Source organism: Niallia sp. 01092 (assembly GCF_052318935.1).
In the GTDB taxonomy this organism is placed as follows: Bacteria; Bacillota; Bacilli; order Bacillales; family Cytobacillaceae; genus Niallia.
On record NZ_JBQRKO010000025.1, the window covers coordinates 1 to 57,671 of the forward strand.

Sequence of the window (57,671 nt, forward strand, 5' to 3'; positions counted from 1 at the left end):
AATTAATCTTTTATACTTTATTATTCCGCCGCATCAAGCGTAATATCCAACTGATTGCAGTTTTATTTATGCAAGTTCTTTCCCTTTTGTTTCAGGTGCCCATGCAATGGAGACGATTGTTCCAAGTAATAATACAGCAGCTAAAATGAGCATCGTATTTGATAAACCAAGTTTAATAATTAATGTAGGCAACAGGAATGTACCAAGTGCTGAACCAATGCGGCTGCATGCTGTCGCTACACCGACACCAGAAGCACGCAATTCCGTTGGGAAACTTTCTGCTGGATAAATTCCAACTAAATTGTTGATTGCAGAGATGAATAGTGTATATACAACAAATGCTGCAATTAACAGGAAGCTCATACTTTGTGGAATAATGCCAAGTAATGCAAGAGATACAAAACAAATAATAAACGAACTGATTAAGAAGCCTCTTCTTGAAAGCTTCACTGTTAAATACATTCCTACAAATGCACCAAGCAGTAAGAAAATATTTAAGATGATGTCAGCCGTGTGTCCTTCTTTCATATTAAAATAATCCAAAATAGTCGGCAGGAATGTAAATACAGAGAAGTATGGCAGTACAATACAAGCATAAAATAAGCCATTAAACATTGTTAATCGAATATATTTTTTGCTGAATAAATGACCAAGGCTTAATTGTTTTGTTTCCTTTTCTGTTTTTAGAACGACATTTTCACCTAGATGTTTTTCAACAATTGCTTGTGCTTCGTCCACTCGCCCTTTGCTGACTAAATATTTTGGGGACTCTGGTGTTCCGATACGCAAAAAGAGTACGAGCAATGCTGGGATTCCAGAGGAAGCAAGCATCCAACGCCATGAAACATCTGCATCTAATAAAATCATTCCAACGATGCTGGAAAAGACATAACCAATTGTAAAGAAAACGTTAAAGGTTCCGAGTAATGTTCCTCTATGACGTTTTGGAGAGAATTCGGCTAACATGGCTTGCCCAACCGTGTAATCTCCACCTAAACCAAAACCAATCGCAAAGCGCAAGAAGAACAGTGTCCATACATTTGGAGCAATAAATTGTAAGAACGATGCTAATGTAATTAAAATAAAACTAAATAAAAAGATTTTTTGGCGGCCAATATAGTCAGAAGCCCATCCTAATAAAAAGCTTCCAAAGAATAAACCGATTAGTACAGAACTTCCTAACAGCCCTAAATCAAATGCACTTAAGTTCCATTGTGCTGCTAATGACAGCAATGCAAAACTGATAATACCGATGACATACCCATCTGTAAAATGTGCACCAAATGTTAAGGAAGCTGTCTTAACATGGAATTTTGTTATGGGTGATTCATCCATTGTAATTTTCTTGTTTTTTTTCTTCATCAAATCCACCTTTATAAAAATGTATACTCAACAAGTGATGATTATCGATGCTATAATGATACATTTTCCTATATTAGGGATTTATATACGATAAAGTGAGATTTCAATTAGCAAGTGAACTGTGGGATACATTCACTTTTTTCGAGCATCCTGTAAGATATATTGATTGTGCATGAGCAGACGAGTTAACTCACGCAAACCAGAAAATCGGTTTTTTTGGTTTGCGTGAACTAACCAAGTGTTTAATTTTGTATTTAAAACAACACTTCAAATAAGATAAGGAAAAAAGTTAGTGATAAATCATTAATAGTGCTTGGATAACCATCTTTGTTGAACAAGAGGTCTATTCTCTTGCTACGAACTATTTAAACATTAATTGATTAATTATGCAAAAAATATTCAATGTGAAAATGGCTGTATCCATTGCTGTGACAGGGATAAAAAAATTTAAATTTTTTTATGAAGAAGCAGATTTTTATTGATTTTACTAGCTTTTGTGAAAGGAAGATGTGATTAGTTTTTGAATGAAGCTATAGTTGATTTTAGAATGAAAAGAGAGGAGAAATGAATGAAAAATGAATAAATTATTTTAATATTTAGATTTTTTATCCAAAAAGTCGTTGTTATCGACCTTTTGGATCAGTCTTTTTCATGGCTGTTTTCTCAAAGCTTGTTGTTTTTCACATGAAAAATTGGAGAAGAAGTGCTCAGCAGCCTGAATACACGTAGACTCCTGTGGGAATGCGAGAAAGACGAGACCCCGCAGGAGCGTATGCGACGAGGAGGCTCGACGCTCGCCCACGGAAAGCGAAGTGTATTCAGGCTGCGCGTTTAAAAGCAACATTCTATATGAAAACAGCCTTTTTCATAAAAAGTTTCATAGATAAAATGTATGCTAATGAAATGAAGTAAAGGGCATAGGAATTAATTTATTTTTTAATATCTAGTTGACAGGTAGGAATAATACGATATATAATTCTGTTTAATTAGAAAACAAAATAAATTGCTGATCGGTAAACCGAAGGCATAACCTTAATATCTAGGAGGGTTATGCCTTTTTAGTAACATGTTATTATTTTCACTTTTGTCTTAATATTTCATATTATTTATCGAGGTGTTTGTTATGAGAAAATTAATTATTTTTGCTTTTATTGGCTTGCTTGCACAATTAATTGACGGCGCATTGGGAATGGCTTATGGCGTTACGTCTTCCTCTCTGTTATTAGCTTTTAGCATCGCACCGGCAGTTGCTTCTGCTTCTGTTCATTTAGCAGAAGTGGTAACTACAGCTGCTTCTGGAGCATCTCATATAAAGTTTGGCAATGTAGATAAGCAAACGGTTTATCGACTGATTATTCCAGGGGCAATCGGAGCGTTTTTAGGAGCTACATTTCTGAGTAATTTACCAGGAGATTTGGCAAAACCATATATATCTTTATTTCTGCTTGCTTTAGGGGCTTATGTTCTTATCAGATTCTTATTTAAATTCCGCCCAAGTGAAGAGAAAAAGGGTATAACGCTAAGTCGAAAACAAGCAATTCCATTAGGTTTAATCGCTGGTTTTGCTGATGCAACAGGCGGCGGCGGATGGGGGCCAATTTCTACTCCTATATTGCTGTCTCGTAAAGGAATGAGTGCCCGAAAAGTGGTTGGTACTGTTGATACTAGTGAATTTGCGATTGCAGTTTCAGCTTCGCTTGGTTTCTTTATTTCCTTAGGTTGGGAAGAAGTAAACTGGCTGTGGGTTGGTGCATTGATGATAGGTGGAATTATCGCTGCTCCAATTGCTGCGTGGCTAGTTCGGAAAATTCACGCACAACTAATGGGTGTTCTTGTAGGTGGGTTTATTATTCTAGTGAATGCAAGAACTTTAGTAACGACATGGATTGAGAACGCAGCGGTTTATCCATACGTTTATATAGGAATTGCTGTTCTATGGATTGTGGCAATTGTTTATACAATATTTAAGATAGGAAACGTCAAAAAAAACAATCCAGTAAATATTAATAGCTTAGCTGACTAGAAAACTAGAGGCTCCCTGATCTAAACGGGGAGCCTTTATATATAGGTTTTTTTAAAAAAATAGCATTTAAATATGGGAGGGGTCATTGTGTTGACGAATATTCACAAATCTTATCTTGAATTAAAACCTTTTTTTAATGGGAGAGTTGTATCTGGAAGAAAACTCGGAAGACAAATAGGTTTTCCAACAGCAAATATTGACGTAAATGTAGACTGGTTGAATAATGGCGTATATGGAGTGGCTGTGACACTAGATGGCTCAACCTATTTAGGTGTGATGAATATTGGAGTGAAGCCAACCGTTGATGCCAATTTAAAAAAGACAACAGAGATTCACTTAATAGATTTTCAAGAAAATATATATGAGAAAAAAATAAAATGCAGCGTGCTGTTTCACATAAGGGAAGAGAAAAAATTTGATTCATTAGAGCAATTAAAGCAACAAATCAAGGAGGATGTAATATATGCAAAGAAACATTTTAAACTTAAGGGACTACTCACAACAAACAAGGAAACCTACTTTGCTAGAAAACGAGTATTTAAATCTTCCTGATTTATCCTTTTATAACAAATGCAATCAACAATTTCGTATAAATCGAGGAGTTTATAACACCATTGATAATTGGTTTTATGACTATGGTGTGATGAATATTGTATATAGAAGAATCTATATGTTAGCTTTTTTTGATTTTGTGAAAGACAAAAACAGTGAGTCAAGCTCTCAGAAATTTATTAAATTTGGGCACGGTGGACTCACTTTAAGACTTAAGGAGTTTACCACTACATATCTAAATGATAAAAAACTATACTCTATAAAATAAAATAATTAGCAAACTGTAGTAGCAATTTCTTTATAGAATGCTGCTTTTTTTATGTTATAGAGGGTGTACGATAACTAAAAGTGAAGGGGTGGCGCTTAAACAAATTGATAAGGCTGTTCCAAATGTTAATTGATATTATTATCGTTTAAATACAAATAAAGTTATTTAAAAACGCCTTTATGTTATTCTATAATCGGGCTTATATTCTTGCAAAAGAGGATATCCTGATTTGTACTCTATTACAATCATTATAAAATGAATCGAAAAATATTTTAAAATAGGAGATTAACATATCGATGGACCATCTTTCCAAAATAACCCCATCTAGTACCCAAGTGTTAGGTCAAGATGCTGTGCTTGCTGCTTTAGAACAGTCATTAGCAATGATTGAATTTGATCCTTATGGAAAGGTGCTTTGGGCAAATCATAATTTTGCATATGCGATAGGTTATAGTGCTGAGGAACTACCTAATATGCATCATCGTGAATTTTGTACTTCGGCATTCGCTCAAAGTCCAGAATATGATGCTTTCTGGGAAAGTTTCCGAAATGGAGAGTCTTTTCAACAAAAAATACAAAGAGTAACTAAGCAAGGAAGTACTATCTGGCTTGAAGCAACTTATACACCAGTTTTTGATGAAAGAGGATCAATCTAAGCAGTCATTAAAGTCGCTACGGATATTACAGCTCGTGAAGTTGGAACTTCAAAGGTTACATATGAATTACAACATATGGCGGAAAATCTAAAGGAACGTGCGGAAGAAGGCATTACCCGCAGTCAAAAAGTCGCCTCTGCAATTATGCAAATGGTGGAGCAAACCAATGAAAACATGAGGGTTTTGCAATCTCTTAATATTCAAACTGAAGCCATTCGAGGTATAGTGAAAACCATCAGTGAAATCTCCTCGCACACCAACTTAATGGCTTTAAATGCGGCAATTCAAGCAGCTCACGCTGGCGATTATGGACGTGGATTTAACGTTGTTGCAAACGAAGTACGAAAGTTAGCGAATCAAGCTAAGGAAGCGACTCAAGAGGTACATTCTAATGTAGAGAAAATAACGGAACAAGTGCAAAATATTAGTACAGGAACCAAGCATTTAGACAAGACTATTTCTGAAAGTCATTCTCGTATCGAACAAGCAGTTCATGAATTTATTGGTATTGGCAAAGCTGCCAGTCAACTTGATAAACAAGCAAAAACTTTAGTAGATCAGCAGCAAGGACAACATTAGTTTAGTAAGAATCCTTGCTCTTTTTCTTTGACTGTTTTCGTATGGAATGTTGCTTTTAAACCCGCAGCCTGAATACACTTCGTCCGTTTAGCGAGCGTCGAGCCTTCTCCTTCTCGTCGCATACGCTCCTGTGGGGTCTCGTCCTTTCTCGCATTCCCACAGGAGTCTACGTGTATTCAGGCTGCTAAGAAACACTTTTCCAAATGTTTTTTATGTAAAAAACAACAAACTTTGAGAAAACAGCTTTATCTTTTAACAAGCTGTTGATATGAATTAAATAAAGTAGGGTATGTAAGTCGACTTAAAATAAAACAGGTGAGTGTTGCAGAAGCCATTATGGCAAATATGATGAGCAGCTGGAATTTTACTGCTTGTATCGGACTAGCACCGCCAATAATTTGACCAGTCATCATGCCGGGAAGCTGAACGAGGCCGATTGTTTTTTGACTTTCTAGTGTTGGAATCATACTTGTCTTGATGGCTGACTTTAAAGTATGATGAATGGCTTGTTTGGATGTACCGCCAAGTGCAAGAATTAATTGAATTTCTTCTCTGCGACTATCTACCTCAGCATGCAGTCTGTTTAAAAATAAGCTGGCAATAACCATTGAATTTCCGATAATCATGCCGCTGACAGGAATAATGTATCTTGCTGTTGGAGGAATGATTTGAATACTTAAAATAATTCCTTGTGTAATGGCTTCTACAATTGCCAGGGTGATAAACACTCTCCAAAATAATTGAAACCCTTGCTGCTTTTTCTTAACAATATTTTGTGATGCTACAGTTAACATACAAATAAGTATTAAGATAATAAAAATAGGGCTGTTTGTGTCAAAAATAAACGACAGCACATAACCAATGACCAATAATTGTACCGCTGCACGAACGCTGGCGACAACTATATCTTTTTCAAGGCCGATGCGGAATGATTTCGATAAAAATAACGCAATAAACACGAAAATAATCGTAAATAACAAAGATAGATTGCTCATAATGATGCCCCCTGTAAAAAGGCCTGTGTTTCGGGGTGCTTAGGATTTGTAAAAAATAATGTAGGGTCGGCACTTTCAATTAGTTTACCGTCTATCATGAGCCATACTTCATCTGCCAACCGTTTTGCTTGGTCGAGATTATGAGTGACCCAAATAATCGTTTTGTTTTGTTCTTTATTCAACTGAACAATAAGTTCTTCGATTTCATGAGCAGCCGCAATGTCTAAAGCAGACGTAATTTCATCTAAAAGCAGAATATCAGAAGGATTGGATAATGTACGAGCTAATGAAAGTCTTTGTTTTTGTCCACCTGATAAATCTTTGGCGTCTCGGTCTAATAAATTATGTGGAAGTCCTGTTAAAGAACAAAGTTGTTCAGGAGAAAGATGCTGTTTATTATGCAGCTTTTGGACAATTAACATATTATCACGAACCGTTCCGTCAAGAATGGGAGCTGATTGAAAAGCAATTCCTACTTTTTTTCGCAGTTCCGTAACATCCCACTTTCTGATCTCTTTTCCAAATACGTAAATTTCTCCTTCATCAGGTGTATGAAGCAAGTTGCACATCGAAAGAAGCGTGCTTTTTCCCGAACCTGAAGGACCAACAATCATAACGAAAGAACCTTGCTTAACTTTGCCTGATACTCCATTTAAGACGGAATAAACTTCATCATTTTCAAGATAATTCTTTTTTACTTCTGTAAATGCAATAGCTGTTTGAATATGTTCATTATTCATAATTGCTCCTTTTTTAATCAGATTTATACAAACATTTTATCACAATTAATAAGGGTGGCAGTCCCAAATGCTTTTACACACTGGAGGACTGCCACCCTAACTATTGCTATTTAATTGATTGAACGAAAGTGTTTGATTTTAATATTTTTAAAGGTAGCTGTGCCGCCTTCAGAAAAGAGGCTGATGCCTTTATCGTTTAATTCCGGGAATATCTCACTTGAGTATGCAACTTTCCCATCATCTACAAACACTTCGATACTCGTTTTATCGACGAGGATCTTTAAGTGAACGTTCTTTTTGCTTGCATCAAATGGTGCCCTGCTTTCAATATTTTTATTGCTTTGATCGGGCTGCCCAGTTTGCCCTCTGTTCACATAAGAGTTTGACCCTTCTGTAAAAATACCAACATCAACATGACGTTTTTTGTCAGCTGATTCTCGAAGCCTTAATCCTATGTTCTTGGCATCTTCCCAAGAAATATCAGCTTCAAGTTGATACGCATCCCCTGTTACATCAAGTGTTTTTGAACCATTCACCTTAATTTCTTTGAAGGAATCCGTTGAATTCGTTAATTGATTCAATGCTTCAATAGGCTGTGACGTCAACGTATATGCACCGTTGTCTGCTTGTACTAATTTTATTTGACGAACAATCGAATCCAGTCCGTTAAAACCTTCTTTTAGCGTTGGCGTATTATGCGGATAATCCCAATTATTCATCCATGCCAATGCATAACGATGGTTGGATGGATCACTGTCTTTTCCTTCTTCAAATGTTACAGCACCATACCAATCAAAACCATAATCCAACCATTGAGGTTCTGTATGGTCCGGGAAAAATGCTTTTCCATCAAAGTTTCCAGTCCAATATGCGTACGTATTTGGCTTTCCTCTCGATTTTCCATTTGCGCTTGCACCAAGCACCCATTTAAAGGTACCGTCATTCGCACGCATCATATATAGATCTGGACACTCTGTAATTCCGATATTTTCTGTCATGAAACTACTTGTATAATGCCATTCTTTTAAATTATAAGACTCATAAAAACCTATTTTTGATCCTTCTGCCATTGTCATCACCCATTTGCCTGCTAGGTGATCCCAAATGATTTTCGGATCTCTAAAATCCTTCGTACCTGGATTTGGCATAATCGGATGATCACTGTATGATTTAAACGTTTTTCCTTTGTCTGTACTGTACCATAAATATTGTTCTTGCTTTCCACCATCAGCGGATGGTTGTGTTACGATGGCCACAAGTGCTCCTTTTCCGAAGCCTGCCGTATTATTTTTGTCCACTACGACAGATCCTGACCATGGATCACCATTTTTATTTGTATATTTAGGAATGGCCACTCCTTCATCTTTCCAGTGCACCAAATCCTCTGATGTTGCATGGCGCCATTCTGTCCCGTTCCCTTTCGGATAATCCCGATTATAAAGATAATAGTAATGATACTTTCCATCAAAATAAATCGGCTTCTGAGGATCGTTCTTCCATTTATCCGGTGTTGTAAAATGGTACGTTGATCGATAGGTCGGCTTTTCATGAGTTACTGGTTTTACTTGCTTATTATCTTTAGTATTTTTATTATCTTTATGATTTGCCATTAATCCTATGACAATTACTAGACCGAGAAACACGGTAAAAATAGCTACCCAAATAGATGCTTTCTTATTAAATTTAAATGCTCGTTTTTTCAATTCGATTCACCACTTTGTTTTTTTGCCTTATCTTGCTGCGATTAGATGAGGGTCCCAAAAGTACCTGGTATACTCTCCAATTACCTAGAATATAGGAAAAAAATAAAAAGGTATCGATCTAATGAAGGTACTTGGAACTTTGTTTTCATTCATCTTATAAAAAGAAAATGCCAATATACGGTTGGCATTTTCTTTTTATATATTTAACTCATTTGTTGCTATTACTTCTTATCGTTTTCTTCAACTGTTAATTGCCCTTGTTCTAAGATGCTATCTTTTACAACTTCAGTTTTTGATCCATTAATGTTCAGTAAGAAACTTGGAGCAAAAGTAGAATGTTGATCTTTAAAGTAACCTCTATTTGTCATGTAGCTTGTTACTACTAGATTATTATCTTTATTCTTGTTTGGTGTTACAAAGTGAGCGTAGTTAAATGTAACATCATTAGGATCAAGAGCATGATGTAATACAAGTCCAGTTCCATTTAAAGGTTTATATTCTCCAGTTAAGGAATCTGCCACATAACCTAACATATAAATATCTTTGGAACCAATTCCATCAACGATCATTTTAGATCCTCTAGTACTTGTGAATAAGTACCATTTTCCGTTCATTTCAAATACGTTCGCACGTTCAATTTCATCCGTAACTGTATTAGATGCAAGCAACGGCTTCATTACTTTTTTCATCGTATAGTCATCATTTAGTTCAATGATTCCTAGTGCACCGTTAGCAATTTCAGCATCCTTCTTTTTAGGATTTTGCATTAATTTATTTTTCTCTAATTGGAAGAAGGCTTCACTTTTTCCATAGTAAGCTTTATTATACAGAGATTCTGCTCCTTGGTAGCCAACTTCTGTTCCTGTATTTGCTTCAAACACAAGGTATTTTTTACCGTTTTCTTCAACGTAGTGAGGATCTCTTAATGTATGATTATCAGAGAAGTCTCCACCGCCGAATGCTTGGTCAACTGTTTGGTAGTATTTGCCGTCTCCATCAAAGATCGATTTGAAATCTTCTACGCCATTAATCTTAAGCGTGTCAGAATCTGGTTGAGATACGTTGACTTGCGCCGTTGTTAATGTTTGTTTTCCAAAATCCCCATTTTCTGGTTTGAATTCATGACGATTTGTATAGAATAAGCGAACTTTTCCATCAGAAGTTAAAGTTGCAGAACCTGACCACTCTTCTGATTGTTTGTTTAGAATAGGATCATTTGGACCTAATTTATCAGTAGCTTTAAATACTTTACCAGCGTTTTTCCAATTTTTAATAGAATTATCGCCTACTTTTTTATAGAACATGTAAATAAACGTGTCATTTGGGTTTTTAGGATCTCCTGCTAAACCAAAAACGATTTCATATCCATTATATTCTGCTACTGTTCCATCAGCGTTTTGTAATGGCCAAGTATCCCATACATCTAAATCTATTGGGTTGCCATTATTATCAAAGCCTTTTGCTGAAGGGATATTTTTTATCGTTGATGCATCAAATGTCGGCACTTTAAATTTTTCCAGCTTTTGTTGTATAGACATTTTTAGCATATCACTTCGTTCAATATGGGAAATGCCGTAACTTTCTTTGAAATCCATACTGTCTTTTTCTTTCGCAGAAGCTAAAGATCCACCTCCTACTAGTAAGGCTGATGCAAAGGTTACTGCTGTTGCTTGTTTGAAAATCTTTTGGATGTTCATACATTTCTCCTTTTCCCAAAAAGTGTATCTAAAAAGTTAGTTGCTTTTTAGACCAAGAAACTGCATCTGTGTCATTTATTTAGGTAGGATATATATTGCTAAATGAAGAAGATTCATCTTTTTAAATTGAAATAAAGTGTCACTATGGAACATTGACTTCTATTATTATGATGTGTAATGAAAATCTAGCTCCTGATGGTTCGATGCACAATGTGTCACTCTATATATGAATCTATTCATTTAAGCATGTTGAAGTTTGACAATAATCCTAAACAAACTGACAAGCTGCTGTTACAACTCAAGATTACGTTGATAATGAAACATCGTCAATTCGACCAAATGTAACAAATTTCGACTTTTTCTTCTTTACCCTAAAATATAACTAGGACGAATAGAATTCATTCTATTACTTTTATAACAGCCATATTAATTTTGTAAAAATGATTAGCGAGCAAAGATTATAGCTGCTTTTGGCTATTAAAGATTTATTTATTTGTGTATTTAAAAGTTAAATTTATCCTTTTTTTAATAGAATAATAGGGTGGGTATATTTTCTAAACGTAGGTACTTATCCTTTTTTTATATTTATGTTTTCCTATTTCATCCATATCCTTCGTTTTATTATGGAAAAAATAGGGGTTATGCACATATGTTAATTAACTTACTATTCATATTGAAATTAAAAGTTTAACTTTCAATCTCTTATTAACTTATTTTTTCTTGTAATAATTCCGTTATAAAACGCAGTATAAAAGATCTAGGTTGAAATATAGTGAAAATCAGTACTTTTAGCATACAAAAAAATGAGCTAGAGTGTCTTTTTTCACTCAAGAATTAGATGGAAATGCTAAAATTATGCTCACAAAAAAAAGAGAGCAGCCGATTGCCTCTTTTTTTTGGTCAAATTATAAATATTGTTATCTATTTTTATTATCGACAAACACTGTCATGTTGATTTCTCGCTGTAGTTTTTTTGGTAACTTTTCAAATACTAATGTATAGGAATGAGCAATTAACAGTTCCCATAATTCATCTGGAATAGTCGAATCAAGATAAATAGAATTCCAGTGGGTTTTATTCATATAATAACCTGGAATAATCCCTTCATAAATTTCTCTCAATTCCTCGGCACGTGCAGGGTCGCATTTTAATGTGATAATAGGTTTTCCTTGAGAGTCACCACCTATCATCGCAAACATTTTCCCACCAACATGGTAACGATCTGCTTTCCAATCTACTTGATAGTCATGACTAGCCCCAGTTTGTTTAAGACAATACACTTCTAGTGTAGGTTTGTCCAAAGTATAACACCATCCTTTTTCAATCGATTTTTCCTAATAGTATTTTAACTAAAAAAAGGAAATGTTGGAAGGGGAGTGCCTGTCAGTAAACAAAAAATGGATAACACCGTGAACTAGAAAAGAACTCCCGTTATATTCTAAAATTTCATGAACTTATTAAAACGCTTAATTTGATGGCATTAGAGACATTACATCTCTAATGTTAAGAACAAAAGTCATAGAGCTGAAAAAAAAGGGTATATAAAACAGAGCCTGATTTTAGAATGTTTTGGGACTTAGATGGAGATCCTTAGGTGAGAGGGAAGAGGCTAAAAGCCCTTCCTATTTTAAGATTCGGGAATAATGGCAACGCCAACTGTTCGAATTGGTGCATCTTGTTTATTGTTTTTAAAGTATTTAACCACCAGATCGTTTAATTCATTTTGAAAGTTGTTAAAGCTTTCATCATCAAGCTTTAATTCTAAAAGGGAAAAGGTTGACCCATCTTCTGTCGAACCTTTTTCTTCTAGTGAAGAAAGATAGTTTTGATATTGATTCATCAGTGATAATTGATAATAAGAAAAATAGTCTAATTTTTTTTCGGTGGATAATTTTTTCCATTCCTCTTTGCTTATCTTTGCCTCTTCCTCATTTAAAGAATAGTATTTTTCTGAAACGGATCTGACTTTTTTTTCTTTAATAATACGAATAACTCCAGAATCAAGTAAAACTTGTATATGTCTATAAAGTGTTGCTTGAGGTACATCTTTAATAATTTTTACCATTTCTAGAGGAGTTAGCCCATTTTCTTTGTTTCTCATTAAAGCTTGAGAAATCTTTATCCTAACTGGGTGCATTAAAACTTCCGCTTTATTCATGATTTTTCTCCTTACAATAAAGTGAATATGCCATTAATGATAATATTATCATTATAAATAACAGAGGGAATTAACACAATATTATAAGTAACAAGGAGGAATGGTTTGACAATTATATTATTATTATCAATAATGATAATATAATTGAATGAAGGAGTGAAAGATATGGAAGTGCATTACGGATTGAACGGTGTTGATTTTTTGTCATTTCTACCGATTGTTTTACCGGTGCTTGCAATTGGAATAGTATTAATTTTAATCGCTTTAATTGATTTATACAGGCATCGTAAAACGAGAAAAAATGTTTTATTGTGGGCGTTTATTATTATTTTTGTTAATATGCTTGGTTCAATTCTGTATTTCGTTATTGGCAGAAAGGATAGTGGCAGAATATGAAATTAGAAATTAAACATGTTACGAAAAAATTTAAAGAAAAAACGGCAGTAAATAATTTTTCGATGGAATTGCATTCAGGAGAATGTGTCGGATTGATAGGACCAAATGGTGCTGGCAAATCGACACTAATAAAAGCTATGTTAGATATTATTGATCCCAATGAAGGTGAAGTTTTACTTGATGGAAAGAAAATTTCAAAAATGAAAAAGCAAATCGGCTACTTGCCGCAGTATCCAAATTTTTTTCCATGGATGACTGCTCAAGAAACTTTAGTTTTTATGGGGCAGCTTTCTGGAATAAAAAAAGAAGAAGTAACCAGGGCTATTCCAGAATTAATGTCGAAAGTAGGGCTAAGCGGGGAATTGAATTCAAAGGTTGGAACTTTTTCAGGCGGAATGAAACAAAGGCTGGGAATTGCACAGGCGTTGTTGCATAAACCATCTTTGATTGTAATGGACGAACCAGTATCTGCATTAGATCCCATTGGAAGAAGAGAAGTACTGAATATTATTCAAGAAATGAAGAAGGAGACAACAATATTATTGTCCACTCATATTTTAAGTGATGCAGAAGAAATATGTGAAAGATTTGTCATGATGAAAAATGGTAGAAAGATAGAAGATACAACATTAACTGCATTATTAAATAGGAACAGCGATCAGAAAATTAATATGGAAATGACGGAAAAAAGTCAAAAATGGATGGAAATAGTGAAGAACTTAAACTATGTAAAAAGTATTGAAGTATTAGGTAATAAAGTAAAAATAGAGGTCGAAAATATAGACCAGAATAAAAACATGCTGCTCGCTAGTGCACTGGAGTATAAGGTTGATTTAATAAGATTTGAAATAGATAACGATACATTAGAAGAGATATTCTTAAAATTGGTGGTGGAAAAATGAATAGTTTTACTGTATTAGCGAAAAAGGAATTTGTTCAGATAGTACGGGAATTTAAAGTTATTTGGCTGCCTCTAGTATTTATTTTTTTAGGGATAACGCAACCAGTTGTAAGTTACTATTTACCTTCTATATTAAAAGCAATAGGCGGTAGCCAAGGTATCACCATTGATCCAAGTATCGCTGCTCAAAAGGGTGGGGAAGTACTTGCTAGTACATTAGGTTCCCAGTTTGATCAATTAGGCATTATCATTATTATTGTTTCTATGATGGGAGTGGTACAGTCAGATAAAGCAAACGGTATGCTATCTTTTATTTTTACAAGACCTGTAAATGTTATGGAATATATAAGTGGAAAAGTCATTTCTAATTATCTGTTTATTGCCTGTAGTGCAGCGTTAGGGTATACCGTTTCCTATCTGTATGTTAATTTGTTATATTCCAATGTGAACTTTTCAGATTTTATTTTGGCTTTTATGTTTTATTTAGTATGGGTTTTGTTTATCGTTTCCTTCACGACAATGGTTAGTACTATTTTTAATAGCCAAGGTATTATTGCATTAATATCTATTGTATTTCTACTTGGCTGTAGAATTGTAGTTGGAATAAGTCCTGTTATAGATTATGTGAATCCAGCATGTATGAGTAAACTTGCTATGAAAGTATTAATTTTAGGAACAGTTAATATAGAAGTGATAGGAAATGTATTAGTGGTACTTGTATGGGTGGCGCTAACAATTATAGTAGCGAATAGATGGATTTCTAAAAAGAAATTTAATCAAGAATAGATGGAATAGTGATCTTATATTAAAAGCAGGAGTATTTACCATTAGGCTATTTTCTCAAAGTTTGTTGTATTTTACATAAAACATTTGGAAAAGTGTTTCTTAGCAGCCTGCATACACGTAGACTCCTGTGGGAATGCGAGAAAGACGAGACCCCGCAGGAGCGTATGCGACGAGGAGGCTCGACGCTCGCCCAAGGAAAGCGAAGTGTATGCAGGCTGCGCGTTTAAAAGCAACAATCTATAAGAAAACAGCCTACCATTAAAAGGTGATTACTCCTTTTTGAATATTTTCCTCCTTATAATAGAAACAAGCAATAAAAACATAGGAATGACGGTGAAAATGGATGTTGTATAGTATGGACTGATGGTTTCTAGAAATTTATTCAGTTCCTGTAAATTTGGAGATACCCATTTACCAAATAAAAGGACAATAAAACTGAGTGGGAAGACGAGTGAACGATAGTTATTTAGCCCGATCCATTGAGCCGTTCCTAATACAAGTGCATAAAAAAAGAGGGAGAGCTTAATAAATACCCCCGTTACCCATATGACAATTACAACGGATTCAATATGTTCAAAAAAGGGAGGAATCTCCACGTATTTGAAAACAGAAAATACTGGATAAGAATACGTGGCTAAAGAATCTCCAAATAAAAATAAGGTGACTAAGTTGATGTAAACCATCGTTATCATCGCAAATAAAACTGCGAATAAAACTGGTTTTACCCCTTTTTTATTATCTGTAATATAAGGAAGTAGCATGGAAACTAGAAAAACTTCACTGAACCATACTTGAGGTATTAGAGCACCTTTAATAGATGGAAGTATCCCATTTTCCATTATTGGAAGTAGGTTATTAAATTTTAAACTGGGCAGTAGTAGTATGAATAAAGATAATGGAAATAAATAAATGGGTGCGAATACCCCTGCAGCTCTCCCGACAATCTCTACTCCCCCTCGTACAGCAAATGCACAAACAAGAATCATGCTTCCCATAATGATAATGGAAGGTGTTTCAACAAGAAAGAGACTATTAATGACATTTGCGTATTCGATAGAAATCAAGCCAGATGCATGTAAAAAATAAAATAAAAAGATAAACCCAATCGCCTTTCCAATAATTGTTCCCGTAATTTGAGGAGTGTACTGAATAATCGTTTTTTTGGGATGAATTTTATTTAACTGATAGACAATAGCAGCTGTTAATACCCCATTAAGTGATGCCCATATTGGTGACATCCACATATCACGATTTGCATGTTTTTCTGTAACTGCTGGAACAGTGAGCAAAGCAGTGGATATGATTAACATTACGACGATAATTGCCATTTGAAATGAAGAAATTTTTCCTTTTTCAATCATTATTATTTGACCTCGTTGGTTTTTATTACAAGCATTAATAGTATTTCACAAAACAGGATGAATATTCTTTTGTCATTGTTATTTAGTTGAGTCGGCAGGGTACGAATTCTTCAATATTTAGGGGGAGTATTTCCGTATTTTAGGAACTGAATCAGGGAATAAATATGAATAATGTTAATTCGACAAAATCTGTATTGACACTTCTTCTATAATCTTATAAATTACATGAGTATGTTTTTAAAGTTTGTTCAAAAAGTTCGGGAACCATAGCGGTCGAATCTCTTTGTAGTCGTCACTGCAATCCTCACGTATGGACTTCGTGACTTCCTCGTCTCGACCTTCTCCGCTTTGATTGTCTTCTTTTGAACACACAGTATAAGGAGGAAAATATGGGAACGCAGAATCACACGCAGGTTAAAATTATAACAGCAGATCCATCCGCATTAGGATTGTTCGGTCTTGCGATGGTAACACTTGTAGCATCATCACAAAAATTAGGCATAACGGAAGGTGTTTCGTTAGTATTGCCATGGGCTATTTTTTTAGGTGGAATAGCACAGCTGATTGCAGCATTACTTGATGCAAAACACAATAATATTTTTGGAACAACAGCATTTGGAGCTTTCGGTCTGTTTTGGTTTGGAGTAGGAACTACTTGGTTGCTTCAACTAGGAGTTTTTGGCGAAAAGCTTGCTGCAAATGTAGATATGAAACAACTTGGTTTTGCTTTTATTGGCTATTTGATTTTCAGTTTGTTTATGACAGTAGGGGCTTTAGAAACAAATAAAGTATTATTTGTTATTTTCGTTTTTATTGATTTGTTATTTATTGGATTATCTTTAAGTTCCTTTGGCATTATGTATGAAGTAACTCATATGATTGCTGGCATAGCAGAATTGTGCATCGCCCTATTATCTTTTTATGGTAGTGCAGCTATTGTGTTAAACACACATTTTGGACAAGTTGTCCTGCCGCTTGGAAAGTCATTTGGCATTTTTAAAAAATAATAAAAAGGTGAGTCTTCTATTATATAGTAGAAACTCACCTTTTTTAGTTAGGCTTTTGCTTCTAATTTTGCTTCTGCTTTTACCACACTGCCTGCACGAAAAAATATGATAGAAAAAATAAACGTTATAGCTGTAAATGCAGTGACGGCAAGAAAATAGTTAAAGTGATGATATAGTTGACCGGCAATCATTATACCTATCGTGGTGCCTATGTACATAAGTGAATTAGATAATGAAGCAATCGTTCCTCTTGCAGTAGCAGATAAAGATTGCAGTAAACTCATCATAAGAGGAAATAAGATGCCTGCTAAAAAGAATAAACAGAAAAAAGAAAGTTCAACAAGAAAAATATGATGATAAAAAGGTAGACAAAAATATAAAATGCCCATCAGGAAAACTCCGCCTAAAAGGGAAGTAGACATGCCAATTTTATTAATATATCTGCTTCCGAAAAAGCTTCCACAAAAATTGCCTAACCCTAATATAAACATAGCGCTGCCTATTTGACTGACATTAAAATGATAAGCATCACTCAGCCATGTTCCTAAAAAGCCAAACGCACCAAAATTCCCTGTTTGAAAAAGAAAATAGGCAAAAAATAATGTTGCTGCTTTCGGATGGGAAAATAAAGATCTGTATCGTTGAATAATAGATTCTCTATTTTCGATATTCTTATTAGGTTCCATGGAAGGCATGGTGAACACTAGGAATAAAAGAAGGATAAAGGAGCATCCAGATAAAATAAAAAACGGCATATTCCATGAAAAAGAAGCAAGATAGCTGCCAATAGGCAATCCAATTACTTGGGAGATTGCTAATCCTGCAGTTGCGATTCCCATGCTTTTTATTATTTTTTCGGGAGCAACTAATAATGGAATAGTAGCCCAAATTTGAGGAGAAACAAATGCTGCACTTACTCCTGCGATAAATCTCATCGAACACATTAGCCAAAAACTCGATGCGAATCCACATAATAAAGTAGCGATTGCAAAACTAATCATTCCGTATATCATTACTTTTTTTCGGTTAAGGTTATCGGAAATTGGACCGGCTATCAAAGCAAAAGCAGCATATCCTAACGCATATGAGCTGACCATCCAACCTGAGATATTTGTTGGTACATCATAAAGATCTGAAAGTATAGGCAATAAAGGCGAGAGTAAAAATGTATCTGTTCCTATTACAAACATAACAAAGAAAAATAAAGCAATTATTTTATTCATGGGAAAATCTCCTTTAAATAGTTTTAAAACTTTGAAACTATTGAACGAATTGTTAGATAAAGGCTTTTTTCGTATAGTTGTTGCTTTTAAATTCGCAGACGGAATACACTTCGCTTTCCGTGGACGAGTGTCGAGCCTCCTCGTCGCGTACGCTCCTGTGGGGTCTCGTCTTTCTCGCATTCCCACAGGATTCTACGTGTATTCCGTCTGCAGAGTACTTCATCTCCAATTTTTTATGTAAAAAACAACAAACTTTAAGAAAACAGCCTAGAAAGGGCACAAATTAGAAGCCAGCCAACAACGAAGAGATTAGCCGCCTTTCATTTGATGCCTTTTTGAACAACCTATTAAAGAGTTTCTAAAAAATTGGGTAAATACTTTTCAAACGTTTCTAAGTTTAGTTGTACATATTTTGTTCGAGAATCTTTACGGACAATTGTTAACTTTGCTTCTCTTAACGTTTTAAAATGATAAGAGGCAGTTGTTTTTAAAATATCACACCTTTCACCAATTTCTCCACAGCTTAACTCTTTGCCACTTAAATAAAGCGTGCGAACAATCGCAATTCTTGATTCATCTGATAAAGCTTTAAAAATTTGTACTCTTATTTCATCATCTAATTGTTTTATATTCATAAAACTATGGTATTATATAGAAATTTTAAAATCAAGTATTTTTTCCAATTTATTGTTTGACATCAAATGAGGGATAACATATGGTGTTATCCACTGAATATTCTGTCTATTTATCTTCTTTTAGAAAGAGAAACTGATTTTAGAGGTGATAATATTATTCTCTCTTTAAAATGTTACTATTATTATTTTTCTACCATCTACATAAGAATAATAAAATTTCTTTAGTTAATCGAAAAAAATAATAAAAAGAATGAATTTTATTTTTAATTAATAATAAATGAAAAAATTAGGTGGATGTAAAAAGTTTTACTAACAAAAAGATATATAAAAATAATTTAAAGGATGCTTAATAGAGTATATAAAAATTAGTTGATTTATATAAAGTAAATAAATATCAAGTGAATGTAAAGGAATAGTAAACGTGATCAAACTACAATATAGTATTTTAAATTATTTTGAAATACTATAATTGTGTTAATTTTGTTTAATGGAAAGTGATTTTTTATGGGTGAACTTACGATTTTTTGACAAAAAAAATTCAAAAAGTTGCAATTTTTTTATAATATAAGCCATTTTACGAAAAAATTGTCTTTACAATATTTGAGCACAGTATTATATTAATAAACAAAACTATTGTATTTTCAGAATAATGTTTATATTTTAAAAAAATGTTTTTTAGAGTTGGATATAATTATAAGAAGTTTTTAAAAATGAATAAATGTAACTAGGATTTTTGTTGAGGTGAGTGAATGGTTAAACATGCGTTGTTAGAAGTGGAAGGTTTAAAAACTTATTTTCAAGTAGATAAGCAAAGGGTTGCTAAAGCGGTTGATGGAGTTAATTTTTCCATTAATCCAGGTGAAACGGTGGCACTGGTAGGAGAGTCTGGCAGTGGTAAAAGTATTACATCGCTCTCTATAATGAAGCTTGTTGGAAAACCTGGGAAAATTAGAGAAGGCCAAATCCGATTTGATGGAAAGGATATCGTTCCTTATACAGACAAGCAGATGGCAAAGCTTCGCGGCAGTGAGATGGCAATGGTATTTCAGGAGCCGATGACAGCATTAAACCCTGTATTTACCATTGGAAATCAACTTATAGAGACAATAAAAAAGCATAATAAGCTTTCGAAAGAACAAGCACATCAAAAAGCTGTAGAGATTTTAAAGACAGTTGGATTTCCTAGAGCAGAAGAAACAATGAAAGAGTACCCCCATCAATTATCGGGCGGCATGCGTCAGCGGGCTATGATAGCGATCGCCATTTCATGTGAGCCGAAACTTCTTATTGCAGACGAACCTACAACAGCACTGGATGTAACAATACAGGCGCAAATTCTTGATTTATTAGATGAAATGAAAAAGAAATTTAATATGGCAGTTTTACTTATTACACATGACCTTGGAGTAGTTGCGGAATATGCTGATCGTGTAATGGTTATGTATGGCGGTCAAATTGTAGAGCAAGCCGATGTGAAGGAATTATTTACAGAGCCAAAGCATCCTTATACAAGCGGTTTATTAGAAAGTCTGCCAAACCTTGATGATGATGTGGATAGACTTGGCGTGATTCAAGGAACTGTTCCTCCTGCATATGATTTTCCTGTAGGCTGCCGATTCTCTGATCGCTGCAAATTTGTAATGGATAGATGTAGGGAAAGCAACCCACAACTTCTAGAAAAAGAGCATAACCATAAGGTTCGATGCTATCTGTACGAATAGGGGGAGTTAGAATTCATGTCATTATTAGAGCAAGATTTAGTCAAAAAAACAGAGAAAGACTACATACTGCAAGCAGAGAACATTAAGAAATATTTTCCTATTAAAGGGGGAGTATTAAAAAGAACAGTCGGCCATGTAAAAGCAGTAGATGGTATATCCCTAAATGTAATTAGAGGAGAGACATTAGGTCTAGTTGGTGAGTCAGGTTCTGGGAAATCTACACTAGGTAGAATCATTTTGCGCTTGTTAGATCCTACAGAAGGAAAAATTGTATTTGAAGATCAAGATATTTCTACTATTAGCAACAGAAAGATGCGTCCAATACGAAAAGATATGCAGATCGTGTTTCAAGATCCTTTTGCTTCGCTAAACGGAAAAATGAGTGTACAAGAATTAATAGAAGAGCCCCTTCTTGTCCAAACGAACCTATCAAGACATGAAAGACAAGAAAAAGCTATTAATCTATTAGAAAAAGTAGGTTTGCGGGCAGCTGATCGTGTAAAGTATCCACATGAGTTCTCAGGTGGGCAAAGACAACGGATTAGTATTGCACGTGCATTAGCACTAAACCCTAAGTTTATTGTTTGTGATGAACCAGTATCGGCACTTGATGTATCCATACAGGCACAAGTTCTAAATCTAATGGCAGATTTGCAGGATGAATTTAACTTAACCTATCTATTTATTGCTCATGATTTAAGTGTGGTTAAACATATAAGTGATCGTGTAGCAGTCATGTATTTAGGAAGAATTGCCGAAATAGCACCGAAAAAAAATCTTTATGATACTCCGCTTCATCCATATACACAGGCGCTGTTGTCTGCAGTTCCAACAACGAACATACATAAGAAAAAAGAAAAAATTATTTTACAAGGGGATTTGCCAAGTCCGTCCAATCCTCCATCGGGATGTTCATTTAGAACACGCTGTCCAAAGGCACATGAACGTTGTGCAATGGTTCGTCCTGAGTTAATGGAAGTTGAAGAAGGACATTTTGTTGCATGCCACTTATACAACAAAGAAGATTAATCATTTTTTGTCTATAAGGAGGTGGTGCGTTACTATTCTTGTGTTCACTATATAATGAAAAAATTTTAAAAGGGGGAAACGTTGTGAAGAAGAAAAGTTGGTTGCTTGTTTTATGCTTTATCCTAGTAATGGGAGTGCTGGCTGCATGTAACAGTGGCAGCAAAGACACGGATGCAAAGCCAAGTGGAGATGCTAAACCAAAAGCTGGAGGAACAGTGACTGGTGCAATGGATACAGCTCCAGCAGGCATCTTTAACCCGGTTTTTTATCAAGATCAATACGAAAATAATATTTTATTATTAACACATGAACAATTATTAACACAAGATAAAAACTTAGAGTTTAAACCAAACTTAGCAAAAAGCTGGGAATTTAATGACGACCATACAGAGGCAACATTCCATCTGCAAGAAAATGTTAAATGGCATGATGGCGAGCCATTTACTGCCGATGATGTTGTATTTACATACAAAACAATTGCTAGTCCTGGATATGTAGAAGCAGGCGGTGTCCGTACACAATATGTGGAAAGACTAGTAGGTTATCAGGAATTCTCTACTGGAAAAACGAAAGATTTTGAAGGCGTTGTAGCGGTAGATGACCATACAGTAAAATTTAAGTATGCCAAGCCTAACGTTTTAGCGCTTGCTGATGCGAGCTTCTTTATTATTCCTGAACATGTTTTTAAAGATGTAGCAATTGCTGATATGCCAAAAGTTGCTGCTTCAACAAAAGAAGTAATCGGTACAGGTCCATTCAAATTAAAAGAAATCATTGAAGGAGAACAATATGTTCTTGAAAGAAACGATGATTACTGGCAAGGCAAACCATACCTTGATAGCATTGTATGGAAAGTAGTCGACCAATCCGTTATTCTTGGTTTATTAGAAAGTGGAGAAGTTGATTTTGTAGCGGACCCAACAGGAATTCAAGCGGCTGACTATGAAACAGTTGATGCTAATGACAACTTGAAAATTATAGAGCAACCAGATTTCGGTTACCAAGTAATGGGTATGATGCATAATCATCGTGCAAAAGGCGATAAAACACTAGATCCATCTAAATGGATTGAAAACAAAAAATTATCCAATCCAAAAGTTCGTCAAGCAATTGCATATGCCATCGACCGTAATTATTTGATTAAAGGATTGTTGAATGGAAAAGGAGTAGTTCAAAATTCTCCAATGGCCACACAATTCTCGGCATATGATGATAAAACACCGGAACAATATGCGTTTAATAAAGAAAAAGCAAAAGCTTTATTAGATGAAGCTGGCTATAAAGATAAAAATGGTGATGGCTTCCGTGAAGATCCAAACGGAAAAGAATGGGTTTTAAATCTAAACTATCCAATAGGAAACCAAATTCGTGAAAAATCTGCACCAATCATCCAAGAGTTTCTTCAAGATGTAGGCATTAAAATTGATTTACGTCAACCAAAACAAGCGGCAGCATACTTTGATGATCTTGAATATAATGCTCAAGATTGGGATTTATACTTAATTGGCTGGAACTTAGATAGCACAGATCCAGATCCAAGCGGATTATGGTCATCAACAGCTGCTTACAACTATTCTCGTTGGAATGATCCAGAAGCAGATCAGTTGTTAAAAGATGCATTTACTCCTCCAGATGCGTTTAAGCAAGATTACCGTAGTGAAGTGTACAGCAAATGGCAAGTTAAATTTGGAGAAGACCTTCCAGCGTTTATTCTATACGCTCAAAATAGCTTATGGACATATAACAAACGTCTTCAAGGTGTAGATGTATTACCATACACTTTCTTAAATAAAACCCATTTGTGGAATGTAACTGAATAAAAAGAGCAAGAAACAAGAGGAAAGAGCTTACGGAACATTTCTGTTGCTCTTTTCTTTTTAAAAGTTGGCTATGTTAAAGCTCATTGTTGATTTTGGCACGATGTTGATTGGAGTGGAAGGTGTGAGACTCCTGCGGGAAAAGCGAGTCAGAGGGAGATCCCACAGGCGCATAGCGCCGAGGAGGCTCCCGGACCGCCCGCGGAAAGCGAACGCCTGGAACGGAAATCAACAGGCAAGTTTAACAGAGCCTAAAAGTTAATAGAAGATGGAAATTATCTATTTAACATCAATGAGAATGGAGGAGGACCTTTGTACAAATATATCATTCGTCGTGTTCTTGTGTTTATTCCAATGTTGTTTGCTTTAACAGTCATTGTTTTTGGACTAATGCAAGCAGCTCCTGGTGATCCTTTTACTGGAAAACTAGATCCGAATGTGGACCCTGCTGTATATGAAAAACAAAAAGAAGCGTTAGGATTAAATGATCCGCTATATATTCAATATTTTCATTGGGTTGGAGATATGATTCAAGGAGATTTTGGTGAATCGATTGTTTATAAGGGGAGGCAGGTTACTGATTTAGTAGGTGCACGCGTTGAGAATACACTTACTTTAGGGGTTTTCTCATTAATTATTACCATCCTGTTTTCGATTCCAATTGGGATTTACTCGGCAAGAAAACCTTATTCTGTATTAGATTACAGTGTAACAACGTTTAGTTTTTTTGGACTTGCTATTCCAAGCTTTTTCTTTGGGTTAGTGGCAATCTATTTCTTTTCGGTTCAATTAGGATGGTTTCCTTCTCAAGGAACGGTTTCAAAGCCTGGTTTAGAAGGATTTGAATTGTTTGTAGATAAACTTCATCATTTAATCTTGCCAGGATTGACATTAGGATTAGCCGGAATGGCAACATATACTCGTTATATGCGGTCAGAAGTGCTTGATGTATTATCCGGGGATTATATTCGAACAGCAAGAGCAAAAGGGATGACAGAAAATACGGTTCTTTATAAGCATACTTTGCGTAATGCGTTAATTCCTATCGTTACATTATTAGGATTTGAAGTTGGTACCATTTTAGCTGGGGCTATTATAACAGAAAGTGTGTATCAGTATCCAGGACTCGGAACATTATTTATCAACTCGATATCAAGTAAAGATTATCCTGTAATTATGACCATTGCATTAATGATAGGCTTCTTTACTCTATTAGGAAATTTATTAGCGGATATCGGCTACAGTCTTGTTGATCCAAGAATCCGTTACGAATGAGGTGAAAAAATATGCAGCTTAATCAACAATCATCTGTTGAGACACAACCGGAATTTTCTATTAATCCTAATATGAAAAAAAGTAAAAGTCCTACCCAAATTGCTTTTGAGAGGTTTATGAAAAATAAGCTAGCTGTTGCAAGTGTTGTTATTTTGTTTTTGATTGTAATGGCAGTAATATTTGCCCCTTTATTAACAGATCAAAGTCCAACAAAATCTGATCTTTTGAGAGTAGAACATCCACCAAGTGAAGGTCATCCACTGGGGAATGATGGCTCAGGAAGAGATAACTTATCCCGTTTATTATATGGTGGCCGGATATCTCTCATTGTAGGATTTAGTGCAATGGTATGTACATTAGTAATCGGTGTTGTTTTAGGTTCTATTGCAGGCTATTACGGGGGAATTGTAGATACGATTATCATGCGTATAGCTGATTTAATTTTAATGCTTCCATTTATCGTAATCGCTTTAACAGTTGTTTCCATTATGCCGAAAGTAACCATTGGCAGTTTTGTTGCGATCATTGCGATAACATCCTGGCCTAATTTAACGAGGGTCATTCGGGGAACTTATCTTTCCTTACGGGAACAAGAATTTGTGCAAGGTGCAAAAGCAATTGGCGCCAGTGATTTTAGGATTATTTTTAAGTATTTTATTCCGAATGCGATTGGTCCGATTATCGTAAACGCCTCTTTAATGATGGCGACATACATTATTATTGAATCTGCAATGAGTTTTATCGGCTTTGGTATTCCACAGCCAACTGCAACATGGGGAAATATGCTTTCCGAAGCACAAAGTATTCGTATCTTAAGAAATAGCCCAGAAGCATGGGTGCCACCAGGTCTTGCGATTTTTATTACAGTATTATGTATTAACTTCATTGGAGATGGTCTTCGTGATGCATTGGATCCGAAAAGTAATAGAAGATAACCTACAAAACCTGCTAAAGTAACTAGCAGGTTTTTATCTGTCGACATATGCTTTCTTTTTCTACCTTTCTATCTTTTAAAAAGGCTGTTTTCTCAAAGTTTGTTGTTTTTAACATTAATACATTTGGAAAAGCGTTTCTTTGCAGCCTGAATACACGTAGACTCCTGTGGGAATGCGAGAAAGACGAGACCCCACAGGAGCGTATGCGACGAGGAGGCTCGACGCTCGCTAAACGGACGAAGTGTATTCAGGCTGCGATTTTAAAAGCAACAATCTATACGAAAACAGCCTTTAAAAAAATACAAATTCTATTTTATTTACTTTCATCACATTCTATAAATATTTGTACAAAATGTTATAAATTACAAATATTAATGAAGCTTCCTTTAAATGTTGCTAATATAAATAGGAAAGAATGTGGCTTCGAGGAGGAATTTCTATTGAATTATTCCGCTGAATTGGAGATGTTGATTCAATTATTTGAAAGAGCGGCATTATTGCTGATTTCGTTGTTTTTTATGACCCGTGTGCCAAAGTTTAAAGAAACTTTGCAAAAGGAAAGGCATACACTAACAGAATTAACGTTGATAACGATTATTTTTTGCCTATTTGCTATATTTGGCACTTATTCTGGAATTGAAGTGGAAGGATCACTTGTTAATATAAGAACAATTGCTATTATGTCAGGCGGGATATTATTTGGACCGTGGGTAGGTGTGGTAACAGGCATTGTTTCGGGAGTCCATCGTTATGTAATTGATATCGGAGGAGCAACTTCTATTCCTTGCCTTATTACGAGTATATTAGCTGGCATCGTTTCCGGTTATATTCATTTTCGTGTGAAAAAAGCAAATCGCTGGATAATGGGGATTATTGCCGGGATGTTTTGTGAAACTTTAACCATGGTGTTTATTTTAGTTATGGCAGAACCATTTCAATTAGGAGTAGATATTGTCTCGAAAATAGGAATTCCGATGATTGTAGGCCAAGTGAGCATCGGCTTAATCGTATTAATGATTGCAAATATAGAAGGAGAGAAAGAAAGAATTGCAGCAAGCCAGGCAAAGCTAGCCCTTGATATTGCGAATAAAACATTGCCGTACTTTCGTTCTATTAATGCGGAATCCTTGTATACCATTTGTACGATTATTAAAAATGATATAAATGCGGATGCAGTTGCTATTACGGACACAAAAGATGTACTTGCGTATGTTGGATTCGGTGAAGAAAAATACAAAGGCAGTCATGAAATTATTAGTGATCTAACGAAAGAAACGATTAGAAGCGGAAAAATTACGATTCGAAATAATATTGCTGACCATCATACATCGCAAATTCATTGCCTTCTTATTATTCCGTTAGAGGAAAGAGACATCATTACAGGAACGTTAAAAATTTATTATCAAAAAGCTAATACGATTACATATACACTGCAAACAATGGCCATCGGTCTCGCACAAATTATTTCTACTTTAATGGAAGTATCAAGAATAGAGCAAATAAAGGAAGCTGCAAATAAAGCTGAATTAAAAGCGCTGCAAACAAAAATTAATCCGCATTTTTTATTTAATGCCTTAAACGCCATTGCTTCTACAACAAGAAAAAATCCTGAGAAAGCAAGAGAGCTAATTCATAATCTTTCTGGATATATGCGTTTTAACTTAGAAGTGGGAGAAGAATTAATGGATATTCAAATAGCACTTCAGCAAGTTCGTGATTATATTGAAATAGAGCAGGCGCGATTTGGAAGCAAGCTCCAAGTGGAATATGAGGTGGAAGACATTCATGTAAACCTGCCAAGCTTGCTCATTCAGCCGCTTGTTGAGAATGCTGTCGTTCACGGGATATTAAAAAGAAAAGGTCCTGGTTTAATCATTATTTCTGTAAAAGATAAGGGAGAGAAAATAAGGGTTAGTGTAAAAGATACCGGAGCTGGAATCAAGCAAGAAGTGATTGATAACCTATACCACGATAAAGTTCCGTCAAAACAAATTGGATTATCAAATGTACATCAGCGCTTAAAATTAATGTATGGAACAGGGCTTGTCATTAAACGTTTGAACCTAGGAACGGAAGTATATTTTGAGGTGGCAAAGGAGTAAAACAATGAAAGCGATTATTGTTGAAGATGAAATTCCGGCGAGAGAAGAAATGGAGTATTTAATACAAACACATAGCAATATTGAAGTGGTAGCATCGTTTGATGACGGATTAGATGTTTTAAAGTTTTTACAGGAGACAGAAATAGATGCTATTTTTCTTGATATTAATATTCCTTCTTTAGACGGAATGTTTCTTGCAAGCAATATTAGCAAATTTGCGAAAAAACCGTATATTATTTTTACTACTGCCTATAAAGAGCACGCTGTACAAGCATTTGAACTAGAAGCATTTGATTATATTTTAAAACCATATGATGAAAAAAGAATTGCTGCTATGTTGAAAAAATTAGAAGGAGCATTTAATCGAGATCATTATAAATCAACCAATGAAGAAGAGGCAAAAGGACAAGATGGAAATGCTAAAGCACAAGGGCGGATAAATTTACGAAAAAATGATCATATCATCGTGACAGACGTAAATGAAATTTATTATGCGGCAGCTAGTGAAAAGGTAACGCTAGTCTATACGAAAGCGGAAGAATATATGATGCCAATGAGCATTTCTGAGTTTCATGCTAAATTGCCTCAAGACATCTTCTTTAAATGTCATCGCTCCTATACAGTGAACTTATCAAAAATTCATGAAATTGTTCCTTGGTTTAATCATACTTATTTATTGAGATTAAAGGATATAAAAGCGGAGGTTCCGGTGAGTAGAAGCAAGGGAAAAGAATTCCGACAAATTATGCATTTGTAATAACCGTTTATTCCGAATTTTATGCATTTCATTCTGATAACGCTTTTACTCGTTTTTCTGGTGATATAATTTTTGATGTAAGGGATAACATACAAAAATTATAATATTTAGAAATGATAACCAATAAGGAACGAGGAGATTAAAGTGAGAACGACTACGGAAAAACGGTGGCAAATAGTGATTGGTACGATTATTGTTCAAATGGGTTTAGGAACGATTTACACATGGAGTTTATTTAATCAACCTTTAGTAGATACATTCGGATGGGAGTTAAGCTCGGTTGCAACTACCTTCTCTATCACAAGCTTCGCCTTAGCATTTTCTACCTTATTTGCTGGCAAACTGCAGGATAAATGGGGAATTCGCCGTCTCATTGGGGGTGCAGGAATCATGCTCGGGATTGGCTTGATTCTTAGCTCACAAATATCATCTTTATGGATGCTATATATTTTAGCAGGTGTTGTGGTAGGATTTGCAGACGGAACGGCTTATATTACATCATTGTCCAACTTAATTAAATGGTTTCCAGAGAAAAAAGGATTAATCTCCGGAATCTCTGTAGGAGCATATGGAACAGGAAGTTTATTATTTAAGTTTATTAACGGTTCCTTTATTGCAACATTTGGTGTCTCAAAAGCATTTATGTTTTGGGGAATAATTGCACTAGTAATGGTAGTAGGCGGATCTTTTTTATTAAAAGAAGCAAAAGTAACAAGTCAAAGCCAAGCATCACAAGTTCAGCAAAAAGATTATACAGTAAAAGAAATGTTAAAAACAAAGCAAGCATACCTTCTTTTTGTGATTTTTTTCACAGCATGTATGAGTGGTTTGTATTTAATTGGCATTGTCAAAGATATCGGTGTAAGTTTAGCAGGACTTGATATGGAAACAGCAGCAAATGCAGTGGCGTTAGTCGCGATTTTTAATACAATTGGCCGCATTATATTAGGTGCCTTATCTGATAAAGTAGGCCGATTAAAAGTTGTCGCAGGAACATTAGTTGTGACTGCAATAGCAGTGTCCGTATTAAGTTTTGTCCCTCTTAATTTCCCGTTGTTCTTTGCTTGCGTTGCAGGAATCGCCTTCTGTTTTGGCGGAAACATCACCGTCTTCCCAGCCATCACAGCAGATTTCTTTGGACTGAAAAATCAAAGTAAAAACTACGGTATTATTTATCAAGGGTTTGGAATTGGGGCATTGTCTGGTTCATTTATCGCAGCAGCACTAGGTGGATTTGTTCCAACATTCACCGTTATCGCGATATTATGTATTATCTCGCTTATTATTGCATTAACAATAAAACCTCCTTATAAAGGAAAAGGAATAACAAAAAATAAACAAAATGTTCCCAGCATGAAACCACATACAAGACTAGGATGATATATGAAAATGAAGAAGGGCTTTCCTGATGGAGAGCTCTTTTTTATCGTTTAGGAAATTAGAACTGTGGATATTTGTTCTGATTAAGTCGAATCTTAGCGGATTTTGTCAAAAAATCGATAAAACGGAAAAAAAAACGAAGATAAATCCGGTAAAAAAGAAGATAAAAGAATTTTTTATGCTGTTTACAGTCATGATCCTATAATAGATATGATATTTAGTAAATAAGCATATAAATAAGTGAGGGATCTTAAGTTTTTTGTTAAAATGGGATTAATATCCATCATCGGTTAGGCGTATGATAGGAAAAATAGGCTAAATACGTCTATAGTCTTAGGGTAGATTCCATTTTAAGTCTATGGCAATTCCTCTTTTTTTTCGATATTCTATATAGTAAGAAAATTTCTAAATTGAAACTATTTACGGAAAAAATCGTAATAAATAAGGAATATAACGTCAGGAGTCGATGATTTTGAATCCATTTTTACTTTTTCTTGTCCGGTCAGGGATCACCATCCCAATTGGTATGATAACTTGGTTAAGCAGCATCATCTTTTTTGATCAAACATTCTTTCCTTCCGTTGTATACGCAATGATCGCTGGAACTGGTGCTTATTTGTTAACAAATGGTGTAATTCAGCATCGGTTTTTAAAAAAACATCACTTAACTAGAAAAGAATATAAGTTTATTTATAAGCAATTAAAAGAAGCAAAAACAAAAATTACTCGTTTAAATAAAGCGGTGCTTTCTATTCGTCATTTTTCTTCCATTAAACAGCGAATTGATCTTATTCGTGTTACAAGAAAAATATATCATTTAACAAAACAAACACCGAAAAGATTTTACCGCGCGGAGAAGTTTTATTACTCTCATCTAGATTCTGTTGTTGAAATTTCAGAGAAATATGCACTGTTATCAGCACAGCCTAAAAAAAGTCATGATCTGCAAATCACGCTTCGTGAGACAAGAAAAACGTTGGAACAACTAGCAAAATCGATTGAAGATGATCTTCATATCCTTCTTACAGACGATATTGACGACCTTCATTTTGAATTAGATGTAATAAGACATACTACTTTTAAGAAAAAAGATGATAACTTGTTTGATGAAAGTAGGAGGTTAAAATGAGTGACGATCTGTACTCACTTTCTAAAAAAGATAATGGATTGGACGAATTATTTTCTCTGTCACTTAAGGAGACAGACCAAATAGGAGCAAGTAGAGAGAAGGAGAAATCGATTCGCCTTCTTGACGTTCTTTCAGAAGAAGAAAAACAAAAAGTATATAAATTAGCGGAAAACCTTGATCCAACTAATCATCGGGAAATCATTTTTTTTGGTGTAAAAGCTCAAAAGAATTTACTCTCCTTTTCTCATTCTATGTTAGAGCATGTCCAAAAAAAGGATGTTGGAGAAGTAGGCGATATTATTGGTGAACTAATGGAGAAGCTGAATGAAATAAATCCAGATGAATTGAAGATGGAAAATAAATCATTTTTTGCAAGGATTTTTGGCAGGTTTTCTAGTTCTGTGCAAGAAGTTTTATCGAAATATCAAAAAACAGGTGCTCAAATCGACCGAATTAGTGTCAAGTTAGAGCGCAGCAAAAATATATTATTATCAGATATTCATTTATTAGAAAAACTATTTGAAAACAATAAAGAGTATTTTTATTCTCTTAATATGTATATTGCTGCTGCAGAATGGAAGCTGGAGGAATTACATACTAACATTATTCCAGAAATGAAAACAGCAGCGGAAGCACAAAAAGATGAGATGAAGCTGCAAGAAGTACAAGATATGGCGGAGTTTGCTGAACGTTTAGAGAGGCGAATTTATGATTTGAAGATAAGCAGGCAAATTACGCTCCAAACAGCGCCGCAAATACGTTTAATCCAAAACACGAATAAAACTGTCATTGACAAAATTCAATCCTCGATTTTGACCACTATTCCACTTTGGAGAAATCAAGTAGCAATTGCATTAACGCTGCTAAGACAGCGTCACGCATTAGAAACACAAAAAAAGGTGAACAAAGCAACAAACGAAATGATCCAAAAAAATGCAAGGTTGGTAAAAAGCAATACGATAGATGGCAGTTTTACAGATATTAACAAATTAAAGAAAACGCAGTTAGACTTAATTTCAACTCTAGAAGAAACATGGAAAATTCAAGAAGATGCTCGTAAAAAAAGGGTACAAGCAGAACAAGATTTTGTGTCTATGGAACATACATTAAAAACAGCAGTTTTGGAGATGAAAACAAATGAAAGACAAAACTGATTTGAAAATGAAGAAAAATGTCCTTCATCTGAGTTATGAAGGACAAAACTGGTTTGAAAATGAAGAAAAATGTCCTTCATCTGGGTTATGAAGGACAAAACCGGTTTGAAAATGAAGAAAAATGTCCTTCATTCCAATCCCTCTAAAGGACAAATACTAGGTTGAATGTACCTCTGATGCGATAGATGAAAAAAAGTATTTACCCTATTATTTTCTGTTTTGCCTCTCACTTGTTAACCTCTTCTATGCCTTGTTTTCCCCTATTAATTTACCAAAACGAACGCGCTTATTCACGATATAAATAATCGGAATACCTATTGCCATCACCGCAAATTCGCCAACAGCAGTTGTATACCATGTATATAAAAACGGCAAGTTGAACGCTAAATAAAGTTCCAATGCAATGATAAACATCGTAAATGTAAAGACGAGTGTGTTAATAATCATTCGTTTTACAATGTTTTTTACATATCGTCCTACACAAATCGTAATAAGCAAAGCAATGATTGATTGAGCCACTCCAAAAACAAGATCGTATGCCTTCAATGGTGAAAAGAATAAATTTGCAAAAAATACTCCAATAACAATTCCATACATATATTTTTTATTAAAAACAACTAAATGATTAAACATTTCTGAAACTCGGAATTGAATATTCGTAAAACCAAATGGTGCAATAATGCCTGATACAGCAATATAAAGGGCAGCAATCATACCATTTACTGCAAGTGTTTTTATGTTCATTTTTTTCTCTCCCTTAGTTTTTTTACGTGGGATGGTCTCGAACCACGTCTTTCAACACAAAAAATAATGGTATAGTATGCAAGCTATGTTCGTCAATGTTTTTTATTACAGTTTTTTTATTAATAGAATTTATATTTTTAAGTTAGATAATTGTCTGGCTCCGACGTACAGGACGTACAAGTGCCGGCGTTGCCACAGGACGTGGCGTTTTTAGCCGGCCAGCGCCTAGCCCCTGTGAAAGATAACCTCTTGGCTCTAAAAGTAAAAAACACTTTTTGAGCCAAGAGAACATTTTTCTTCGGGGCTGGTCAAGGCGCTTCCGCTTTTCTTATAGTATTAATTAAAAATTTAGAATATAATATGAATAATACTTAGATTCACGAAATAAAAGGAAGAAGGGATACATATGACAGAAAAGTTTATCATGAATTCTATGGAAGCTACTATGAAACAGTTAACAGCAAATTCCCTTGTAAAAAAAGGGTTGATTTTTTTAAAGGAAGATGCCGAAAAGACACTAGAGGAACAAATAGAACTCACTTGTATTCCTGCTCCAAGCTTTTTAGAACAAGAAAGAGGAAAAGTATACAAAGCAAAACTGGAGTTATTGGGACTTTCGCAGATAGAGGAAGACAAGCATGGAAATGTTTTTGGTATTCGTTATGGTACAGGCAGCGGTCCAAGGCTGTTTGTTTGTGCTCACTTAGACACTGTATTTCCCGAGGGAACAGCCGTTACAGTAAAAAAGAAGGATGGAAAAGTATACGCACCAGGAATTTCTGATGATGGCAGAGGACTAGCGGCAGTTTTATCTGTTGTTAGAGCATTTAATGAAACGAATATCCAAACAAAAGGCGATATCATTTTTGGTGCCACAGTTGGAGAGGAAGGGTTAGGTGACTTAAGGGGAGTAAAAGGATTATTTCAGGATAGAAAGGATATTGATGGTTTTATTTCAATCGAACCTGGAAGTCCTGAACGAATCGTTTTTCTTGGAACTGGAAGTCACAGATATGAAGTGACTTATAAAGGGTCTGGTGGACATAGCTTTGGAGATTTTGGCATTCCTAGTGCTGTCCATGCATTAGGAAGAGCAATAAACAAAATTGCAGACATTCAAACACCTAAAGACCCGAAAACAACCTTTACAGTAGGAACGATTATTGGTGGAACATCTGTTAATACAATAGCGGAAGAAGCAAGCATGATGCTTGATTTGCGTTCCAATTCACAGGAAGAACTGCTGCTGTTGGAAACGAAAGTGATGAAATTATTAAAAGAGGCGGCAGAGGAAGAAAATAACCGTTGGCAAAGTGAAACAACAGCGATAGAAGTAAAGATAAAGTTAGTAGGAGACAGGCCAGCTGGAACTCAGAATAGTGAGGATGCTATTGTACAAACCTCTTTAGCAGCAGCACAATGTTTAGGGTTGCACCCAGAACTCTCTTCTGCAAGCAGCACGGATTCTAATGTTCCTATTAGTTTAGGAATTCCCGCAGTAACTTTAGGCGGTGGCGGTGATTATGGAGGGGTTCATACGTTAGAGGAATATTTTGATCCAACAGATGCCTACTTCGGTCCACAAAATCTATTTTTAACCATTTTAGGACTAGTCGGTGTCAAAGACGAAACAGAAGCACTATTAAATAAATAAGTGGCTGGTTTAAAAGTGAAGGATATTATTTCTTCACTTTTTTTTAATACGGAAAAATAGGTGTTACAGCGAGAAAAGAGGTAGTGACGGCAGCGCAAGGAGGATATTTATCTTTACAAAAATCAGATCGTTCCTCTACAATATTTTTAATGAAAGTACTTTTGTATACCGAGGAGTGAAAGGATAAGGTATCAGCATTTCATTAATGTGTATACAAATACTTTAAGGGGGTTTTAGTTAAATGGATGTACGAGAAGAGAAATTTTGTAGAGAATCTTTAGTGGTAAAAACGAGTAGAATATTTCCCATTGATACAAATAATCATAATTCTTTATTTGGCGGAAAACTAATGAGTTATATTGATGATGTGGCATCCATTTCTGCCTCAAGGCATTCGAGAAGTGACGTGGTAACAGCTTCTACTGACTCTGTCGACTTTTTATTTCCCATTAAACCAACAGATTCGGTTTGTTTGCAATCATTTGTTTCACATACGGGCAGATCGTCGATGGAAGTTTTTGTGAAAGTGATCGCGGAAAATTTAAAAACAGGGGAACGCAAATTAGCAGCGACGTCTTTTTTAACCTTCGTAGCATTAAATGATAATGGAAAACCAAAACAAGTTCCAAAAGTAGTTCCTCAATCTCCAGAAGAATTAATGCTTTATAATACAGCAGAAAAGAGGGTAAAGATCAGAAAAGATAGAAGGGAACATAGTAAAGCATTTGCAACCGTTGTAAACACAGATATTCCATGGATGTAATATAGGTTAGGAGCTGGCAAAAAAGGTCAAACTTATTTGTCGGCTCTTTTTTTGTCGTCATACACCAGGAAATTATAAACGAAATGGGATTGTGGATAACTTGCCGGTTGTGTCCACATCTAGCTCCAGCGCCTAGCTCTTGTGAAAAATAACCCCATGCCTCTAAAAGTAAAAAGCACTTTTTGAGTCATGTGAACATTTTTCTTCAGAGCTGTTCAAGGCGCTTGCGCTTTTGTTCCTTAAAATTATTTTATAGTAGCTGTTTGTTGAGATTTAATTTAGATATATCATTACATAAGTGTCAGAATTTATTTAATTTTTTAAAAAATAACGTTAGATAATCTTACAAAAATAAAGACACCTGTCTAATACAGGATTATAATCCATACAAGGAGTTCTATTATTGGGATAATATTCCTAGGTAATTAGGATGTTATTACCAGCATTCCTAAAGAAAAAGAGAAATAGGGGGCTAATTATGATTTCGAAAAAAGTACTATCATTAGCGATGACAGCAACTTTAGCACTAGGTTTCATGAGCGGGTGTGCCTCATCCAATAATAAGGACAAAGATAGCGGCGCTGACGGGAAGAAAGTGATAAAAATCTCTACACAATCTCCATTATCGGGTGGAAGTGCAACTTTAGGCGAAGCAATTAAACTAGGAGCTCAATTAGCAGTAGATGAGCAAAAAGATAAGTTTGCTGATTTAGGTTTTGAACTTAAATTGGAAGCGCAAGACGACCAAGGAGATCCGAAAAAAGGGGTAGCAAACGCTAATTTAATTGCTGCTGACCAATCCGTATTAGGAGTTGTTGGCCACTTAAATTCAGGTGTTTCCATTCCTGCATCTCAAGTATATGAAAAAAATAAAATTGTCAGCATATCACCAGCAAGTACAGCAACTGATTTTACAGACCGTAATCTTAAATCAGTAAGCCGTGTAGTTGCACGCGACGATTTCCAAGGTCCCGCTGGCGCTAAATATGCTGTTGAAACATTAAAAGCGAAAAAAATCTTCGTTATTCAAGATAAAACAGCTTACGGTTCAGGTTTAGCAGGTGCATTTAGAGATGCTGCTGAAAAAATGGGCGCTGAGATTATTGGATATGAAGGTATCACTGTTGGGGAAAAAGACTTTAACGGTGTATTAAACCAAGTATCATCTAAAAAGCCGGATTTAATTTATTATGGCGGTTTATATGCTGAAGGCGGCCTTTTAGTTAAACAAGCTCGTGATAAAGGAATCGATGTTCCATTTATGGGTGGAGATGGCTTAGATTCTTCTACATTTGTTGAAATTGCCGGCGATGCAGTGAAAAATACATTCTTAACTTCTGTTGCAGGTGATACGACAAAAACACCAGAAGGTAAAAAATTTGCTGATGATTATAAAGCGAAATTTAACAAACCTATTGAATCTTATTCAGGATATGCTTATGACAGTGCAGGTGTATTATTAGCTGGTATTGAACAAGCGATTAAAGACAATGACGGTAAAATGCCAACTCGTGAACAAGTAATGACAGCAGTACGTGGTATTAAGGATTACAAAGGGGTTGTAACTCAAGTTGGTTTCGATGATAAAGGTGATAACACATATGCAAAAATCTTTATCTATAAATTTGACGAAGCAAAATATCCAGCTACATTAGATGGAGAAATTGAAAAAGAATAATCAAATAAGAAGGGTATGGATATCCCGTACCCTTTTTCAATTGGATTATAGTAAATATAACGGGATAGTATTTATGATTAGTCAGTAGGTTAGCAAGTTAGGACAAGCAAGTAAGTGAAAAGACTTTAGCCAACGTAAAAAAGAACTATCCTTAAATTGTGAGTTCAAAAAGGAAACAAATGAGAGGCTTTAATTTGGTGATTTTTTGAACACCCTCTTAAAAACAAAAAATTATAAACAAAAGTGTGGGGAAGAAAATGCTGACAGAAATATTACAAACATTACCGCAAGTTTTGATAGATGGACTAACTCTTGGTGCTGTTTATGCTGTTATTGCACTTGGATACACAATGGTTTATGGAATATTGGAGCTGATAAATTTTGCCCATGGAGAAATCTTCATGACAGGTGCGTTTATTGGAACAGCTGTTTTAATTGTTTTAACAAGTCTTGGCTGGACAGCGATGTTACCAGCTGTACTTTCTTTAATTATCATGCTTGTGATATCTAGTTTAATCACAGGGCTAATGGGAATGGGGATTGAAAGAGTCGCATATCGTCCGTTGCGAAAAGCACCGAAATTAATTGCGCTTATTTCAGCTATCGGGATTTCTTTCCTGCTGCAAGATATTGTCCGTTTTATTACAGAATTATATAAAGGAAATTATATTTTAACTTCTCCAAATTTTTTCGAAGGACAAATAAAAGTACATTTAGATTCTATTATCCCAGGAATTCAGAATCCTCATTTTAAAAGTTCCTTTTTAGTAGTTATTATTGTTGCCATCATACTAATGATTGCTCTTGATTTGTTTGTTAATAGAACAAAATGGGGCATGGCAATGAGAGCAGTAGCACAGGATAGAGAAACTGCATCTCTTATGTCCATTAACGTTAATAAAGTGATTTCTGTTACATTTTTTGTTGGTTCTGCCCTTGGTGGAGCGACAGGTGTTTTATTTGCCATCCAATATGGAACAATTGATCCATATATTGGATTTATTCTTGGCTTAAAGGCATTTACAGCTGCCGTGCTTGGTGGAATTGGAAATATTCGCGGAGCAATGGTAGGCGGTTTGATTATTGGTCTTATCGAAATGTTTACAGCTGCAAATTTATCTGTTCTTACAGGTGGTCTTTTAGGGGCCGAATATAAAGATGTTGTTGCTTTTGCTATTTTAATTATTGTCCTAATCTTTAAACCAGAAGGCTTATTTGGGAAAGCCGTAGCAGAGAAAGTGTAGGTGGGAACAATGACAAACTTAATGAATACACTACAGAACAATAAAATGGCACAAGCAATACTATTTTTAGTATACGTATTAGTAACAAGTGCTAGTTTATATCTTGCACAACAATCAGTTGTGGCATTTTTACTACTATTATTTTCCCTCTTAATTTTGTACTTCTTAAAGTTAGGAAATAAAATAAAATGGGCATTGGGGATTATCATTTTAGGGTTTGTTCTTCCATTTTCAGCAAGCCACGGACCTGCTTATCAATCGTATATGGAAGTTGCCACGATGGTGGGAATTTATGTTTGTATGGCGTTGGGATTAAATATTGTGGTTGGATTAGCAGGATTGCTTGATTTAGGATTTGTAGCATTTTTTGCAGTAGGTGCTTACACATATGGTATTTTTGCGACAGCGCAAGCTTCCAACTTTATGCCTTTTGGCCAGTACCCATTATCAGGAAACAGCTTTTGGATCTTTATTATCATTGGTCTTTTTGTAGCAGCGTTATTTGGAGTTCTGCTGGGAATTCCTGTTCTTCGTGTTAAAGGAGATTATTTGGCCATTGTTACATTAGGATTCGGGGAGATTATTCGCATTGTATTTAATAATTTAGATAAACCAGTCAATATTACAAACGGTGCGATGGGGCTTGCGAGTATTAGTCCTCCTGAAATCTTTGGCATTCAATTAATATTCCCAAACCAATTTTATTATGTTGTATTAGTTGTTTTTGTTATCGTAATTTATACGGTTACAAAATTAGAACATACAAAATTGGGGCGTTCTTGGAAAGCAGTTAGAGAAAATGAAATTGCTGCACAAGCAATGGGAATCCCACTAGTAAAAACAAAATTAACAGCTTTTGCAATCGGAGCTTCTTTTTCAGGAATGATGGGGGTTGTATTTGCAGCAAAACAAACCTTTATTGATCCAACAAGTTTCACTTACTTAGAATCTACTACTATTCTTGTTATGGTAATTTTGGGAGGTATGGGAAGTGTTCCTGGTGTTATTTTAGGTGCTTCTGTTATTACCATTTTGAATTTACAAGTTTTAGCAGAGATTACATCTTGGCTTAGTACAGTAACGGCTATTCCTGATGCGTTATCTCCGGCAAAAATGCAAAGATTTATTTTTGGAGCATTATTAATTGTCATGACATTGTATCGTCCACAAGGTTTGATACCGGTGAAAAATATAAAATTTAATGCAAAGAAATTAAAACAAGGGACCGGAGCAAATGTAAAAGGAGGAGCATCAAGTGAATATACTCGAAATTAAAGGATTAACCAAATCTTTTGGCGGACTTGTCGCAAATTCGGATATTGATATGTATGTTGAAAAAAACTCCATAACAGCTGTTATTGGACCAAATGGAGCAGGGAAAACGACATTTTTTAATATGATTACAGGAGTATATAAACCAACATCAGGAAAAATTCTTTTAGAAGGCAAGTCGATAGCAGGTTTAAAACCTCATGTTGTTGCAAAAAATGGAATCTCCCGTACTTTCCAAAATATTCGTTTATTCGATGAGATTACGGTTTTAGAAAATGTATTGATTGGGATGCATAATCATATAAAAGGGAATATATTAGGAACACTACTCCAGCTTCCAAAATCAAGACATGAGGAAGAGGAAGCAAAAAAAGAGGCTTATCGCTTATTAGAATATGTTGGTCTTGCAGATTTGTTAAATGAAGCAGCGGGAAATTTATCTTATGGTGCCCAGCGAAGATTGGAAATTGCCCGTGCCCTAGCAACAAAACCTCGTATTTTATTATTAGATGAGCCTGCTGCTGGTATGAACCCGAAAGAAACGAGTTTATTAACAGACTTAATACAAGATATGTGTAAAAAATTGGATTTGACGATTATCTTAATAGAACATGATATGAAGCTAGTGATGGAAATTTCTAATCATATTATTGTCCTTGACCACGGAGAGAAGATTGCTGAAGGCGGACCGGAAGACATTCGTTCCAATCCAAAGGTAATCGAAGCATATTTAGGCAAAGGAGCGGTAGCGCTCGCTTAAAGGGGGTAACAGCATGGAGAAAATACTGGAACTTAATAGTATCGAGGCATCATATGGAGGCATCCAGGCTTTAAAGGGAATCAGCCTGCATGTAGATAAAGGAGAAATTGTTACGCTTATCGGAAGTAATGGGGCAGGAAAATCCACTACTTTAAAAGCGGTAAGTGGACAAGTCCCTGCCAAAAAAGGATCTATTTTTTACAAAGGGAATGAAATCACCAATATTGCTGCCCATAAAACAGCTGTATTAGGTATTTCACAAGTACCAGAAGGAAGACGGATTTTTCCTAAGCTTTCTGTACGAGAAAACTTATTAATTGGTGCTTTTGCTGTAAAAGATAAACAATTAATTGAAACAAGAATGAAAAAGGTGTTTGGATATTTTCCTAGATTAAAAGAGCGGATAGAACAAAAAGGCGGGACGATGAGCGGTGGGGAGCAGCAAATGCTTGCTATTGGCCGTGCTCTTATGATGCAGCCGGAAGTATTAATGCTTGATGAACCTTCCATGGGTTTGGCGCCAATTATTGTGGAACAAATATTTGAGATTATTAAAGAGTTGAATAAAGAGGGAATGACGATTCTACTAGTAGAGCAAAATGCTTTCCAAGCACTGCAAATTGCCAATAGAGGGTATGTTATTCAAACGGGTGAAATTGTTCTAGAAGGATCAGGAGCAGAATTAATTACAAATAAACAAGTACAAGAAGCGTACTTAGCATAAATGCTAAAAAAGCTGACTTTCATTGATTGAAGGTCAGCTTTTTTAAAAGATAAGAAAGATAAAAAATTTTTAACTTAGATGAGTGTCTAACTCAGGCGCCTGCGCTTTTCTTTTAATAATTTAAAAATTTTATACAAACTGGTTCAGGTGCTTGAATTTCTGATTGAAGTAATGTTAGTTTGCCTGTTGCTTGATCTCTTGCAAATAACGTCAATGTATCTGATTGTTCATTTGATGCAACAAGAAACTGTTCTGTTGGATCTAAAACAAAATCGCGAGGCCAGTTTCCTTCTGTAGATGTACGGTCTACATATTGCAACTCACCTGTTTCTTTGTTCACACTAAAAATAGCAATAGAATTATGTCCACGGTTACCAGCATAAACAAAATTGCCGTCAGATGAAAGATGGATCGCACTGCCTTGATTATTTTCCGTAAAATCAGTTGGCAAGGTGGAAATGTATTGAAGTTCTTTAAAGCTTCCGGATTCTGCATCATACGATAAAGCAATTACTTCTGAGCTTAATTCCGTCATAATATAAGCAAATTTACCGTTAGGATGGAAAGCGATATGTCTTGGACCGCTGCCAGGTTTTGTGGATAAACTGCTTACTTCCTCTAACACGCCATTTGTCAGCTTGTATGTATCTAATTTATCAATTCCTAAATCAACAGATACAACATATTTTTCATCAGGAGTAAACCCGACAAAATGCATATGTGGTTTTTCTTGACGTGCCTTATTAGGACCAGTGCCAGTGTGCTCAATAACAGAAGAAACAGCTTGAAGAGCATTGCTTTCTTGATCAATAGGATATGCTTCTGCAGTTCCTTTATGATAGTTTCCGGATAATACAGTTTTTTTGTTTTCATCAACGCTTACATGACATGGTGAAGCACCTTCTGTATATTGGCTATTAAGCATTTGAAGTTTGCCGGATGCAGGATCGATTGTATAGGCAGAAACACCTCCAAGCGAACCATCTTTTCCTACTGCATAAAGATGTTTATTGTCTTTACTTACAGTTAAATAGGTAGGGTTATCAATTTCAGCGACTAATTCAATATTCGCTATTTTTTTTTCTGTTGTATCCAGTATAAAGGAATAAATTCCTTTGCTTGTCGATTTTGTATAAGTACCAACATAACCGATAAATTTCTTTGAATTTGTCATGTGCAAATCTCCTTTAAACATAATTAAGTTCATTATATCAAAAAATTTGAACAATTAAATAATATAAGGGTGGGAGAATAATTAGAGTGGAGAAGGTCAAGGCGCAGAAATCTTGAAGTTCATGTGCTAAAAATGAGTGATTACGTAGTAATATATTGTGATAATATGGAATGTGGAAAAGTTGGCTGGTTTATTCACGTATTATTAACAAGATAATCATTGTTATATAAGTATTCCACAGGTTTATTCACATTATCCACAGGATGGTAGGGGGGTAATTCATTTTTTGTGGATAACTACTTGGTTTTATATGTAGGCAAGTTTAAGACTAGAAGGCTGAATAATCTCCTTCTAGTCTGTTAAAAATTAATTTCTTTTATTTTTACTAGGTTTTGCTGCTGCCGTGTCCGCTTTTTTAAATTCGTGTGTATATAATACTTCTTGCATACTAGATAAAGTATGTTTCGATTTAGGTTGTTTCTTTTTTTCCATGTTAAACATCCTTTCTTTTTTAATAGTTTTCCCTAATAAGCAAGAAAAGATACTTAATACAATGTCGGCAAGTCTTCTTCTTTACCAAAGGCTGTTTTCGTATAGAATGTCGCTTTTAAACTCGCAGCCTGAATACACTTCGTCCGTTTAGCGAGCGTCGAGCCTCCTCGTCGCATACGCTCCTGTGGGGTCTCGCCTTTCTCGCATTCCCACAGGAGTCTACGTGTATTCAGTCTGCTGAGTACTTCTTCTCCTATTTTTTTACATGAAAAACAACAAACTTTGAGAAAACAGCCTCACCAAAATACATAAGGTTATATCATTCGCTTGTAATAGAGTGAAAAAACGTTATTTTTTGTAGTATGATAAATGTATAAGCAAAGTACAATTTATCAACATTTATGCTGATTACTTTTGTCAACGCCCTTTATTTATATATTCCCGAAAGCAAATCATTAAATCATAAGGGGGGATAAAGCTTGATTATTTCTAAAATTACTAGACAGAAACAGATTGAGGATCGCTATAATATTTTTACGGTGAAAAATGGAAATGAGCAATATGCATTTAGTGTAGATGAGGCGATATTAATTCAATATCAACTTCGAAAAGGGTTGGAATTAGATTCCTTATTATTAAGTGAAATTCAATTTAATGATGAAATAAGGAAAGGGTACCATCTTGCTGTGAAGTATTTAGCAAAAGTAAAACGAACAGAAGCAGAGGTTAGAACTTATTTACAAACAAAGGTAGAAGGGGACTTTATTGTTTCCGAGGTAATAACAAAGCTGATAGAAATGAAATTTCTTGATGACGAAGATTATGCTTTTTCTTATGTTAGAACGCAAAAAAATACGACAGATAAAGGTCTACAAGTTATTAAAAGAGAATTAAAGGAAAAGGGAATAGCCGCTCATTTCATCGAAGCAGCGCTAAAAGAAATATCTTATGATGATCAATTATCAGCAGCAGCAAAAATAGCCAAAAAAGTGATTGGAAGCAATAAAAAGGAGTCTAATCGAATACTTTTGCAAAAGGTGGAGCAGACGTTAATGAGAAAAGGGCATACTGCCGACATCATTCAAGAAGTAAAAAATGAACCTTCTTTAATGGAAGAAACGAGTGATGAAATGGACATGCTCCGAGTACAAGGGGATAAGGCACAAAGAAAATTTTCCAAGTATACCGGATATGAATTTAAACAAAAAATGAAACAATATTTATACAGAAAAGGATTTGCGATGGAACAGATCGAACTATATCTAGATGAGTTATCGAATTGACTTGTATCACGTGTTCAAAAAGGAGAGAGGGATAGCAGAAAGTTTTTTGTCCTTCCTGTCCCACTCTAAAAAGTTATTGGTTCGTATCACGGTGAGATGACGCATTCATTCTTTCTTGTGGATGTGTATTTGTTTTCCCATCTGCACGCTTTGATGCAAATTCTGGCTTCGCACGAGGTTCGCCTTCAAATTTATTTTGGTCTATATTGTGTACATTTTTTCCCATAAAAGAACCCCTCCGATTTTTTATCAATGGTAGTTGTAATAAACGTAAACGGTTGTTTATCACAAGATTAGTATTGGTTGGAACAAAACAAAATATTAGTGAAAGAAGGATAAAACATGATGCATGATTATCAAAAAAGGTTAGTAGAGAGATTGCTGGAAATTAACCAATCGATTTCCGTTACACAAGCACAGACATGGATCGAGTTATTATGGGAAGATTTTGAAAGCACCTATGCAAAAGCAGGAAGAGAATATCAAGGAATGGAAATAACGGAAAAAGTCGTTAGTCAATGGATCGAAAATCACGGTGAAAAGCTGCATGAATTTGTTGCTCAAAATCCAAAATACAAAGAGTTTTTTTTAGAAGATAAAAAGAAGCTGCACTAATGAATGACGGGTCCCCTAACATAAAAAAGGAGACCTGTTTTTTATGGATGGGCTCTGTTTATTTTCAGTGCTGATTTAGAATGGTCAGGAAATTCACTCGCTTTCCGCGGACGAACTGGCAAGCTTCGGCGTTCGCCCGCGGAAAGCGTAGTGTATTCACGCTGCGGAACTTCTTTTCAAGGAAACTAATGGATTAAATGCATTAATTGGTTAAAATATCAAGTTTTTTTCTTAGTTTTTCTTCGCTGAAAATCCAGCCGGTGTAGGACGAAATGATATCATAATGTTGATCTAAGTGAACAACGGCTACAAAAGGATAATGTCCGTTGCTTCGATAGCGCAGGTCAATAAAACGAACTTGGAATTGATTGTCGGTCTCTTGCACTTCCCACCGATAAACAGGTGAAAAAGATAAAAAGGCAGAAAGGTTTTTATCTTTTTGAGCAGCAGTTAATGCTGGTGTTATTGGAATAGGAACACGCTCATATTTGTCATAAATTTTAATCTGGTAGTTATGTGCTTTGCCTACATAAAAGAATTCATCTGTCATTACAGCAACTCGCCAATGGTTATACCTCATGGTAGGAGATAAGATAATGGAAGCAGCGTTTGGAACGAGCTCTTTGACTTTATTTTTAACTTTTCGCTGTGCAAAATAGCGGAGAAAATAATAACAAACTAACAAAATGTAAATAGTGGAAAACGTATAACCTGGATCTGAACCGAAAGCCCATAAAAACAAACCAATTACATGAACAGTAAATATAATTGGATCAAACGTATTGATGAATCCTAACGCAATCCATTTGGAAGAAAATGGACGTAAGGCTTGTGTTCCATAAGCATTAAAAATATCGACAAAAACATGTAAAAAAACGGCTAAAAATGTCCACAACCATAAATGTAGGAGATTGGCCACCGGAAAAAAAGGATAGATCACAGCAATGATAACTAATGGCCACAAAATTACGGCTGGAATGCTATGGGTAATCCCTCGGTGATTTCTAATATAGACAGCATTATTTCTTAATTTTAATACGGTATCAATATCGGGAGCCTGTGATCCAGCTAATGTAGCGATCATCACACTAATTGTTGTTGCCTGACTTTCTGCAACAACGGGGTCAAGTGTTGCAAGACCGCCCAATGCTAATCCCATGACTACATGTGTACCAGTGTCCAAAATAACAAACCTCCCTAAAGTTAGTCAGTCGATTGGATAATCATTCTAAAATTTCTAGGAAAAATTACTTTCTTTTTTCTAAAACAAAAGATACACTTTTTAAGTTAGACAGTCGAGATGGATATACCTTTATTTTATTAAATTGGCCAAACATAAATAAAGGTCATTTTTAGAAGAGTGACAAAAAAAGTTAGTTTTAATACATACTTTGTTATTCCCCAATTTTAATAAAATTAATATTATTGGAGGGTGAATGTGGACGGTTTAAATGAAACGCTAAAAAATATAAATATTCAAGGATTTAGGGACGATCTCTTACATTGGTTTACAGCAGAACAACGAAGTTTGCCATGGCGACAGGACCAAGATCCATATAAGGTTTGGGTATCAGAAATCATGCTGCAGCAAACAAAGGTAGATACGGTTATCCCTTATTTTAACCGTTTTATCGAACAGTTTCCTTCAATAGATGCACTCTCAGAAGCAGAAGAAGAAAAGGTGTTAAAGGCATGGGAAGGGCTTGGATATTATTCAAGAGCGAGAAACTTACATACAGCGGTAAAGGAAGTAAAAGAAAAGTATGGAGGAGTTGTGCCAAACACGCCAGATGAAATCGCGACACTTAGAGGAGTAGGACCATATACAGCTGGCGCTATTTTAAGTATTGCATATGGCGTGCCAGAGCCGGCAGTAGATGGAAATGTAATGAGAGTGCTCTCAAGAATCCTCTCTATTTGGGAGGATATTGCAAAACCCAAATCACGCAAAGTGTTTGAGGAAGCGGTAAGGGGGCTTATTTGTCATGAGAACCCTTCTTATTTTAATCAGGCGTTAATGGAATTAGGGGCTTTAATTTGTACACCAACCTCTCCATCTTGCCTAATATGTCCTGTTCGCGACCATTGCCAAGCATTTTATAATGGTACACAAACAGAATTGCCTGTCAAAACAAAAAAGAAAAAGCAAAAATCGTTAAATCTTGCTGCTGTTATTTTAAAAGACAAAGATGGAAGAACGCTTATTCATAAAAGAGCGGAGACTGGTTTATTAGCAAACTTATGGGAATTTCCTAACATGGAAATTGTGCAAACGATTCAAAGTGAAAAAGAACAGCTAAAAGATGAAGTGCTTTCTAAATATGGTGCAAAAATAGAAGTTGGTGACTTAATAACAAGAATTGAGCATGTTTTTACTCATTTAATTTGGAATATCAATGTTTATTTCGGTGAGTTAGTGGAATTGGATGCGGAATCGGATCGTTTGAAAAAGGTGACACAAATGGAAATAGAACGTTATCCTTTTCCGGTGTCCCATCAGAAAATGTTAAAATACTTGCCTGAAACATTAAATAGAAGAGAAGATGCTTAAAAATTTTGCACCTTCTCTCAAAGTTAATCATATTTTATTTTATATCGTGGGTGTAGTCTGCTTCGTTTCGTTGCAAACCGCCGCGATTTTCGATTTCTTTCATAATTTCTTGATGAATGGTTAGTCCTTCTATATTTAAATATGGTGTCATCTGCTGTAAGGAATGATGAAAATAAGCTAATTCACTATTTTTCCACTTTGATTTTTCCAACATGGATAATTCCGTCATATCTCTGACTTCATACATTACAAAAAGCACCCTTTCTTTAGCTAAAATTTCTATACATGCACTATATGTATTGTGTTTATGTAGATTGCGAACTATGCATGGAAAGAGGTAAAATGAACATAAATAGATGGGAAAGGAATAAAAAAATGACACAAAAAGTAGCATTGGTAACAGGAAGCAGCAGAGGGATAGGAAAGGCAATAGCTCTCCGCTTAGCGAAGGATGGCTATGATATTGTAATAAATTATGCAAGAAGTAAAAAAGCCGCTGAAGAAACAGCAAATGAAATTAAAGCATTAGGAAGAAAAGTGCTTTTGGTAAGAGCAAATGTCGGTGATGTTGATAAAATTAAAGAGATGTTTGCAGAAATAAAACAAGAATTTGGCAGGCTAGATGTCTTTGTAAACAACGCGGCATCGGGTGTATTAAGACCAATAATGGATTTAGAAGAATCACATTGGAATTGGACAATGAATATAAATAGTAAAGCATTATTGTTTTGTGCACAAGAAGCAGCAAAGTTAATGGATAGCGGCGGAAAAATCGTCAGCATTAGCTCGTTAGGGGCAATCCGCTACTTAAAAAACTATACAACAGTCGGTGTTAGTAAAGCAGCGGTAGAAGCATTAACACGCTATTTAGCTGTTGAGCTTGCTCAGAAAAATATCGTTGTAAATGCTGTTTCAGGCGGAGCAATTGATACAGATGCTTTAAAGCATTTTCCGAATAGAGAAGAGTTATTAAATGATGCAGCAGAAAAAACACCAGCAGGCAGGATTGTCGAAATTGATGACATAGTAAATACAGCTATGTTTTTAATAAGTGATGACAGTAGTATGATAAGAGGGCAAACGATTATAGTAGATGGCGGTATTTCATTGTTGGTATAAGTATGAAAAAGGGAGGAGAAATTCTCTCTTTTTTTATGTTCATTTTTATCTAATTTTTGCTAATATATTGTCGATAAAAAACATTCGAAATTATCTGTTTTGTGGATTATATTGGAAATTAAATCGTGCGAATAGAACCTTAAATTCTGGGACAAATTAATATTCGTGGAGGTGATAGTAATGGCTAAAAAAGCTGGTGCAACACAAACAGGAACTAACATCCAAGAAGTTAAACAAAAAAACGCACAATCTGCAGGTACTGCTGGAGCTGCTGGAGCTGCAGGTCAATTTGGTACTGAATTTGCTGGCGAAACAAACGCTGCAGAAGTGAAAAAATTAAATCAACAAGCAGAAGCTAAAAAAGCACAAAACTCTAGCAAATAATTGCTGAACAACTAAAGCAAAAGGCACTTTCTTTTCGAGAGAAGTGCCTTTTGTTTTTTTATGAAGGACAAAATCAAGGGAAAAGTAGTCCGAAATGTCCTTGAGAGGGCTTATGAAGGACAAAATCAACGAAAAGCAGCCCGAAATGTCCTTGAAACTGCTTATGAAGGACAAAACTAAGGAAAAGCAGCTAAAAATGTCCTTGATACGGCTTATAAAGGACAAAACTAAAGTAAAATAAGTAAGAAATGTCTATTATGTTCCTTTTTATGGAATTCATTTCATGTTTTAATACGAACGGCATTTATAACATTTCATATTCGACAAAACTTCTTTTCAGTCTACATAACTTGTCAAAGGAATAGGATAAGGGAGAACGAAATACTAATATAGAAATCCATTTAAAAAATATAAATTAGGATGTGTTTTTTTATGGACTTATTTAATGGGTTAGTTGGGGAACAAATGAAAACGATGGATAAACTTTTATATTTACAAGGTGAGTTGGAACGATGTGAAGCATTAGAAATAGAACTTCAATTATTGCAAAAGGAAACCGAATTAAAAGAGGTTCAATCAGTTATTCAGAAAATGAAAAAAGAATTAAAAGACATTCATCAAATATTTGAATCACAGACAGAACAGGTAATTAAGGTGTATCAAGAAAAACAGATGAAATTATCGTCTAGTTAGAGGCTTGTTAATAATTCTTAATCTTTCTTTTTGGCTGTTTTCTCAAATTTTGTTGTTATTTACGTAAAAAAATGGGAGAAGAAGTACTCAGCAGACGGAATAGACGGAATACACGTAGACTCCTGTGGGAATGCGAGAAAGACGAGACCCCACAGGAGCGTATGCGACGAGGAGGCTCGACGCTCGCTAAACGGACGAAGTGTATTCAGGCTGCGCTTTTAAAAGCAACAATCTATACGAAAACAGCTTTCTTTTTTAAACACTTATCGTCTAGTTAATCTTTATTTCGTAGGCCATTGTATAATTTCAATGGTTCTTTTGTTTTAAATTTTCTTCTTAACCGTTATAATATAAATAGAAAAAAGAGGAATTGTTCTTTGTTGCCTTTGTCGGGATAATAATGTTTTTACGTGTAGCAGGTTACAAAGCGTCCGCTAATGAAAGTAGGGGAGAAATATGGTCGTACCTATCGAGGGTGAACCAATTCAAATTCATAGCTACAAACATAATGGGCACATCCATCGAATCTGGGACGAAACAATGATACTTAAAGGGACGCAAAACTTAATAATTGGTGGTAATGATCGAACTATTGTTACAGAAGCCGATGGAAGAACATGGGTAACTCGTGAACCAGCAATTTGTTATTTTCATTCGCAGCATTGGTTTAATGTAATCGGCATGATTAGAGAAGACGGGATTCATTATTACTGTAACCTAAGTTCTCCTTTTATTTATGATGGTGAAGCAATAAAATACATTGATTATGATTTAGACATTAAGATTTTTCCAGATATGACTTTTAATTTGTTAGATGAGGATGAATATGAACGTCATCGTGTCGAAATGAACTATCCCAGTGTAATTGACAACATATTAAAGTCACATGTTAATCAATTGATTGATTGGATTCACCAGCGAAAGGGTCCCTTTGCACCAGATTTTATTGATTTATGGTATGAAAGATTCTTAACGTACAGAGGTTGATATTATTTTGAAAAAAGCTTGTTGATGATTGGACAAGCTTTTTCATTTTGTATGATAGGTAATTAGGTAATAATAATAAAAGGCTGTTTTCTCAAAGTTTGTTGTTTTTTATGTAAAAAAATGAGAGAAGAAGTACTCAGCAGCCTGAATACACGTAGACTCCTGTGGGAATGCGAGAAAGACGAGACCCCACAGAAGCGTATGCGACGAGGAGGCTCGACGCTCGCCCACGGAAAGCGAAGTGTATTCAGGCTGCGCATTTAAAAGCAACAATCTATACGAAAACAGTCTAATAAAATAACTCATTGTTTACAATCGTATCGTGAAAAATGACTAAACGTTTCTTGGATATAATAAACTGAATTACTTTTAAAAAAGGGGAATTGTTATTGAATAGTATAAAGAGGTATTTGCATTTTGTTAAGCCGTATCGAATGCAAATTATTGGAACAATTATTATTGGAATAATAAAATTTGCCATTCCGCTTCTCATCCCGCTGTTATTGAAGTATGTAGTAGACGATATTATTAATAATAACGGGATCAGCAGTGATGAAAAGATCAATCGTTTATTGATAACTATGGGGATTATGACCGTTATCTTTTTAGTATTGAGACCACCTATTGAGTATTATCGCCAATATTTTGCCCAGTGGGTTTCTAATAAGATACTATATGATATTCGTGATCAGCTATTTTCCCATTTGCAAAAATTAAGTCTTAAATATTATTCCAATGCAAGAGCAGGGGAAGTTATATCTCGTGTTATTAATGATGTAGAGCAAACAAAAACCTTTATTTTAACAGGGTTAATGAATTTATGGTTAGATGGGGCAACCATTGTAATTGCTATTGCTATTATGTTTACGTTGAATATTAAGCTTACAATTATTTCGATTATCTTGCTCCCATTTTATGCGCTTTCGGTAAAGTATTTTTTTGGGAATTTACGGGCGTTAACAAGAGAAAGATCGCAAGCTTTAGCTGGTGTTCAAAGTTTTTTGCATGAAAGAGTACAAGGGATCGCTGTTATTAAAAGTTTTGCAAGAGAAGAACATGAGCAGCAAATATTTAGTAAATATAATAATCGTTTTTTAGATAAAGCGATTAATCATACAAAGTGGAATGCAAAAGCATTTGCTGTCGTAAATACAATAACAGATATTGCTCCGCTCATTGTGATTGCATACTCTGGATATCAAGTGATTACTGGGGATTTATCATTAGGTGAGATGATTGCGTTTTTTGCTTATATTGAAAGGTTATACAATCCTTTAAGAAGAATGGTTAATTCTTCAACAACGATAACGCAATCAATTGCCTCCATGGATCGAGTATTTGAATTAATTGATGAAAAATACGATATTCAAGATAGAAGGGATGCAGTTCCGTGTGTGGATGTAAAAGGAGAAATAGTATTTAAACAAGTTGATTTCTCCTATTCTCCAGATGAAGCACTTATTTTAAAGGATGTCTCTTTAAAAATTAACCAAGGGGAAACGGTTGCATTTGTAGGAATGAGTGGCGGGGGGAAATCATCGCTCATCAGTCTTATTCCGCGCTTTTATGATGTAGTAAACGGAAGCATCGAATTGGATCATCAAGATGTTCGTTCTTTTAAAGTTCGGACATTGCGAGATAACATAGGCATGGTATTACAAGAAAATCTTCTTTTCAGTGACAGCGTGAAGGAAAATATTATGATTGGGAATCCTCATGCGACAGATGAACAAGTGGTGGCCGCTGCTAAAGCTGCAAATGCACATGAATTTATTATGGAATTACCAGAAGGCTATGATACAAAAGTAGGGGAAAGAGGAGTGAAGTTAAGTGGCGGCCAAAAGCAGCGGGTAGCGATTGCACGAGTATTTCTAAAAAATCCGCCGATCTTAATTTTAGACGAAGCAACCTCTGCACTAGACTTAGAGAGTGAACAATCGATACAAGAAGCGATTGAAAAGCTGGCAAAGGACCGAACAACCTTAATCGTAGCACATCGCTTATCGACGATCACCCACTCAGACCGCATTGTATTAATGGAACATGGCAGAATTATCGAAGATGGCACACATGAAGAATTGATGGAAAAACGAGGACAGTATTTTAATTTATTTCAAATCCAGCAGCTGGATAATTAGAAAAGCGGAAGCGCCCTTGCTCATCGACAGAAAAAGGTGAGTTCCACAGGATGTGGATCACACAATCGTTGCCACTGGACGTGGCGGTTTTAGATTGTGTACCTTACAGTAGATAAAGGAAACACGAAGAGCGTTAGCGATTCGATGTTGACTTATCGTAGACGAGGTAAGGGAAGCGTTGAAGTCGATAGGGCGCTGGAGCTAGACACTAAACTAAATTGAAAATTTTATACTTTTCTTATCTTTTTAGAAAAGCGGAAGCTCCTTGTTCAGCTATAGTAATTTAAATTGAAAAATTGACACAATGATTTCAAAAATGAAAAAAGTGATTCAAAAATCGTTCAACGGTTTTTGAATCACTTTTTTTGCTTTTTTCTAAAAAAAATGAAACTTATGAATAATCAACACGTATTTACATATGACTTAGAAAAATATGGATGATTATGTCTAAAAGAAAATACTAAGGAGGTAAAAATGCTTAAATTAGTAAATATTCAGAAATCGTATTTTGTTGATAAGGAACCGATTCCTGTTTTAAAAGGAATTAATTTGGAGTTTCAAAAAGGAGAGCTCGTTTCCCTGTTGGGTGAATCGGGGTGTGGGAAGTCTACTCTCTTAAATATTATTACCGGACTTGATGTAACGACAGCTGGAGAAATTTATTTTTATGATCAAAACATCACAAAGTTTAATCAAAATGAATGGGCTCAATACCGAAAAAATAATATTGGGTACATATTTCAAAGCTTTAATCTTGTTCCGCATTTAACGGTGCAAGAAAATGTGGCGCTTGTTATGACGTTAGATGGTCAGTCTAAACAGCAGCGACAGCAGCGAGCAAAAGAACTGCTTGAAATGGTTGGATTAGGGGATAAATTAAATTATGAACCGAACCGATTAAGTGGGGGACAAAAGCAGCGTGTTGCTATTGCGAGAGCTTTAGCGAATGATCCGGATATTATCGTAGCAGATGAACCGACTGGGGCACTTGATTCACAAACGGCGGTTCAAATTATGGAAATACTAAAAGGGTTGGCAGAGCAAGGGAAGTTAATTATTTTAGTTACTCACTCTTTAGAGCTGGCTGAATGGGGAAATCGAATTGTTCGTTTAAAGGATGGAGAAGTTTTATCTAATGAAGTAAAGCAAGAAGTGAAAGAGCAGGAAAGAAGAAGTGATACGAAAAAAGGCGGAAAGCTGAGTCTCTTATCTAGTATGAAGCTTGCGGCACAGAACTTAAAACAGAAAAAGTGGAGGACGCTTTTAACAGCACTTGGGGCATCAATTGGTATTGGTGGCATCGCTTTAATGGTGGGACTTGGAATTGGTGCACAAAACAAAGTAAACAGTGAGCTCGAAAAGCTGACTGATCAAAAAACTGTAGCGATTCAAACAGATCAAAAAAATCCGAAAGTTATTTCAGAAGAAAAGATTCAACACTTAAAAGACAATCCTAATATATCTGATGTTACAGGGGTATATGCTTTTTATGGTGGTGTAACCAATGCAGATCCTGATAAGGGTCCTGTAAATCTCATTCTTTCTGGCTTAAATCCATCTGCACAAAAAGGAGATTTTGAAAAAAATAATATTTTAGAAGGGTCTTACCCGAAAGATGGCGATAAGGGAATATTTATTACGGAAAAGGATGTAGACAACTTATTTGGAAAGGACGCAAAGAATAAAGACATCATTGGCAAGGAAATTAAAATGACGGTTTCTACGCAGCTGGATGGCGTACAGCGCATGTTTAAAACGGTTGATGTTAGTATGCCGGTCATGGGGGTTGTGAAAAATGGATCATTCGGTTTTTCCATTTGCTATATTCCATATGACTTTGCAGAGCAGCTATATAAAGATTCAACAGGCGAAAAAGGAATGCTGCAAGCAAATATAATTGCTAAAAATACACAAGTCGTGGATAAAGTAAAAACTGCTGCTGAAAAAGAAGGTTTAGTTGCTAAAACGAGCAGCGACCAGTTAGATCAAATAAATTCTTATTTTGTGATGATTCAAGCAGCGCTTGGTGCATTTGCTGGTATTTCTCTTATTGTTTCAGCTATTATGATTGCAATCGTTATGTATGTAAGTGTATTAGAAAGAACAAGAGAAATTGGAACAATGAAAGCACTTGGAGCACGTGGAAAAGATATTAGAAGAATTTTTCTATCAGAGGCGGCCGTTATCGGAATTCTAGGTGGATTATTTGGTGTCATTGGCGGCTATTTACTCGGCCTTGCAGGAAATGCTATTCTAGAAGCTGTATTAAAAGAAAATGCCTTCAAAGCATTTGTTGTTCCAGGCTATTTAGCGGCGTTCTGTATTATTTTTAGCACATGCATAAGCATGATTGCCGGATTTATTCCAGCAAGAAGAGCAGCTAAATTAAATGCAGTAGATGCTTTAAGATATGAATAAAGAATTGCGATAGATAATAAATAAGGGAAGCTAAATAGGTCAACAACCTTTTAGCTTCCCTTATTTTATTACGGGGCTACTCTTCTAATTTCACTTCAACTTCATGTTTGTGATGAATCTGTATCGAGGTGATAAGTGTATCAAGATGATCCACGTACTCGTCGTATTCAATTAACGCAGAGATAATTTGCATAGTGTGGTATTGAATATTTTCTTCTTCCTCCAAATTTTCTGTTCTATAATGATTAAGCAACTGCATAAAGAGCTCTTTTCGATTGACAGAAATATCTCCTTCTTCAAAGGTCACATTTGGTTTTACTTTGCCGATAAATTTCAACATCACATGTTCATGATGATGAATTAAACAATCTAGCTGCTGTTGAATAATATTTTGAAATTCTTCTGGCAAAGACAGCAGTTCATTTTCAAATCGATGCAGCTTCTTTAATGTATAATAGGAGCGTTTTAATGTATTGATCATTTGCCGATAAATGACGAGCTTTCTTGCTTTTAATAAAGTGGTCTTTTTAAAATAATTTCGTTCTTCCTTGTACATTAGATAAAGTTGATCTATTTTTATGATGCGATCGGATAATCTGTCAATATCGTTTTTTAATAAATGATGTTCAGATGCATGGCGTATCGTTAATCGAATCCACTTTGTAATTTCTGCACTTATGTCTGAGATGCCATTGTACAGCTTGTTTTCATACTTTGGCGGCAAGAATACAAGGTTAACAACAAAAGCGGAACCTATTCCAACCATAATCGTGGAAAAACGAATGATGGCAAAGGATACAAAGTCATCTGTCGGCGTTTCAGTAAGGGCTATTAAAGTTACAAGCGATAAAATAATGGTTTTTTCCAATTTAAGTTTTAAATTAATCGTAATAACAATGATAGCTGCTAATCCGATAATAAAAACATTGTTTCCGAAGCTTAAAACAAAGATGACGGCAATAATTGCTCCAATAATATTCCCTTGTATTTGTTCAATGATCGATAAATAAGATCGATAAATAGTCGGCTGTATCGCAAATATTGCAGCAATTCCTGCAAATACAGGGGAAGGAGCCTGTAATAATTGTGCCAATAATAAGGCTAAGACAATGGCGATTCCTGTCTTAAGAACGCGCGCCCCTAAAGTCATATATATATAATTCCTTTCTATTCTCAATTTCAATATTATTTGTACTTTCGTTTATCTTTACTTTAAACGAAAATAGAAAATCTAAACAACCAATAATGTACTATACAGTGATTAGTTGTTAACTTCAATAGACAATTTTAAAAAATTTATCTAAATTTCCATTTCTTTTCTGGATGATTTTTAATGCTTTTTTATAAGGTTCCTATTTCTCCTTTATCATCTATTTTCATTGTGTTCTAAAGAATTTTCGACTACGGTTGAGGCGCTCTCTAGGACTAGAATTTTGTTAGTAACTTATCGCCTTTTATAAGAAGTTCATATTCAGTTCATAAAGAAGTTTTATGATGAGTTCAAACAGTTGCAGAAAGGGAGATGGAATAAATTATTAGAGTTAAGCAAAAAGCAATAGCTGCGATAGCAGGCAGACGGCTTTTGCTTGTTCTAAAAGGCTGTTTTCGTAAAGTTTATTGCTTTTAAACTCTCAGCCTGAATACACTTCGCTTTCCGCGGACGAGTGCCGAGCCTCCTCGTCGCTATGCTCCTGTGGGGTCTCGCCTTTCTCGCTTTTTCCGCAGGAGTCTACGTGTATTCCGTCTGCTAGTTCTTCATCTCTAATTTTTTATGTAAAAAAGCAACAAATTTTGAGAAAACGGCCTTCTAAAAAGACCTTTGTATATAATGGTAAGTATTCGTAATGAAAGGGTGTCTTGTATATGGCAAAAATCTTAATTGTCGATGATGACCCGTATATTCGAGAATTGATAAAAATGCTTCTCTTAAAAGAAGGGTTTTCGATATTAGTAGCTTCAGATGGTCTATCCGCCTTAGAGCTTTTAAAGTCGGAAAAAGTAGATCTTATTGTAATGGATATTATGATGCCTAATATGGATGGCTGGGAGCTTTGCCGTGAAATAAGAGCTTATTATTCTCCAGCACTTCCTATATTAATGTTAACTGCCAAAGGGGAAACGGCGCAAAAAGTAAAAGGATTTCAGCTTGGAACGGATGATTATTTGGTTAAACCCTTTGAACCTGCTGAACTTATTGCACGAGTAAAAGCGCTGCTCAAACGTTATCAAATATTAGCATCTAATAAAGTAAACATCGGTAATTTTATGCTGGATCGTTCTACTTTTCAAGTTTTTGATGACAGGGAGGAAATTACCCTGCCTCTTAAGCTGTTTGAACTGCTATTTAAATTTATCGCCCATCCGGGAAAAACTTTTACGAGAGAGCAGTTGATTGAAGATATATGGGGGTATGATTATAACGGAGATGAAAGAACGGTGGATGTGCATATTAAGAGACTGCGTGAACGGTTTCCAGAAGAAGATTATCCGTTTAAAATCACCACAATCCGTGGACTCGGTTATCGATTAGAGGGGAAAGTATGAGAATAAAAGAAATAGGGAAAAAAATCCTTGGTATTGCCATTGTGATAACTGTATTATTTTTATGCTGGTCAGCTGCCTTTCATATGACATCTT

The 57,671-nt window shown here is 35.2% G+C and carries 53 protein-coding genes and 1 riboswitch (1 of these 54 running past the window's edge); of the genes, 36 read left to right on the top strand and 17 right to left on the bottom strand.

Annotated features, from left to right (window positions below; all coding sequences use genetic code 11):
- Positions 1-66: 66 nt before the first annotated feature.
- On the bottom strand, positions 67-1,362 hold the full coding sequence (locus ACTXGU_RS18870) for an MFS transporter (protein ID WP_443483077.1): 1,296 nt from the start codon (positions 1,360-1,362) through the stop codon (positions 67-69).
- A gap of 1,123 nt (positions 1,363-2,485) precedes the next feature.
- Here ACTXGU_RS18870 and ACTXGU_RS18875 point away from each other — a divergent pair.
- The 4 genes from ACTXGU_RS18875 (at position 2,486) to ACTXGU_RS18890 (ending at position 5,440) form a co-directional block, all read left to right on the top strand.
- Complete coding sequence (locus ACTXGU_RS18875) at positions 2,486-3,385, top strand: sulfite exporter TauE/SafE family protein (RefSeq protein ID WP_443483078.1); 900 nt, start codon at positions 2,486-2,488, stop codon at positions 3,383-3,385.
- 87 nt (positions 3,386-3,472) lie between these two features.
- The gene (locus ACTXGU_RS18880; protein WP_443483079.1) at positions 3,473-3,937 is read left to right on the top strand and encodes a riboflavin kinase; all 465 of its coding nucleotides are present in this window, start codon (positions 3,473-3,475) and stop codon (positions 3,935-3,937) included.
- 564 nt (positions 3,938-4,501) lie between these two features.
- Positions 4,502-4,861 (top strand): PAS domain-containing protein, encoded by a 360-nt coding sequence (locus ACTXGU_RS18885; RefSeq protein ID WP_443483080.1) that lies wholly within the window; start codon positions 4,502-4,504, stop codon positions 4,859-4,861.
- 75 nt (positions 4,862-4,936) lie between these two features.
- The gene (locus ACTXGU_RS18890) at positions 4,937-5,440 is read left to right on the top strand and encodes a methyl-accepting chemotaxis protein (protein ID WP_443483081.1); all 504 of its coding nucleotides are present in this window, start codon (positions 4,937-4,939) and stop codon (positions 5,438-5,440) included.
- A gap of 245 nt (positions 5,441-5,685) precedes the next feature.
- Here ACTXGU_RS18890 and ACTXGU_RS18895 read toward each other — a convergent pair whose 3' ends face one another.
- The 6 genes from ACTXGU_RS18895 to ACTXGU_RS18920 all read right to left on the bottom strand — a co-directional run bounded on the left by ACTXGU_RS18895 (position 5,686) and on the right by ACTXGU_RS18920 (position 12,736).
- On the bottom strand, positions 5,686-6,435 hold the full coding sequence (locus tag ACTXGU_RS18895; RefSeq protein ID WP_443483082.1) for an ABC transporter permease: 750 nt from the start codon (positions 6,433-6,435) through the stop codon (positions 5,686-5,688).
- The gene (locus ACTXGU_RS18900; RefSeq protein WP_443483083.1) at positions 6,432-7,175 is read right to left on the bottom strand and encodes an ABC transporter ATP-binding protein; all 744 of its coding nucleotides are present in this window, start codon (positions 7,173-7,175) and stop codon (positions 6,432-6,434) included. Before ACTXGU_RS18900 ends, ACTXGU_RS18895 begins: the two co-directional genes overlap by 4 nt.
- 110 nt (positions 7,176-7,285) lie before the next feature.
- Positions 7,286-8,785: a glycoside hydrolase family 32 protein gene (locus ACTXGU_RS18905; protein WP_443483129.1), complete on the bottom strand. Its 1,500-nt coding sequence runs from the start codon at positions 8,783-8,785 to the stop codon at positions 7,286-7,288.
- A gap of 314 nt (positions 8,786-9,099) precedes the next feature.
- Positions 9,100-10,575: a glycoside hydrolase family 68 protein gene (locus ACTXGU_RS18910; RefSeq protein WP_443483084.1), complete on the bottom strand. Its 1,476-nt coding sequence runs from the start codon at positions 10,573-10,575 to the stop codon at positions 9,100-9,102.
- Between the two features lie 917 nt (positions 10,576-11,492).
- The gene (locus ACTXGU_RS18915) at positions 11,493-11,876 is read right to left on the bottom strand and encodes an MmcQ/YjbR family DNA-binding protein (RefSeq protein WP_443483085.1); all 384 of its coding nucleotides are present in this window, start codon (positions 11,874-11,876) and stop codon (positions 11,493-11,495) included.
- Between the two features lie 326 nt (positions 11,877-12,202).
- Complete coding sequence (locus ACTXGU_RS18920) at positions 12,203-12,736, bottom strand: helix-turn-helix domain-containing protein (RefSeq protein ID WP_443483130.1); 534 nt, start codon at positions 12,734-12,736, stop codon at positions 12,203-12,205.
- A 162-nt stretch (positions 12,737-12,898) separates the two neighbouring features.
- Here ACTXGU_RS18920 and ACTXGU_RS18925 point away from each other — a divergent pair, with 162 nt between their 5' ends.
- The 3 genes from ACTXGU_RS18925 to ACTXGU_RS18935 are packed head-to-tail and all read left to right on the top strand — an operon-like array spanning position 12,899 to position 14,816.
- On the top strand, positions 12,899-13,129 hold the full coding sequence (locus tag ACTXGU_RS18925) for a PLDc N-terminal domain-containing protein (protein ID WP_443483086.1): 231 nt from the start codon (positions 12,899-12,901) through the stop codon (positions 13,127-13,129).
- Positions 13,126-14,031, top strand: a complete 906-nt coding sequence (locus ACTXGU_RS18930) for an ATP-binding cassette domain-containing protein (RefSeq protein ID WP_443483087.1) — start codon at positions 13,126-13,128, stop codon at positions 14,029-14,031. Before ACTXGU_RS18925 ends, ACTXGU_RS18930 begins: the two co-directional genes overlap by 4 nt.
- The gene (locus ACTXGU_RS18935; protein WP_443483088.1) at positions 14,028-14,816 is read left to right on the top strand and encodes an ABC transporter permease; all 789 of its coding nucleotides are present in this window, start codon (positions 14,028-14,030) and stop codon (positions 14,814-14,816) included. Before ACTXGU_RS18930 ends, ACTXGU_RS18935 begins: the two co-directional genes overlap by 4 nt.
- Positions 14,817-15,085: 269 nt before the next feature.
- Here ACTXGU_RS18935 and ACTXGU_RS18940 read toward each other — a convergent pair whose 3' ends face one another.
- Complete coding sequence (locus tag ACTXGU_RS18940; RefSeq protein ID WP_443483089.1) at positions 15,086-16,177, bottom strand: GerAB/ArcD/ProY family transporter; 1,092 nt, start codon at positions 16,175-16,177, stop codon at positions 15,086-15,088.
- Positions 16,178-16,566: 389 nt separating this feature from the next.
- On the opposite strand from ACTXGU_RS18940, the gene ACTXGU_RS18945 reads away from it, so the two are divergent.
- Positions 16,567-17,184: an acetate uptake transporter gene (locus ACTXGU_RS18945; protein WP_443483090.1), complete on the top strand. Its 618-nt coding sequence runs from the start codon at positions 16,567-16,569 to the stop codon at positions 17,182-17,184.
- Positions 17,185-17,231: 47 nt separating this feature from the next.
- Here ACTXGU_RS18945 and ACTXGU_RS18950 read toward each other — a convergent pair whose 3' ends face one another.
- Positions 17,232-18,407: an MFS transporter gene (locus ACTXGU_RS18950; protein ID WP_443483091.1), complete on the bottom strand. Its 1,176-nt coding sequence runs from the start codon at positions 18,405-18,407 to the stop codon at positions 17,232-17,234.
- A 347-nt stretch (positions 18,408-18,754) separates the two neighbouring features.
- Positions 18,755-19,042, bottom strand: a complete 288-nt coding sequence (locus tag ACTXGU_RS18955; RefSeq protein ID WP_443483092.1) for an ArsR/SmtB family transcription factor — start codon at positions 19,040-19,042, stop codon at positions 18,755-18,757.
- Positions 19,043-19,791: 749 nt separating this feature from the next.
- Here ACTXGU_RS18955 and ACTXGU_RS18960 point away from each other — a divergent pair.
- The 10 genes from ACTXGU_RS18960 (at position 19,792) to ACTXGU_RS19005 (ending at position 32,341) form a co-directional block, all read left to right on the top strand.
- Entirely contained in the window at positions 19,792-20,763 is a 972-nt protein-coding gene (locus tag ACTXGU_RS18960; RefSeq protein ID WP_443483093.1) for an ABC transporter ATP-binding protein, read from the top strand.
- 15 nt (positions 20,764-20,778) lie between these two features.
- Positions 20,779-21,792: an ABC transporter ATP-binding protein gene (locus tag ACTXGU_RS18965; protein WP_443483094.1), complete on the top strand. Its 1,014-nt coding sequence runs from the start codon at positions 20,779-20,781 to the stop codon at positions 21,790-21,792.
- Between the two features lie 83 nt (positions 21,793-21,875).
- Positions 21,876-23,612 (top strand): peptide-binding protein, encoded by a 1,737-nt coding sequence (locus ACTXGU_RS18970; RefSeq protein WP_443483095.1) that lies wholly within the window; start codon positions 21,876-21,878, stop codon positions 23,610-23,612.
- Positions 23,613-23,921: 309 nt separating this feature from the next.
- Positions 23,922-24,884 carry an ABC transporter permease gene (locus ACTXGU_RS18975; protein WP_443483096.1) on the top strand — a complete coding sequence of 321 codons (963 nt, stop codon included), beginning with the start codon at positions 23,922-23,924 and terminating at the stop codon, positions 24,882-24,884.
- An 11-nt stretch (positions 24,885-24,895) separates the two neighbouring features.
- Entirely contained in the window at positions 24,896-25,819 is a 924-nt protein-coding gene (opp4C, locus tag ACTXGU_RS18980) for an oligopeptide ABC transporter permease (RefSeq protein WP_443483097.1), read from the top strand.
- A gap of 464 nt (positions 25,820-26,283) precedes the next feature.
- Positions 26,284-27,921: a LytS/YhcK type 5TM receptor domain-containing protein gene (locus ACTXGU_RS18985; RefSeq protein WP_443483131.1), complete on the top strand. Its 1,638-nt coding sequence runs from the start codon at positions 26,284-26,286 to the stop codon at positions 27,919-27,921.
- A 4-nt stretch (positions 27,922-27,925) separates the two neighbouring features.
- The gene (locus ACTXGU_RS18990; protein ID WP_443483098.1) at positions 27,926-28,678 is read left to right on the top strand and encodes a LytR/AlgR family response regulator transcription factor; all 753 of its coding nucleotides are present in this window, start codon (positions 27,926-27,928) and stop codon (positions 28,676-28,678) included.
- A gap of 144 nt (positions 28,679-28,822) precedes the next feature.
- A complete protein-coding gene (locus ACTXGU_RS18995; protein ID WP_443483099.1) occupies positions 28,823-30,058 on the top strand; it encodes an L-lactate MFS transporter in 1,236 nt (411 codons plus the stop codon).
- A gap of 466 nt (positions 30,059-30,524) precedes the next feature.
- Positions 30,525-31,187 carry a 5-bromo-4-chloroindolyl phosphate hydrolysis family protein gene (locus ACTXGU_RS19000; protein ID WP_443483100.1) on the top strand — a complete coding sequence of 221 codons (663 nt, stop codon included), beginning with the start codon at positions 30,525-30,527 and terminating at the stop codon, positions 31,185-31,187.
- Complete coding sequence (locus ACTXGU_RS19005; protein ID WP_443483101.1) at positions 31,184-32,341, top strand: toxic anion resistance protein; 1,158 nt, start codon at positions 31,184-31,186, stop codon at positions 32,339-32,341. Before ACTXGU_RS19000 ends, ACTXGU_RS19005 begins: the two co-directional genes overlap by 4 nt.
- Positions 32,342-32,584: 243 nt before the next feature.
- Here ACTXGU_RS19005 and ACTXGU_RS19010 read toward each other — a convergent pair whose 3' ends face one another.
- Complete coding sequence (locus tag ACTXGU_RS19010; RefSeq protein ID WP_443483102.1) at positions 32,585-33,085, bottom strand: QueT transporter family protein; 501 nt, start codon at positions 33,083-33,085, stop codon at positions 32,585-32,587.
- Positions 33,086-33,092: 7 nt separating this feature from the next.
- Positions 33,093-33,137: riboswitch (PreQ1 riboswitch) on the bottom strand.
- Positions 33,138-33,491: 354 nt separating this feature from the next.
- Here ACTXGU_RS19010 and ACTXGU_RS19015 point away from each other — a divergent pair.
- From ACTXGU_RS19015 to ACTXGU_RS19045, 7 genes are all read left to right on the top strand, one after another.
- A complete protein-coding gene (locus tag ACTXGU_RS19015) occupies positions 33,492-34,739 on the top strand; it encodes a M20/M25/M40 family metallo-hydrolase (RefSeq protein WP_443483103.1) in 1,248 nt (415 codons plus the stop codon).
- Positions 34,740-34,980: 241 nt separating this feature from the next.
- Entirely contained in the window at positions 34,981-35,502 is a 522-nt protein-coding gene (locus tag ACTXGU_RS19020; RefSeq protein ID WP_443483104.1) for an acyl-CoA thioesterase, read from the top strand.
- Positions 35,503-35,980: 478 nt separating this feature from the next.
- Complete coding sequence (locus ACTXGU_RS19025; protein WP_443483105.1) at positions 35,981-37,180, top strand: branched-chain amino acid ABC transporter substrate-binding protein; 1,200 nt, start codon at positions 35,981-35,983, stop codon at positions 37,178-37,180.
- 257 nt (positions 37,181-37,437) lie between these two features.
- Entirely contained in the window at positions 37,438-38,424 is a 987-nt protein-coding gene (locus ACTXGU_RS19030; RefSeq protein ID WP_443483106.1) for a branched-chain amino acid ABC transporter permease, read from the top strand.
- A gap of 9 nt (positions 38,425-38,433) precedes the next feature.
- Entirely contained in the window at positions 38,434-39,699 is a 1,266-nt protein-coding gene (locus ACTXGU_RS19035) for a branched-chain amino acid ABC transporter permease (protein ID WP_443483107.1), read from the top strand.
- Positions 39,680-40,456, top strand: coding sequence for an ABC transporter ATP-binding protein (locus ACTXGU_RS19040; protein WP_443483108.1), 777 nt, complete (start codon positions 39,680-39,682; stop codon positions 40,454-40,456). Before ACTXGU_RS19035 ends, ACTXGU_RS19040 begins: the two co-directional genes overlap by 20 nt.
- Positions 40,457-40,469: 13 nt before the next feature.
- Positions 40,470-41,180, top strand: a complete 711-nt coding sequence (locus ACTXGU_RS19045) for an ABC transporter ATP-binding protein (protein ID WP_443483109.1) — start codon at positions 40,470-40,472, stop codon at positions 41,178-41,180.
- 112 nt (positions 41,181-41,292) lie between these two features.
- Here the strand turns inward: ACTXGU_RS19045 and ACTXGU_RS19050 are convergent, their stop codons facing one another.
- Both ACTXGU_RS19050 and ACTXGU_RS19055 read right to left on the bottom strand, forming a co-directional pair.
- Entirely contained in the window at positions 41,293-42,354 is a 1,062-nt protein-coding gene (locus ACTXGU_RS19050) for a lactonase family protein (RefSeq protein WP_443483110.1), read from the bottom strand.
- Positions 42,355-42,720: 366 nt separating this feature from the next.
- On the bottom strand, positions 42,721-42,846 hold the full coding sequence (locus tag ACTXGU_RS19055; protein ID WP_443483111.1) for a YfhE family protein: 126 nt from the start codon (positions 42,844-42,846) through the stop codon (positions 42,721-42,723).
- A gap of 479 nt (positions 42,847-43,325) precedes the next feature.
- Here ACTXGU_RS19055 and recX point away from each other — a divergent pair, with 479 nt between their 5' ends.
- On the top strand, positions 43,326-44,129 hold the full coding sequence (recX, locus tag ACTXGU_RS19060) for a recombination regulator RecX (protein ID WP_443483112.1): 804 nt from the start codon (positions 43,326-43,328) through the stop codon (positions 44,127-44,129).
- A 73-nt stretch (positions 44,130-44,202) separates the two neighbouring features.
- Here the strand turns inward: recX and sspK are convergent, their stop codons facing one another.
- Positions 44,203-44,355, bottom strand: coding sequence for a small, acid-soluble spore protein K (gene sspK, locus ACTXGU_RS19065; protein ID WP_443483113.1), 153 nt, complete (start codon positions 44,353-44,355; stop codon positions 44,203-44,205).
- A 119-nt stretch (positions 44,356-44,474) separates the two neighbouring features.
- Between sspK and ACTXGU_RS19070 the strand changes: the two genes are divergently transcribed.
- The gene (locus ACTXGU_RS19070; protein ID WP_443483132.1) at positions 44,475-44,744 is read left to right on the top strand and encodes a YfhJ family protein; all 270 of its coding nucleotides are present in this window, start codon (positions 44,475-44,477) and stop codon (positions 44,742-44,744) included.
- Between the two features lie 202 nt (positions 44,745-44,946).
- Here ACTXGU_RS19070 and ACTXGU_RS19075 read toward each other — a convergent pair whose 3' ends face one another.
- Positions 44,947-45,927, bottom strand: coding sequence for a metal-dependent hydrolase (locus ACTXGU_RS19075; RefSeq protein ID WP_443483114.1), 981 nt, complete (start codon positions 45,925-45,927; stop codon positions 44,947-44,949).
- Positions 45,928-46,182: 255 nt separating this feature from the next.
- On the opposite strand from ACTXGU_RS19075, the gene mutY reads away from it, so the two are divergent.
- A complete protein-coding gene (gene mutY, locus ACTXGU_RS19080; protein ID WP_443483115.1) occupies positions 46,183-47,295 on the top strand; it encodes an A/G-specific adenine glycosylase in 1,113 nt (370 codons plus the stop codon).
- 34 nt (positions 47,296-47,329) lie between these two features.
- Here mutY and ACTXGU_RS19085 read toward each other — a convergent pair whose 3' ends face one another.
- The gene (locus tag ACTXGU_RS19085) at positions 47,330-47,542 is read right to left on the bottom strand and encodes a hypothetical protein (protein ID WP_443483116.1); all 213 of its coding nucleotides are present in this window, start codon (positions 47,540-47,542) and stop codon (positions 47,330-47,332) included.
- A 128-nt stretch (positions 47,543-47,670) separates the two neighbouring features.
- Between ACTXGU_RS19085 and fabL the strand changes: the two genes are divergently transcribed.
- The 6 genes from fabL to ACTXGU_RS19115 all read left to right on the top strand — a co-directional run bounded on the left by fabL (position 47,671) and on the right by ACTXGU_RS19115 (position 55,034).
- A complete protein-coding gene (fabL, locus tag ACTXGU_RS19090) occupies positions 47,671-48,414 on the top strand; it encodes an enoyl-[acyl-carrier-protein] reductase FabL (protein ID WP_443483133.1) in 744 nt (247 codons plus the stop codon).
- A gap of 180 nt (positions 48,415-48,594) precedes the next feature.
- Positions 48,595-48,798, top strand: a complete 204-nt coding sequence (locus tag ACTXGU_RS19095; protein WP_443483117.1) for a gamma-type small acid-soluble spore protein — start codon at positions 48,595-48,597, stop codon at positions 48,796-48,798.
- Between the two features lie 432 nt (positions 48,799-49,230).
- The gene (locus tag ACTXGU_RS19100; protein WP_443483118.1) at positions 49,231-49,491 is read left to right on the top strand and encodes a YgaB family protein; all 261 of its coding nucleotides are present in this window, start codon (positions 49,231-49,233) and stop codon (positions 49,489-49,491) included.
- Positions 49,492-49,947: 456 nt separating this feature from the next.
- Positions 49,948-50,478 (top strand): nucleoside tri-diphosphate phosphatase, encoded by a 531-nt coding sequence (ntdP, locus tag ACTXGU_RS19105; RefSeq protein WP_443483119.1) that lies wholly within the window; start codon positions 49,948-49,950, stop codon positions 50,476-50,478.
- Between the two features lie 389 nt (positions 50,479-50,867).
- Positions 50,868-52,616, top strand: a complete 1,749-nt coding sequence (locus ACTXGU_RS19110; RefSeq protein WP_443483120.1) for an ABC transporter ATP-binding protein — start codon at positions 50,868-50,870, stop codon at positions 52,614-52,616.
- Positions 52,617-53,090: 474 nt separating this feature from the next.
- The gene (locus ACTXGU_RS19115) at positions 53,091-55,034 is read left to right on the top strand and encodes an ABC transporter ATP-binding protein/permease (protein WP_443483121.1); all 1,944 of its coding nucleotides are present in this window, start codon (positions 53,091-53,093) and stop codon (positions 55,032-55,034) included.
- Between the two features lie 76 nt (positions 55,035-55,110).
- On the opposite strand, the gene ACTXGU_RS19120 is transcribed toward ACTXGU_RS19115, so the two are convergent.
- A complete protein-coding gene (locus ACTXGU_RS19120; protein WP_443483122.1) occupies positions 55,111-56,184 on the bottom strand; it encodes an FUSC family protein in 1,074 nt (357 codons plus the stop codon).
- 713 nt (positions 56,185-56,897) lie between these two features.
- On the opposite strand from ACTXGU_RS19120, the gene ACTXGU_RS19125 reads away from it, so the two are divergent.
- Both ACTXGU_RS19125 and ACTXGU_RS19130 read left to right on the top strand, forming a co-directional pair.
- Positions 56,898-57,578 (top strand): response regulator transcription factor, encoded by a 681-nt coding sequence (locus ACTXGU_RS19125; protein WP_443483123.1) that lies wholly within the window; start codon positions 56,898-56,900, stop codon positions 57,576-57,578.
- Positions 57,575-57,671, top strand: the beginning of a protein-coding gene (locus tag ACTXGU_RS19130) for a sensor histidine kinase (protein ID WP_443483124.1). Its footprint extends 1,007 nt past the window's final position; only the first 97 of its 1,104 coding nucleotides appear in the window; it begins with the start codon at positions 57,575-57,577; the stop codon falls past the right edge of the window. Before ACTXGU_RS19125 ends, ACTXGU_RS19130 begins: the two co-directional genes overlap by 4 nt.

What these genes read in the sequence shown, in the direction of transcription:
- ACTXGU_RS18870 (WP_443483077.1), bottom strand. Translation starts at nt 1,362, where the DNA reads ATGAAGAAAAAAAACAAGAAAATTACAATGGATGAATCACCCATAACA.
- ACTXGU_RS18875 (WP_443483078.1), top strand. Translation starts at nt 2,486, where the DNA reads ATGAGAAAATTAATTATTTTTGCTTTTATTGGCTTGCTTGCACAATTA.
- ACTXGU_RS18885 (WP_443483080.1), top strand. Translation starts at nt 4,502, where the DNA reads ATGGACCATCTTTCCAAAATAACCCCATCTAGTACCCAAGTGTTAGGT.
- ACTXGU_RS18890 (WP_443483081.1), top strand. Translation starts at nt 4,937, where the DNA reads ATGGCGGAAAATCTAAAGGAACGTGCGGAAGAAGGCATTACCCGCAGT.
- ACTXGU_RS18895 (WP_443483082.1), bottom strand. Translation starts at nt 6,435, where the DNA reads ATGAGCAATCTATCTTTGTTATTTACGATTATTTTCGTGTTTATTGCG.
- ACTXGU_RS18900 (WP_443483083.1), bottom strand. Translation starts at nt 7,175, where the DNA reads ATGAATAATGAACATATTCAAACAGCTATTGCATTTACAGAAGTAAAA.
- ACTXGU_RS18905 (WP_443483129.1), bottom strand. Translation starts at nt 8,785, where the DNA reads ATGGCAAATCATAAAGATAATAAAAATACTAAAGATAATAAGCAAGTA.
- ACTXGU_RS18910 (WP_443483084.1), bottom strand. Translation starts at nt 10,575, where the DNA reads ATGAACATCCAAAAGATTTTCAAACAAGCAACAGCAGTAACCTTTGCA.
- ACTXGU_RS18925 (WP_443483086.1), top strand. Translation starts at nt 12,899, where the DNA reads ATGGAAGTGCATTACGGATTGAACGGTGTTGATTTTTTGTCATTTCTA.
- ACTXGU_RS18930 (WP_443483087.1), top strand. Translation starts at nt 13,126, where the DNA reads ATGAAATTAGAAATTAAACATGTTACGAAAAAATTTAAAGAAAAAACG.
- ACTXGU_RS18935 (WP_443483088.1), top strand. Translation starts at nt 14,028, where the DNA reads ATGAATAGTTTTACTGTATTAGCGAAAAAGGAATTTGTTCAGATAGTA.
- ACTXGU_RS18940 (WP_443483089.1), bottom strand. Translation starts at nt 16,177, where the DNA reads ATGATTGAAAAAGGAAAAATTTCTTCATTTCAAATGGCAATTATCGTC.
- ACTXGU_RS18945 (WP_443483090.1), top strand. Translation starts at nt 16,567, where the DNA reads ATGGGAACGCAGAATCACACGCAGGTTAAAATTATAACAGCAGATCCA.
- ACTXGU_RS18950 (WP_443483091.1), bottom strand. Translation starts at nt 18,407, where the DNA reads ATGAATAAAATAATTGCTTTATTTTTCTTTGTTATGTTTGTAATAGGA.
- ACTXGU_RS18955 (WP_443483092.1), bottom strand. Translation starts at nt 19,042, where the DNA reads ATGAATATAAAACAATTAGATGATGAAATAAGAGTACAAATTTTTAAA.
- ACTXGU_RS18960 (WP_443483093.1), top strand. Translation starts at nt 19,792, where the DNA reads ATGGTTAAACATGCGTTGTTAGAAGTGGAAGGTTTAAAAACTTATTTT.
- ACTXGU_RS18965 (WP_443483094.1), top strand. Translation starts at nt 20,779, where the DNA reads ATGTCATTATTAGAGCAAGATTTAGTCAAAAAAACAGAGAAAGACTAC.
- opp4C (WP_443483097.1), top strand. Translation starts at nt 24,896, where the DNA reads ATGCAGCTTAATCAACAATCATCTGTTGAGACACAACCGGAATTTTCT.
- ACTXGU_RS18985 (WP_443483131.1), top strand. Translation starts at nt 26,284, where the DNA reads ATGTTGATTCAATTATTTGAAAGAGCGGCATTATTGCTGATTTCGTTG.
- ACTXGU_RS18990 (WP_443483098.1), top strand. Translation starts at nt 27,926, where the DNA reads ATGAAAGCGATTATTGTTGAAGATGAAATTCCGGCGAGAGAAGAAATG.
- ACTXGU_RS19000 (WP_443483100.1), top strand. Translation starts at nt 30,525, where the DNA reads ATGATTTTGAATCCATTTTTACTTTTTCTTGTCCGGTCAGGGATCACC.
- ACTXGU_RS19005 (WP_443483101.1), top strand. Translation starts at nt 31,184, where the DNA reads ATGAGTGACGATCTGTACTCACTTTCTAAAAAAGATAATGGATTGGAC.
- ACTXGU_RS19010 (WP_443483102.1), bottom strand. Translation starts at nt 33,085, where the DNA reads ATGAACATAAAAACACTTGCAGTAAATGGTATGATTGCTGCCCTTTAT.
- ACTXGU_RS19015 (WP_443483103.1), top strand. Translation starts at nt 33,492, where the DNA reads ATGACAGAAAAGTTTATCATGAATTCTATGGAAGCTACTATGAAACAG.
- ACTXGU_RS19020 (WP_443483104.1), top strand. Translation starts at nt 34,981, where the DNA reads ATGGATGTACGAGAAGAGAAATTTTGTAGAGAATCTTTAGTGGTAAAA.
- ACTXGU_RS19025 (WP_443483105.1), top strand. Translation starts at nt 35,981, where the DNA reads ATGATTTCGAAAAAAGTACTATCATTAGCGATGACAGCAACTTTAGCA.
- ACTXGU_RS19030 (WP_443483106.1), top strand. Translation starts at nt 37,438, where the DNA reads ATGCTGACAGAAATATTACAAACATTACCGCAAGTTTTGATAGATGGA.
- ACTXGU_RS19035 (WP_443483107.1), top strand. Translation starts at nt 38,434, where the DNA reads ATGACAAACTTAATGAATACACTACAGAACAATAAAATGGCACAAGCA.
- ACTXGU_RS19045 (WP_443483109.1), top strand. Translation starts at nt 40,470, where the DNA reads ATGGAGAAAATACTGGAACTTAATAGTATCGAGGCATCATATGGAGGC.
- ACTXGU_RS19050 (WP_443483110.1), bottom strand. Translation starts at nt 42,354, where the DNA reads ATGACAAATTCAAAGAAATTTATCGGTTATGTTGGTACTTATACAAAA.
- ACTXGU_RS19055 (WP_443483111.1), bottom strand. Translation starts at nt 42,846, where the DNA reads ATGGAAAAAAAGAAACAACCTAAATCGAAACATACTTTATCTAGTATG.
- sspK (WP_443483113.1), bottom strand. Translation starts at nt 44,355, where the DNA reads ATGGGAAAAAATGTACACAATATAGACCAAAATAAATTTGAAGGCGAA.
- ACTXGU_RS19070 (WP_443483132.1), top strand. Translation starts at nt 44,475, where the DNA reads ATGCATGATTATCAAAAAAGGTTAGTAGAGAGATTGCTGGAAATTAAC.
- ACTXGU_RS19085 (WP_443483116.1), bottom strand. Translation starts at nt 47,542, where the DNA reads ATGTATGAAGTCAGAGATATGACGGAATTATCCATGTTGGAAAAATCA.
- fabL (WP_443483133.1), top strand. Translation starts at nt 47,671, where the DNA reads ATGACACAAAAAGTAGCATTGGTAACAGGAAGCAGCAGAGGGATAGGA.
- ACTXGU_RS19095 (WP_443483117.1), top strand. Translation starts at nt 48,595, where the DNA reads ATGGCTAAAAAAGCTGGTGCAACACAAACAGGAACTAACATCCAAGAA.
- ACTXGU_RS19100 (WP_443483118.1), top strand. Translation starts at nt 49,231, where the DNA reads ATGGACTTATTTAATGGGTTAGTTGGGGAACAAATGAAAACGATGGAT.
- ntdP (WP_443483119.1), top strand. Translation starts at nt 49,948, where the DNA reads ATGGTCGTACCTATCGAGGGTGAACCAATTCAAATTCATAGCTACAAA.
- ACTXGU_RS19115 (WP_443483121.1), top strand. Translation starts at nt 53,091, where the DNA reads ATGCTTAAATTAGTAAATATTCAGAAATCGTATTTTGTTGATAAGGAA.
- ACTXGU_RS19120 (WP_443483122.1), bottom strand. Translation starts at nt 56,184, where the DNA reads ATGACTTTAGGGGCGCGCGTTCTTAAGACAGGAATCGCCATTGTCTTA.
- ACTXGU_RS19125 (WP_443483123.1), top strand. Translation starts at nt 56,898, where the DNA reads ATGGCAAAAATCTTAATTGTCGATGATGACCCGTATATTCGAGAATTG.